The organism is Hymenobacter wooponensis, from assembly GCF_004745865.1.
Taxonomy (GTDB): domain Bacteria; phylum Bacteroidota; class Bacteroidia; order Cytophagales; family Hymenobacteraceae; genus Hymenobacter; species Hymenobacter wooponensis.
In genome coordinates, this window is record NZ_SRKZ01000008.1 from 113,692 (window position 1) to 171,027 (window position 57,336).

Annotated in this window: 51 protein-coding genes (2 of these 51 cut by a window edge); 29 read left to right on the forward strand and 22 right to left on the reverse strand. The window is 60.8% G+C overall.

Features of this window, described 5'->3' with window-relative positions; genetic code table 11:
* On the reverse strand, window positions 1-146 hold the beginning of the coding sequence (locus EU557_RS22905; RefSeq protein WP_135532815.1) for a DUF72 domain-containing protein. 613 nt of this gene lie to the left of the window's left edge; only the first 146 of its 759 coding nucleotides appear in the window; it begins with the start codon at window positions 144-146; its stop codon lies off the left edge, out of view.
* Between the two features lie 259 nt (window positions 147-405).
* On the opposite strand from EU557_RS22905, the gene EU557_RS22910 reads away from it, so the two are divergent.
* From EU557_RS22910 to EU557_RS22925, 4 genes are all read left to right on the forward strand, one after another.
* Window positions 406-1,374, forward strand: a complete 969-nt coding sequence (locus tag EU557_RS22910; protein WP_135532816.1) for a S41 family peptidase — start codon at window positions 406-408, stop codon at window positions 1,372-1,374.
* A 204-nt stretch (window positions 1,375-1,578) separates the two neighbouring features.
* A complete protein-coding gene (locus EU557_RS22915) occupies window positions 1,579-1,941 on the forward strand; it encodes a hypothetical protein (RefSeq protein WP_135532817.1) in 363 nt (120 codons plus the stop codon).
* 316 nt (window positions 1,942-2,257) lie between these two features.
* Window positions 2,258-2,797 (forward strand): hypothetical protein, encoded by a 540-nt coding sequence (locus tag EU557_RS22920; protein WP_135532818.1) that lies wholly within the window; start codon window positions 2,258-2,260, stop codon window positions 2,795-2,797.
* A gap of 287 nt (window positions 2,798-3,084) precedes the next feature.
* A complete protein-coding gene (locus EU557_RS22925) occupies window positions 3,085-4,671 on the forward strand; it encodes an SBBP repeat-containing protein (RefSeq protein ID WP_167855318.1) in 1,587 nt (528 codons plus the stop codon).
* Window positions 4,672-5,478: 807 nt separating this feature from the next.
* Here the strand turns inward: EU557_RS22925 and EU557_RS22930 are convergent.
* Window positions 5,479-6,420: a helix-turn-helix transcriptional regulator gene (locus tag EU557_RS22930; RefSeq protein WP_135532820.1), complete on the reverse strand. Its 942-nt coding sequence runs from the start codon at window positions 6,418-6,420 to the stop codon at window positions 5,479-5,481.
* Window positions 6,421-6,518: 98 nt separating this feature from the next.
* On the opposite strand from EU557_RS22930, the gene EU557_RS22935 reads away from it, so the two are divergent.
* The 15 genes from EU557_RS22935 (at window position 6,519) to EU557_RS23000 (ending at window position 20,237) form a co-directional block, all read left to right on the forward strand.
* Window positions 6,519-7,727 (forward strand): FAD-dependent oxidoreductase, encoded by a 1,209-nt coding sequence (locus EU557_RS22935; protein WP_135532821.1) that lies wholly within the window; start codon window positions 6,519-6,521, stop codon window positions 7,725-7,727.
* A 167-nt stretch (window positions 7,728-7,894) separates the two neighbouring features.
* Window positions 7,895-9,145, forward strand: coding sequence for a phthiocerol/phthiodiolone dimycocerosyl transferase family protein (locus EU557_RS22940; protein ID WP_135532822.1), 1,251 nt, complete (start codon window positions 7,895-7,897; stop codon window positions 9,143-9,145).
* Window positions 9,146-9,260: 115 nt separating this feature from the next.
* Window positions 9,261-10,190 carry a hypothetical protein gene (locus EU557_RS22945; protein ID WP_167855319.1) on the forward strand — a complete coding sequence of 310 codons (930 nt, stop codon included), beginning with the start codon at window positions 9,261-9,263 and terminating at the stop codon, window positions 10,188-10,190.
* A 148-nt stretch (window positions 10,191-10,338) separates the two neighbouring features.
* A complete protein-coding gene (locus tag EU557_RS22950) occupies window positions 10,339-11,244 on the forward strand; it encodes an alpha/beta fold hydrolase (protein WP_135532823.1) in 906 nt (301 codons plus the stop codon).
* A 92-nt stretch (window positions 11,245-11,336) separates the two neighbouring features.
* Window positions 11,337-12,182 (forward strand): helix-turn-helix domain-containing protein, encoded by an 846-nt coding sequence (locus EU557_RS22955; protein ID WP_135532824.1) that lies wholly within the window; start codon window positions 11,337-11,339, stop codon window positions 12,180-12,182.
* A 312-nt stretch (window positions 12,183-12,494) separates the two neighbouring features.
* Complete coding sequence (locus tag EU557_RS25590; protein WP_167855320.1) at window positions 12,495-12,653, forward strand: hypothetical protein; 159 nt, start codon at window positions 12,495-12,497, stop codon at window positions 12,651-12,653.
* 65 nt (window positions 12,654-12,718) lie between these two features.
* The gene (locus EU557_RS22960; protein ID WP_135532825.1) at window positions 12,719-12,952 is read left to right on the forward strand and encodes a cytochrome c peroxidase; all 234 of its coding nucleotides are present in this window, start codon (window positions 12,719-12,721) and stop codon (window positions 12,950-12,952) included.
* 152 nt (window positions 12,953-13,104) lie between these two features.
* On the forward strand, window positions 13,105-13,638 hold the full coding sequence (locus EU557_RS22965) for a cytochrome-c peroxidase (RefSeq protein ID WP_135532826.1): 534 nt from the start codon (window positions 13,105-13,107) through the stop codon (window positions 13,636-13,638).
* A 534-nt stretch (window positions 13,639-14,172) separates the two neighbouring features.
* Window positions 14,173-14,859 carry a carboxypeptidase-like regulatory domain-containing protein gene (locus EU557_RS22970; RefSeq protein ID WP_135532827.1) on the forward strand — a complete coding sequence of 229 codons (687 nt, stop codon included), beginning with the start codon at window positions 14,173-14,175 and terminating at the stop codon, window positions 14,857-14,859.
* Between the two features lie 40 nt (window positions 14,860-14,899).
* Complete coding sequence (locus tag EU557_RS22975; protein ID WP_135532828.1) at window positions 14,900-15,322, forward strand: hypothetical protein; 423 nt, start codon at window positions 14,900-14,902, stop codon at window positions 15,320-15,322.
* 41 nt (window positions 15,323-15,363) lie between these two features.
* Window positions 15,364-15,726, forward strand: coding sequence for a hypothetical protein (locus tag EU557_RS22980; protein ID WP_135529692.1), 363 nt, complete (start codon window positions 15,364-15,366; stop codon window positions 15,724-15,726).
* 1,056 nt (window positions 15,727-16,782) lie between these two features.
* Window positions 16,783-17,100, forward strand: a complete 318-nt coding sequence (locus EU557_RS22985) for a type 1 glutamine amidotransferase family protein (protein ID WP_135532829.1) — start codon at window positions 16,783-16,785, stop codon at window positions 17,098-17,100.
* Window positions 17,101-17,781: 681 nt separating this feature from the next.
* The gene (locus EU557_RS22990) at window positions 17,782-18,477 is read left to right on the forward strand and encodes a helix-turn-helix transcriptional regulator (protein WP_135532830.1); all 696 of its coding nucleotides are present in this window, start codon (window positions 17,782-17,784) and stop codon (window positions 18,475-18,477) included.
* Window positions 18,478-18,531: 54 nt separating this feature from the next.
* Complete coding sequence (locus tag EU557_RS22995) at window positions 18,532-18,975, forward strand: VOC family protein (RefSeq protein WP_245326368.1); 444 nt, start codon at window positions 18,532-18,534, stop codon at window positions 18,973-18,975.
* 407 nt (window positions 18,976-19,382) lie between these two features.
* The gene (locus EU557_RS23000; RefSeq protein WP_135532831.1) at window positions 19,383-20,237 is read left to right on the forward strand and encodes a helix-turn-helix domain-containing protein; all 855 of its coding nucleotides are present in this window, start codon (window positions 19,383-19,385) and stop codon (window positions 20,235-20,237) included.
* A 136-nt stretch (window positions 20,238-20,373) separates the two neighbouring features.
* Here EU557_RS23000 and EU557_RS23005 read toward each other — a convergent pair whose 3' ends face one another.
* The gene (locus tag EU557_RS23005; protein WP_135532832.1) at window positions 20,374-21,120 is read right to left on the reverse strand and encodes a hypothetical protein; all 747 of its coding nucleotides are present in this window, start codon (window positions 21,118-21,120) and stop codon (window positions 20,374-20,376) included.
* 32 nt (window positions 21,121-21,152) lie between these two features.
* Window positions 21,153-21,617 carry a putative sensor domain DACNV-containing protein gene (locus EU557_RS23010; protein ID WP_135532833.1) on the reverse strand — a complete coding sequence of 155 codons (465 nt, stop codon included), beginning with the start codon at window positions 21,615-21,617 and terminating at the stop codon, window positions 21,153-21,155.
* 441 nt (window positions 21,618-22,058) lie between these two features.
* Between EU557_RS23010 and EU557_RS23015 the strand changes: the two genes are divergently transcribed.
* Window positions 22,059-22,997 carry an alpha/beta hydrolase family protein gene (locus EU557_RS23015; RefSeq protein WP_135532834.1) on the forward strand — a complete coding sequence of 313 codons (939 nt, stop codon included), beginning with the start codon at window positions 22,059-22,061 and terminating at the stop codon, window positions 22,995-22,997.
* Between the two features lie 502 nt (window positions 22,998-23,499).
* On the opposite strand, the gene EU557_RS23020 is transcribed toward EU557_RS23015, so the two are convergent.
* The 3 genes from EU557_RS23020 to EU557_RS23030 form a co-directional block, all read right to left on the reverse strand.
* Window positions 23,500-23,883 carry a response regulator gene (locus EU557_RS23020; protein WP_210116113.1) on the reverse strand — a complete coding sequence of 128 codons (384 nt, stop codon included), beginning with the start codon at window positions 23,881-23,883 and terminating at the stop codon, window positions 23,500-23,502.
* A gap of 143 nt (window positions 23,884-24,026) precedes the next feature.
* Complete coding sequence (locus EU557_RS23025; RefSeq protein ID WP_245326369.1) at window positions 24,027-24,218, reverse strand: ATP-binding protein; 192 nt, start codon at window positions 24,216-24,218, stop codon at window positions 24,027-24,029.
* 44 nt (window positions 24,219-24,262) lie between these two features.
* Complete coding sequence (locus tag EU557_RS23030; RefSeq protein ID WP_135532837.1) at window positions 24,263-24,994, reverse strand: SDR family NAD(P)-dependent oxidoreductase; 732 nt, start codon at window positions 24,992-24,994, stop codon at window positions 24,263-24,265.
* Window positions 24,995-25,152: 158 nt separating this feature from the next.
* On the opposite strand from EU557_RS23030, the gene EU557_RS23035 reads away from it, so the two are divergent.
* Window positions 25,153-25,521: a winged helix-turn-helix transcriptional regulator gene (locus EU557_RS23035; protein WP_135532838.1), complete on the forward strand. Its 369-nt coding sequence runs from the start codon at window positions 25,153-25,155 to the stop codon at window positions 25,519-25,521.
* 564 nt (window positions 25,522-26,085) lie between these two features.
* Here the strand turns inward: EU557_RS23035 and EU557_RS23040 are convergent.
* From EU557_RS23040 to EU557_RS23055, 4 genes are all read right to left on the reverse strand, one after another.
* A complete protein-coding gene (locus tag EU557_RS23040; protein WP_135532839.1) occupies window positions 26,086-26,304 on the reverse strand; it encodes a hypothetical protein in 219 nt (72 codons plus the stop codon).
* 116 nt (window positions 26,305-26,420) lie between these two features.
* A complete protein-coding gene (locus tag EU557_RS23045) occupies window positions 26,421-28,778 on the reverse strand; it encodes an ABC transporter permease (RefSeq protein WP_135532840.1) in 2,358 nt (785 codons plus the stop codon).
* 20 nt (window positions 28,779-28,798) lie between these two features.
* A complete protein-coding gene (locus EU557_RS23050; RefSeq protein ID WP_135532841.1) occupies window positions 28,799-29,482 on the reverse strand; it encodes an ABC transporter ATP-binding protein in 684 nt (227 codons plus the stop codon).
* A 33-nt stretch (window positions 29,483-29,515) separates the two neighbouring features.
* The gene (locus EU557_RS23055) at window positions 29,516-30,775 is read right to left on the reverse strand and encodes an efflux RND transporter periplasmic adaptor subunit (RefSeq protein WP_135532842.1); all 1,260 of its coding nucleotides are present in this window, start codon (window positions 30,773-30,775) and stop codon (window positions 29,516-29,518) included.
* 305 nt (window positions 30,776-31,080) lie between these two features.
* On the opposite strand from EU557_RS23055, the gene EU557_RS23060 reads away from it, so the two are divergent.
* Window positions 31,081-32,454 carry a sigma-54-dependent transcriptional regulator gene (locus EU557_RS23060; protein ID WP_135532843.1) on the forward strand — a complete coding sequence of 458 codons (1,374 nt, stop codon included), beginning with the start codon at window positions 31,081-31,083 and terminating at the stop codon, window positions 32,452-32,454.
* Window positions 32,444-33,799 carry a sensor histidine kinase gene (locus EU557_RS23065; protein WP_135532844.1) on the forward strand — a complete coding sequence of 452 codons (1,356 nt, stop codon included), beginning with the start codon at window positions 32,444-32,446 and terminating at the stop codon, window positions 33,797-33,799. The genes EU557_RS23060 and EU557_RS23065 overlap by 11 nt, the downstream gene beginning before the upstream one ends.
* A 419-nt stretch (window positions 33,800-34,218) precedes the next feature.
* Here the strand turns inward: EU557_RS23065 and EU557_RS25745 are convergent, their stop codons facing one another.
* From EU557_RS25745 to EU557_RS23080, 4 genes are all read right to left on the reverse strand, one after another.
* On the reverse strand, window positions 34,219-34,398 hold the full coding sequence (locus tag EU557_RS25745; RefSeq protein WP_210116114.1) for an alpha/beta fold hydrolase: 180 nt from the start codon (window positions 34,396-34,398) through the stop codon (window positions 34,219-34,221).
* A gap of 318 nt (window positions 34,399-34,716) precedes the next feature.
* Entirely contained in the window at window positions 34,717-34,968 is a 252-nt protein-coding gene (locus EU557_RS25750; RefSeq protein WP_210116115.1) for an alpha/beta fold hydrolase, read from the reverse strand.
* A gap of 198 nt (window positions 34,969-35,166) precedes the next feature.
* On the reverse strand, window positions 35,167-35,289 hold the full coding sequence (locus tag EU557_RS26150; RefSeq protein WP_425351974.1) for a hypothetical protein: 123 nt from the start codon (window positions 35,287-35,289) through the stop codon (window positions 35,167-35,169).
* Between the two features lie 490 nt (window positions 35,290-35,779).
* Window positions 35,780-36,469, reverse strand: a complete 690-nt coding sequence (locus EU557_RS23080) for a response regulator transcription factor (RefSeq protein ID WP_135532845.1) — start codon at window positions 36,467-36,469, stop codon at window positions 35,780-35,782.
* A gap of 851 nt (window positions 36,470-37,320) precedes the next feature.
* Here EU557_RS23080 and EU557_RS23085 point away from each other — a divergent pair.
* Window positions 37,321-37,764: a hypothetical protein gene (locus EU557_RS23085; RefSeq protein WP_135532846.1), complete on the forward strand. Its 444-nt coding sequence runs from the start codon at window positions 37,321-37,323 to the stop codon at window positions 37,762-37,764.
* Window positions 37,765-38,689: 925 nt separating this feature from the next.
* On the opposite strand, the gene EU557_RS23090 is transcribed toward EU557_RS23085, so the two are convergent.
* The 5 genes from EU557_RS23090 to nagB form a co-directional block, all read right to left on the reverse strand.
* Window positions 38,690-40,564 (reverse strand): beta-N-acetylhexosaminidase, encoded by a 1,875-nt coding sequence (locus tag EU557_RS23090; RefSeq protein ID WP_135532847.1) that lies wholly within the window; start codon window positions 40,562-40,564, stop codon window positions 38,690-38,692.
* 239 nt (window positions 40,565-40,803) lie between these two features.
* Window positions 40,804-42,378, reverse strand: a complete 1,575-nt coding sequence (locus EU557_RS23095; protein ID WP_135532848.1) for a SusD/RagB family nutrient-binding outer membrane lipoprotein — start codon at window positions 42,376-42,378, stop codon at window positions 40,804-40,806.
* A gap of 33 nt (window positions 42,379-42,411) precedes the next feature.
* A complete protein-coding gene (locus EU557_RS23100) occupies window positions 42,412-45,480 on the reverse strand; it encodes a SusC/RagA family TonB-linked outer membrane protein (protein WP_135532849.1) in 3,069 nt (1,022 codons plus the stop codon).
* 140 nt (window positions 45,481-45,620) lie between these two features.
* Window positions 45,621-46,556, reverse strand: coding sequence for a glycosyl hydrolase family 18 protein (locus EU557_RS23105; protein ID WP_135532850.1), 936 nt, complete (start codon window positions 46,554-46,556; stop codon window positions 45,621-45,623).
* Between the two features lie 90 nt (window positions 46,557-46,646).
* Window positions 46,647-48,563 carry a glucosamine-6-phosphate deaminase gene (gene nagB, locus EU557_RS23110; RefSeq protein ID WP_135532851.1) on the reverse strand — a complete coding sequence of 639 codons (1,917 nt, stop codon included), beginning with the start codon at window positions 48,561-48,563 and terminating at the stop codon, window positions 46,647-46,649.
* Between the two features lie 559 nt (window positions 48,564-49,122).
* On the opposite strand from nagB, the gene EU557_RS23115 reads away from it, so the two are divergent.
* From EU557_RS23115 to EU557_RS23125, 3 genes are all read left to right on the forward strand, one after another.
* Complete coding sequence (locus tag EU557_RS23115; RefSeq protein ID WP_135532852.1) at window positions 49,123-50,211, forward strand: LacI family DNA-binding transcriptional regulator; 1,089 nt, start codon at window positions 49,123-49,125, stop codon at window positions 50,209-50,211.
* 322 nt (window positions 50,212-50,533) lie between these two features.
* Window positions 50,534-51,436 carry a helix-turn-helix domain-containing protein gene (locus tag EU557_RS23120; RefSeq protein WP_135532853.1) on the forward strand — a complete coding sequence of 301 codons (903 nt, stop codon included), beginning with the start codon at window positions 50,534-50,536 and terminating at the stop codon, window positions 51,434-51,436.
* Between the two features lie 85 nt (window positions 51,437-51,521).
* A complete protein-coding gene (locus tag EU557_RS23125; protein ID WP_135532854.1) occupies window positions 51,522-52,343 on the forward strand; it encodes an SDR family oxidoreductase in 822 nt (273 codons plus the stop codon).
* 202 nt (window positions 52,344-52,545) lie between these two features.
* Here EU557_RS23125 and EU557_RS23130 read toward each other — a convergent pair whose 3' ends face one another.
* Together EU557_RS23130 and EU557_RS23135 are read right to left on the reverse strand one after the other, a co-directional pair.
* A complete protein-coding gene (locus EU557_RS23130) occupies window positions 52,546-53,691 on the reverse strand; it encodes an acyltransferase family protein (RefSeq protein ID WP_135532855.1) in 1,146 nt (381 codons plus the stop codon).
* A gap of 139 nt (window positions 53,692-53,830) precedes the next feature.
* Window positions 53,831-54,217: a VOC family protein gene (locus tag EU557_RS23135; RefSeq protein ID WP_135532856.1), complete on the reverse strand. Its 387-nt coding sequence runs from the start codon at window positions 54,215-54,217 to the stop codon at window positions 53,831-53,833.
* A 742-nt stretch (window positions 54,218-54,959) separates the two neighbouring features.
* Here EU557_RS23135 and EU557_RS23140 point away from each other — a divergent pair.
* Both EU557_RS23140 and EU557_RS23145 read left to right on the forward strand, forming a co-directional pair.
* Window positions 54,960-55,709 carry a DeoR/GlpR family DNA-binding transcription regulator gene (locus tag EU557_RS23140; RefSeq protein WP_135532857.1) on the forward strand — a complete coding sequence of 250 codons (750 nt, stop codon included), beginning with the start codon at window positions 54,960-54,962 and terminating at the stop codon, window positions 55,707-55,709.
* Window positions 55,710-56,148: 439 nt separating this feature from the next.
* A protein-coding gene (locus EU557_RS23145; RefSeq protein WP_135532858.1) for an alpha/beta hydrolase family protein crosses the window boundary here: on the forward strand, window positions 56,149-57,336 show its 5' portion. Its footprint extends 354 nt past the window's final position; the window shows 1,188 of its 1,542 coding nt (coding positions 1-1,188); its start codon is at window positions 56,149-56,151; its stop codon lies off the right edge, out of view.

Here is a 57,336-nt window from a genome sequence, read left to right on the forward strand (position 1 = left end):
GTGCTGTTAATCTCCACCGAGTTAAACAGGGTGGCATAGTAGGTGAGGCGGTTCGTCGCCTGATAGGCCGGTGGAAAGGTGGCCTTCGGGCCCGGCACGACGATGCCGCTGGTGCCAGTGCGCAGGGTGCCAAGGAGGGCAGGCATGGGAAGGAGGTATATGGGAGTTTCGGGGTAGTACGGGCCCCGCGGCCGCGGCGTTTTCCCCCCTGCGCCTCTTCACGGGGTCCCCACGTATCCTCGGCTGGTACTAGTAGCGCTCTTGATAGGCCAGCAGGGGGCGGACCGCCACCCCTGCGCGTGCTACCAATGAGCCGGGCGGTTGCCCTGGGCTGGGGCAGATGCTCCATGACCGGGTGCTCCCTGGGCGGCTACCTGTGTTGTAGGCAAGTCTTACCTTGGAGGTATGAAACGACTACGCTGCTTCGGCCTTTTATTCTTCGTCGTTACTTCTTGTAGGGCAGAATCCAGGCTCCCCTCCCCGGCGGTGCGGAACTATGTGGAAGAAGTCGTCTGTATACTGCAAGCCAATTTCGTTCATCGGGCGGCTATAAACTGGGTAGTTTTCCAGCAGAATCTGCTAGCAGAAGCACGTGACGCCAACACCATTGAGCAGGCCTATCCTGCGGTTATATCTGCTATCGTTGCCCTAGGCGATAAGCATAGTACGTTTGCACCCGCCCGCCTGGTGCAGGAGTCCAAACTGCCCCCTGCCAAGCAGCCCCCACTCTACCCCGACGAGCCGGTTCCTAGCGACATCGGTTACATCCGAATTCCGTGGGTGGTCGGCAGTCAGCAACAGCTGGCCGAGTATATGACCCGCGTGCACGCCCACATCCAGGAACGGGACAAGCCAGAGCTAAAAGGCTGGATTGTGGATTTGAGAGGAAATATAGGCGGAAATATGTGGCCGATGCTGGTGGGGGTAGGGCCGGTGTTGGGAAAAGACACGCTCGGCTATTGTATTGACGCGAATAACACCAAAACCGCGTGGCGATACGAAAAAGGCAAGGCCTTGCTGGACGGCGACATACAGGCAGAAACTGCCCCGTATTATACGCTGAAGTCGGCTAACCCGGTGGTGGCCGTGCTAACCGATACGCTAACGGCCAGTTCGGGCGAGGCCGTTGCCATCGCCTTCAAAGCCCGAAAGCATACCCGCAGCTTTGGGGCAGCCACGTGCGGGGTAGCTACCAGCAGAAGCCGCTTTTACTTGTCCGATGGGTCTGTTCTCTTGCTGACAACCGCCGTGTTGGCCGACCGCCGCCTGGTCCGGTATGGCCACTCCATAGCCCCCGACGAGCTGCTCAAGCCCGCCGAAGTAGTGCCGCGAGCTATTCGCTGGATTAGAGAAGAATACCGAGCGAAGAACTAAGGGCAGCATTAATGAGCGGGCCGAACAGTCCAACAAGGTGAGGCCAGCAGGAGGCGTAAGTGGTTCCACATTCTGGTCCCGTTTCCCCTGGCATAACAGCCACCAATTGGGGGGGGCTGGCAAGGCACACCTTTCTGACCTGCAACTACGATTCAATATGCTTCCTTTTGTATAGTAGCGTTGAAAGTCATTAAGCCCCTACTTATGTCTTTATGGAAATCGCTTAAACGACTTGATAGACGTATTGCTTATGTGGTCGTTGGACTGCTTGCGATTGGCCTCGCCTATGGTTTTGGCAAGATCCTTTCCATGCCTCCTTTCATGAATAAGCTTAGTGAGGGACTGGAAGAAAATGATAAGCTCATGCGGTTCATTGGCTCCTCTACAGGACAGACCCTGCATCTGAGCCAGGAAGTAATAGCCGAGGGTGATTCTGCCACGTTTAGCGTGGCAATTACGGGGGAGTGTGACAGCGCCTATATCAAACTACGAGGCATCTATTACAAGAAGGATCGCCAGCTCTACTATAGGGTAACGGATACCACTCAAGTAAACGCTTGCAAATGATGGCCCCACCTTGTCCAAAAAGGGTCACAAAAAACGGCTTCGAAAAGCATCGGTTTCGGGGCTATTAAGGCAGGTGCTGAAAGCGTCCAGAAACCGTTCCCTTTTTGGATAGTCACATTGACAGAATTAGGTTTGAGCAGTAGCCAAAATCGGCCTGGCAGTAACTACCGCTAACTCTTTCTATAATTACAAATAGCCTAAAGTGCTGAAGTTGCATAAAGGTAGTGCTTAACGGTATTTGGCAGTATATTTGGCATAGCCGCTAAGTATATACATTGGAAAAGATCAACTTATTGCTTCATTACTTACATTCTTGATGACCAAAAATATTACCCTCGTAATCTGTCTAACAACTGGGCTTTTAAACGGGTGCGCGAAAGACGAGAACACCCCATCCAAGTCACTTCCCCTCAACACGCTTCAGCTGACGGTAAAGGGAAAATCATTTCCTGTCGACCTAACGCGCACTACGCTAAAAGTATACAAGCCGAGTAATGGCAATCATGGCACTCTCTCCCTATTTACTCCTTCAAGTACCACAGCGGAAGAATTTACCATCAGTGCCGTAAACACAGAACCTAATGCCTCCGTTGAGACGCCGGGCGAGTTCTATACCGATCATTCACAGCTGCGGGCACAGGCTACTTACTTTTTTGTCGAGGGAACTGCGGGCTATCGCTTCGAAACCAATTACTGCGGGGTCAACAATCAAACGTTCAAGCTAAAAATTGAATCGGTTGATAAGGCTGCTCACACCATAAGTGGTTCGTTTAGTGGTGATTTATGCAAGGGGAATGATCCGATCGTGAAAGTTGAAAATGGCAAGTTCAACTTGCCTTATACCGTCGAGCCATAAGACGCGGCGCTCAGCTACGAGTTGTGGCTGTTGCCGAACTCACGGGGTCGCTTAGATGTCCGATAAATGACTGACTACGTGCCTGTAAACAGCCTTTGGGAGCCCTTGTGGCATGGGCCAGCTGATTGAGCCTGAATGCTGGGAGGCCACACCCATTTCCACACATGACTTCGTGTACTATGCTGTATTCAGGGAGAGCTATCTGCTCTTGTTTTGGCGTACTTATCCTGCTGATTAACTTAGCCTTTCCAGCCCACGGACAGTATGTGACCTTTGATCAGGCGACAATGTATGGCCAAGTTAGTCCCACTACCCGCGCGAGTGGGCCGCCTACCAGCTCGGCCTTCGCAACCGCGTTAGCTGTGGATCCGGCTGGCAACACGTATGTAACGGGCAGCTTTTACGGCACCATCACGTTTGGCTCCACTGTCCTGCGTAATGAGAATACTTTTGCCGGGAACGTCTTTGTCGCCAAGCGCACGGCTGCGGGCCAGTTTCTCTGGGCAGTACAGGCAGGCGGCCGGGATTCGGATGCCGGGCAGAGTATCGCCGTGGATCAGCAGGGGAACGTATATGTAACTGGGGCGTATTATAACTGGGTCGCGACCTTCGGGTCCTATGAGCTGCCCAATGTGAGCGGCGCGAATGCCTTTGTGGCCAAGCTGAGTGCTGAGGGGGAGTGGCAGTGGGCCGTGCGGGCCGGAGGAAATGGGTCGCATACCATAAAAGGATTGGCCTTGGATAGTCGCGGCAATGCCTACATCACGGGCTATTTTGAAGGCTTCCGCACCACCTTCGGGCCGTCCACGCTGGAAAACGCAAGTCAACAGCCATCGGACGAGGACCTCTTTGTCGCGAAGCTGGACGCTTGGGGCCGCTGGCAATGGGGTGTGCGTGCCGGGGGGACGGGGGACGACAGAGCCTCAGGCGTAGCCATTGATGCACAGGACCGGCTGCATCTGGTGGGCTACTTCGACAGTCCTACGGCCGAGTTCGGCTCGATTCGGGTGCCTAATGGGGGCTTGCAGAACATCTTGGTCGCCTGTCTCGATACCACCGGCCAGTTTCGATGGGCTACGGCTGGCGGCGGCAGCAACCAAGACTGGGGAACTGCTATTGCGGCGGATGGGCAGGGGAACTCCTATATCACGGGGGGATTCTTTAGTGCCTCCGCCACCTTTGGCGCCACGACTCTCTACAAAGTCGGCCTAGCCGAAGTGGTTGTCGCCAAGTTGGATGCCCAGGGCCAATGGGTGTGGGCGCAACGGGGTGGGGGGAGCGGACCTGATCAGGGTATTGCCATAGCCGCCGATAAGCAGGGCAATGCCTATGTCACGGGGGTAACGGGCAGCCCTTATTGTACCTTTGGACTGGAAGGCGTGCCGCAACTGGGCGAGTATGATGTGTTTGTGGCGAAAATGGCCTCCACATCCGGGGAATGTCTTTGGTTGCGGAACGCAGGGGGCGTCTTCAGTGATCACGGGGCAGGCATTGCGGTTGACCCCCGAGGGCGGGTGTACGTGGCTGGTTACTTTGAGCAAACGGCCGATTTTGGCCCCCTACATCTGGAAACGGAGCCCAATGCCTATGCCAGCTTTCTAGCGCAAATTCCCAACACCACTGTGTTGGCCACCGCAACGCCGAAATCGTCCCCTTCTTTAGTTCTTTGGCCCAGCCCTACGCGCACGAGCTTTCAGGTCCGTGGAGGCGCGGCCGGTGAGCAGCTTACGGTGCAGGATGCCCGGGGCCGCCATGTGTTAACTCATACGCTGGGTAGGAATCCCTCCGAGCAGGTTTATCTCCCCCCTGGAACCGCACCTGGCGTGTACTTCCTTCGGGTAGGGCAGAGCACCACCCGTTTCCTCGTGGAGTAGCTAGAGCAACACTGCTGGCAGCAGCTAGCTTCGAGAGTCAACCCAGCTGCAGCATTAACTTCCGATCTTGGGTAGAGACGCAGGCGTAGCCAGTCTACATGGTTCAAGTACAGGTATTTCAACGAGAAGGTATGCCATCTGAACTTTACAACCTGTACCAGTTTACTGTACTTGTTTTAAAGCGCTTATGGCCTTTTTCTGTAAAGCTTATTGCCAGTAAGATTGTACAGGAAAAGGAGGGGTAGATTACCTTCGTGAGGTCCTTCCGGAGCGACGTGGCGCGTGACCTGGCGGCCGTTGTTGCTACCTGACGCGGCGGATCCTCTTGTCATTTACGTCTTCTTGTTCGGCTTCCTCCCAATTAGCTCGCTGCTGATCCTCAACCTGACGTACGCCGCGCTGTGGCTGCTTCTGGACTTATCCCACGGGGGAGGTGGTCCGCCTTGCAGTCGCTGCTGTTCGGGTACGTGGGGTGCGTGGCCCCCGTCGTAATGGGTAGGATGGCGTACCAGACGGGGCGGCAGGAGCGCGCTGCTGGGCTTCTGCTGGTGGTACGCTAGGCCCGCGCAGGATACTTTCTGTTGCTGATGCTGGGATTTCTGTGGATGATGTAGGCCACCGTTTCAAATAGCGAAGAAAGTGGTATACCTCACCCTGTACATTACCAGCCCCCTAGAAAGCAACTGGTTGGGGCCACACGTACTGCATCTTAAAAAGCCTCCTACCTGAAGAACTATACGTCCTTCTTCTGTCTGTCTCGCTTAGACCACCTCACCTCTCCCAACCTCGGTAGACCACTTCAAATTGCTACGGTAGACTGCTCCATTTTTTAGGTTTCATGCCAACATGTGCTTCGAACAGCCTTCCGAAATGACTCAAATTGCTGAATCCAAGCCGGTAGCCCGTTTCGGATACGGATAACCGCTCTTCTTTCAGCAGCCGCGCCGCTTCCTGCATCCGAAGATGTTGATAGTAGTCATACAGGCCCTTGCCGAACACTTGCGTGAACAGCTTGCGCAGCTTCAGCTCATTCATCCCGCTTACTTTGAGTAATCCCTCAACCGGTAATGGCTCCGTTAGGGAGGCAGCCATGGCGTTTCGGACCCGGTAAATGGCTTCTATCTCGGGGGCGCTCAGTTGCTTTGGCGTGCTTGCCACTCGCCGCGACAGGTTATCAAACAAATGATAAAGAAGAGCCACAGATTTCAGGCGGTAGTAAAAGTCTGGCAGACTCACCTGACCCGTGGCATTGACCAATTCATCGACCAGCGAACTGATGGCTGGCGACTGGAATTCTTCAATCCAGAAGGTGCGCGCCGCGTCAAACAGATACGCAAATTTGTGCCGTTCACTACCCAGTAACTCCTGTAAATAGGTGGTTTCGATGAGGAGGGTGACCTGCTTGCTGTGCGTATGTTTCGGAAAGCTGACTTCACTCGCCAGATGCAGAGGCATGACGCGCACATGGGGCGGCTCCTGTCTCAACTGTGCAGTTCCCTCGTGCCCGTCGTCGAACGCGTTTTGAAAGGAAATCAATAAGCCCGGCCCTACCGCCGTGATGGGCTTGCGCTGAAAAGAGATGGTTTCCTGCGCCACCAGGGAACGGACCATAACCAGCAGTTGCGGCAGCAAGTCGACTATTTTGAGGTGGTGCAGGTGCAGGGGCACTACTTCGCCAGCATGTTCCGTCATGGGCACCCCCAGTTTAGCCGCCAGTTGCAGCAATTGCTCTTTGGGAGCAGACGTCATTTTAGGACTATTATTGGTAGTTTAACAACTATTTTACCCGTAAAACTGCAAATAAATTTGTCGTGTTGAAATCACTTCCCCTACTCAACACGACAACCATGAAAAAGCACATCATCATTTCAGGCGGCGGGATAGCCGGTTTAACCGCCGCCCAGCTGCTACTGCGTATGGGCCATGACGTAACGGTCGTCGACCGGGCACCCGAATTTACCCAGGCTGGCTTCCTGCTTTCCTTGAAAAGCTTTGGGGTCACCATCCTAGAGCAGCTCGGGCTCGCGCCAGTGCTCCGGGAGGCCTCGATACCGGCTGAATTTATGGACTTTGTGGATGCAGCAGGAAGCCTGATTAGCCACAATAGCTACCAGGAGCTAGCTAACAACACGGTCCCCTCCATTCTACTCACCCGGGGAGGACTTCACCAGGTGCTGTACGATTCCGTTAAGGAGCAGGTCAACCTGGTATTTGGCACCACCATCGAACAGGTGCAGCGCGAAGGTCCACGGGTACGGGTTACCCTTTCCAGCCACGAGGTGCTTGACGCCGACTTGCTCATCGTTGCCGAAGGGTTACGTTCCGCAACCAGAGGCACCTACTTTGCAAACAGCTACCTGGAGGATTTTAACGTCTTCTATGTAGGCGGCAGAATAAAAAAAACTCATTCCTACCCAGTGGGCTCCTTCACCACGATCATTGCCGTGGACTCCATGCTGTCTATTTACCCCATCAGCCGGGAAGAGGTGGCTATTCAATGCTACGTCCGCGGCAGGGAGGAGGGGAGCGATTACCGCTCCATTTCGCGGCGCCTGCTGCAGGAAAAGGCAAATGGCTACCGGGCCGACGTGCAACACTTGCTGGCAGAATTCCTGCCAAGTGAACAGTTTTACGCCGATAAAATGGGGATGGTCCGGGCGCCAAGCCTGGTGGACAACGGCCTGGTCTTACTAGGGGATGCGGGGTATTGCCCAACGGCGCTGTCGGGTATGGGCGCCTCCTTGTCCATCTACGGGGCCAAAGCCTTGGCCCATTTCATTGGCCAATCGCCAGATGATATGGCGTTGGCCTGCCAGCAGTACGATGCCATCATGCAGCCAATAATTGAAAAATTTCAGGGCAATGCCCGCCGCAACGCCGCCTCGTTTCTGCCCAAAGACGAGGCCAGCCTGGGCCTATTCAAAGCAGCCTTCAGCAGTACGTCCGAATCGGTCCTGCAGCAGCGATTGGCTGACCAAATTGGCTTGACTCAGGACCAGTTGCAGCTCATCCTTGGTGAACCTGCGGACCAAGCACACAACGGTCAGCTATCTTGACTAGAGTATAGGCCGTCAAAATGATCTTGACGTGGATTATACGGATGCCCAAATGTGCATGCCCCTTCGACTTTTGTCCATTCTCTACCCCCTCTCAGGCGGCCAATTTTGCATCAGGTTAGCGCAGGAATTTCCCGGTTGCTCTCCCTCATCTAAACCAATGCAAAATGAAAAGACAACAGAACCGCACTTTAGGGGCATTCGAAAAAACGTTTTGGCTGCTGGACCAAATTGATTCCAAGGATTTTTGCCTGGCCGCCCACATCTCGGGAACCCAGCCCGTTGAACAGTGGAGGAAAGCCATTGACCTGGTCCAGCAACGCCACCCCAATCTCTCGGTTAGGGTTACGCTCGATGAATTGGCGCGACCTGCCTTACAGCACGTGGAGAACCTGCCCATTCCGCTCCGCGTGGTGCAGGTGGAGCAAGATTACCGGTGGGAATGGGAGGTCGAAAAAGAGCTTTCCGTCCGGTTTAACACAACTGAAGGCCCGCTTTTACGAGTTGTTCTGCTGCAAAAAGCAGACAGCACCGTCCTGATCCTGACCGCAAACCACACGGTGGCTGATGGAACGTCCCTGAGCTATTTGACGCGGGACATCCTGCTCGCCGTCACCGGAAAAGAGCTGGAAGTACTGGAACCGCAAGTTTCCAACGACCAAACCCTTGATCTGCCGCAAGATCTGCCGGCCCAGACGGCCGAGCAAGTGCTTGACCTGAAAATGAAGCCAGAGGTGGTCAACCCCTTGGTTTCCTCGCACCGCTTTCCTGCCAGCACTACCCGCCACCTTCTCGAACGCGCCCGACAAGAAAATACCAGCGTCCACGGCGCCCTTTGCGCGGCCGTATTGATGGCTACCAGGAAAATGCGTCCGCAATGGGACCAGACCAGGATGGAGGTAGTTTCGCCTGTTTGCACCAGAGGGGCCCTTCACTTGGACGATAACTTCGGCCTGAATATCACCACCCAATCCGTGTTTTTCGAACACCAGCCGTACTTGTCTTTCTGGGATTTGGCCAGACTTGCGAAGGCGGGGCTGGGTGGAACCAGCTCCGTTGAATACACGACCGGCTATCTATCGTTTTTCCGCAGCATTGTCTTCGGTCACAATGATATAGAGCAAATGCTGGACGCACTTAAACAGGCATTCAACCATCATATCATGGTGACCAACCTGGTTAGGGTAAAGTATAAAACTGATTTCGGCCCCTTGAAACTGGAAGCGTTGTATGGCCCCATGGTCCGCTCGGGCAAAGGAATGGAGCAGACGATTGGGGCTTTGACGACCAACGGGTCGCTTTGCCTGACCAACACGAGCGATACGCCTATCCCGGGCTTACTCTTGGAAATGGAGCAGATCCTGGACAAAGCTTGTCAGGATACGGTGGTCTCTAAGACGGAGTGCGCTGTTCGCTAAGCGTGCGCAAGCGCTAAGCTTGCTGGTTTAATATTCAACTTCGCCGGAATGCTTTGCCTGTTATTTTCACCAAGCTTTCCGGCGAAGCCTTATATAGCTCTAATTGAAAACCTGTATGATCAGAGGATTGCAGTTTAAATGGGCAATGTCGGCTATGGCAGGGCTGTTTTTTTCGGCTTCTACAGTTGCGCAACAGCCGAACTCCTTCCGTCAAAACGATCCTGCGCAACGGATACAGATTGCCCCCGAAAGTGTTATCAAAAGCTTCCGCGAGGCGGGCATGCAACCGGTCAACCATACCTTGACCCCCGCTGAAAAAGAAAAAGTCACGAAAGCATTTGCCCAGCTGCCCCCCCTGCATCAACGCATTTTGAAACACCATTTGCAAAGCATCAGCTTCATGGATAACATGCCGAACACGGCATTAACTTCTGCGGTGGACACGGGCGGCGCAACGCAAATGTTCAACATTACTTTTCGTGCCAGCTTACTGAACGAGAACATTTCTCAATGGGCGACCTGGAAAGAAAATACGTGTTTCCGGCCGGAGGCGGACTCCGGCTATAGCGTGCGCGTGGAAGGGGGCACTATGGACGCCATCGTGTATGTGCTGCTGCACGAGGCAACCCACGTGGTGGATGCGGTGCGTAATCTTACCCCGCATCCTGCTCAGGCAAACGCCGTAGTGCCGCCGACCCCGTTTACCCAAGATATCTGGCGCTCGATGAATAGGCCCACTGAGTCATACGTTGATTCTTTACTAGACAAAACCCGTTTTCGGAGTGGAAACCCGCTACCAATCCGGCGGGCGCCGGAAGTGTATGCACGGCTGGCGAAGACGCCGTTTCCTTCTTTGTATGCCATGGCGGCCTGGTCGGAGGATATTGCCGAGCTCGTGACCATTTATCACCTCACCGCAAAAATGAAGCAGCCATTTTATATCGTCGTGAGTAGAAACGAAGTAGAGTTGGCCCGATTTGAACCCATGAAACAGGTGCTGGTAAAGCGGCGATTACAGCAGCTTACCCCTTTTTACAAGCGGTAAATTCACCTTTCGGGAAAAATGTACCTGACACCCGGCCTTTTATCCATTCTTCTGGGGAAGTAAAGCTGCCACCTTTGCAAGGTCGAAATACAACGACAATTTGCTAACGGTTAGCAGGTTACCTCACCAAACCAACGGTACTACCCAGATGAAAACAATTGCCTTGACCATCGTCTTCCTGTTCACTTTTGTCCAAAGCCAACTCCTTTTTGCCCAAAGCCGCAAGCCGGCCGCCTGGGGAAGAGAAGAATACATTGAGGTAGAAAAAAATGTAAAACTTCACGTCATCGACCTTGGCCAAGGCCAGCCTGTGGTACTGATCCACGGATGGCCGCTGAACAATGAGATGTACGAATATCAATACCAGTACCTGGTTGAAAAAGGGTTCCGGGTCATTGGCATTTCCCTCCGCGGGTTCGGGAAATCAGACCGGCCCTACGGAAAATACGATTTCGATACGTTCTCCGATGACATCAAGGTCGTGTTGGAAAAACTTAAAATCGAGCAGGCCACGCTGGGTGGATTTTCCATGGGCAGCGCGGTAACCTTACACTTTGTGACTAAATATAATGGGGCCCATATCAAGAAATTAGCCCTATTCGGCGCAACCGGCCCCTCCTGGAAACAGCGCGAAGGCTACCCGTACGGCATCACCGACCAGGGCGCCGCTGAGCTGATTAAGCAAACTAAAACGAACCGGGAGCAACTGGTGGCAGGTTTTGGAAAGGCCTTTGAAGGTCAGGAGGGCAGCCTTTCGCCAGCATCGATCAAATGGCTGGAAAGCATTAACCTGAATGCCTCCCCTTACGCTACTACCCAGGCTATTAGCGCGTTGCGTGAGCTGGACCTTCGTTCTGCGTTGTCAAAAATCAACATGCCTGTCGCCATATTCCACGGAGTAAACGACAAATTATGTGCCTTCGCCCAGGCCGAACAACTCAACAAAGCCATCAAAGGGTCTTACATCGTCAAGTTTGAGAAAGGTGGGCACGGGTTCTTCCTGGAAGAAATGGATAAGTTCAACGCGGAGCTGGAAAAATTCGCCAGAGATTAAGTAACCGCTTTCCCAGTGCAGCGAACCATCGCTTCACCGGGAAAGCGGAGTCGAAACAGAAAAATCCCTGCTATTCGCTAGCGTACCTCGCCATGAGCACAACCGTTTTCAACAACAGTTTAAAGACGTTGGGCCTGCTGCTGGTTAGTCAGGCGCAAACCCACGCCATCAACGGACCAGCCTATAAGGAATACATCAAGATCCTGTATCTGCCGGCTGGCTACAAGATTAAAGTGGATTTTACCTGCTACGACACGCAGCAACCAACCTTATTTTTTGTCAGCCCGAATCAATATCTGGAACTGCAAGCAACTGGCCAGGAACGCGGGTACTTCATTTTCTACAACCGCGATTTTTACTGCATCCAGATCCATGACCAGGAAGTTGCGTGTGATGGGTTACTGTTTAACAACAGCCGGAATATGCCCAAAGTGGAGCTTTCGGAGGTTGAAAACGCTTTCCTGAGCGGGCTATTCCAAGAAATGCTCGAGGAGTTCAACCTAAATGACCACTCATTGGAAGAGATGGTCCGCACCTACCTCAAACAATTACTTATCCGCGCGACGCGCTCGTGGAAAAGACAACACTTGACCACTGAAGTAACGGATCAACAAACCGAGCTGGATTTTTTTCGCAAGTTCACCCGGCTCGTCGAAGAGCATTACAAGGTCAAACACACCGTCGCTGATTACGCCGATTTACTGTGCATGGCCCCGAAAACCATCACCCACAAATTCAACCGCTTGCGGTTGCCGCAGCCCAATGAGGTGATCAAGAACCGGATTATGCTGGAAGCAAAGCGGCTGCTGGCTCATACTTCCCTCACCGCAAAAGAAATTGCCTACACGCTTGGGTACGATGACCCGGCCTATTTCAGTCGACTTTTTATGACCAAAACCGGCGAATCGCCGTCCAGTTTCAGGGCAAGCTTTGTCTAACGTTATATCATCGCGCGTTTATCCTGAAAGTCAAACCGGGGTATCGATTTGCCTGAACGCGATTTATGGGGAAGCTTACCACCCGGCACCGCGACAGCATCATAGCTTAGGTGCTGTCAAGTGCTAGTGAATATAAAAACGACGTCAGACCCGATCCTGGCCTACCGGGTAGAGGTACCGCTGCGCCCCGAGATTGATTTTGCCGGCTTCCTTACGCCCTGCCGGCAAGAAACCTGCTCGACCCACGCCGCTTGAGCCCTTGCAGCCGCCAACCAGCTTCTCAACCGTTTTCTATCGCTCCCCTCCTACTCTATGTTTTCGTCTGCTGGTCGTCTGAATCGTTCGGGGCTTTCCCGATTCTCGCTGCTGCTCAGCGGCGTGGCTCCTGGTTGTGGCGTGCCAGCAGCAAGAAGCCACGCCGGCCAGCAATGGCTTAACGGCGCTGCCGCCCGCCGTGTTGGCTCCGGCTGACAACGCCCGCGCCAGGGCGGCCAAAGTAGCCCTGGCGCGGGCGTTGTCAGCCGGAGCCTTTCCTCTTGGGTCCGCGGGAGGTAAGCTGCGCTACCTGCCACCACCTCAGCGCTGGCTACGCCGACGGGTTGGACCTGTCCATCAGCGTCAACAGCCGGGGCCGGGCCAGCACGCGCCGTTTTCTCGCGCCCAACGCTATTCCCTTTACCCAGCGTACCTGCACGACCGTGCTCAACGCGGCCTACAACGGCATGACCAGCGACGCCAACTACACCCCCAGCCCGGCCCCCATGTTCTGAGATAACCGGGCGCAGTCGCTGGAAACGCAGGCCCTGCTGCCCCCTCACCACCCTGGAGGAAATGCGCGGCAGCCGCTACCCGGTGGCCTTCGGTACGGTGGTGGCGCCTTGTTTCAAGCGGCATTGCCGAGTCGAATCCAATTACAGCCAATATGGGCAAGGCGCTGACCAGCTTCGAGCGCCCCCTGGTTACTGCTGATGCCCCGTACGACGACGACCTGAAGGGCAATACCAGCGCCCTGACGGCCCAGCAAGTGCAAGGCCTGACCGCCGCTGTGGCCGCGGGCTGCGCCCGCGGCCACAGCGGCCCCATGTTCAGCGATTACCAGGCCCACGTGCTGGGGCTGCCCAATAGCCCCAAGCTGGCCGCCGACCCCGGCATCAACGACACCAAGGGCTTCCGCACGCCCAGCCTGCGCAACGTGGCCCTGACGGCCCCTTACATGCACAACGGTGTGCTGGCCACCCTGCAGGCCGTGCTTAACTTCTACGACCAGGGGGGCGCAACCGGCGCACGTCGCTCAACCCGCACGTGGCCACGAGTCAGCTGGCCCCAGCTGCCGGGGCGAGTGCAGAATACCGGGGCCATCCTGGCCTTCCTGCAGGCGCTCTCGGCAAAAAGCTATGCCCGCACCATCCCGGCTTCCGTGCCGAGCGGGCTGCCCGTAGGGGGTAACCTCAAGTAGCAACCCACTTTACTACCCTACCTTTTCCTACGCGCTGAGCCCCCTTGCACTTTGCAGCCACTTGTGGCTGGTCGCGGCGTTGCTTTCGCAGCGTCCTTCAAAAAAGCATCGGAGCAATCCCTGCCACCATGTGGACTACCGAGGAAGGGCGCCTCACGCAAGCGCTAGCCTTTTCCGGGTTATGCCACATCTGTGGCTCTGCTGCCGGGCCCGGAGGGCGCTGCTAAGGCCCCTAGCGCTTTGCTTCCTGCTTCAGTTCCAGGTGGCCCATCAAGGGCTTTATCTCAGGTGGGCTTCCCGCCGTGGCTACGCGGCGGGGCGTACGCGCGGCGCCCCCTGGCCCGCTACCTCCAGGCTCACGCCAACGAGGCCCGCGTATTCCCATATCACTTCGCAGGCTATAGGAGACGCTTGATCGACAAGAAAGGCACTTTCACACCCCAAGGGCGAATCCTTTACCTGCTCTATACCACCTTTGATCTTCTTCCGCTGCCTAGACGACCTTTTTACCACACACCTTGTTCCCCTCCTAGCATGAAACTAAGTGCTAATCCATTTCACCCGACCACGGGCGATTTACTCCCGGCGTATCGGGACGCGTATTTACGCGGTGATTTATCGATTGAGAACTCGGAGGCGGTCGACGCCTACATGAACACCAACAGCGCACAGGCCGATGCCATCCTGCGTCGGTTTTATGAGCTGAAGAACCAGGGCCAGCAGGTGCGCCCGGTTGGCTGGGTCCAGCGCCAGTTCGAGCTGATTCGGACCGAGCCGCAGCGGTTCCGGCAGCGGGCGGCAGCGCTGCTCGTCGGTAGCGCCCTGCTTGGGGGTGCCGTGTTTGCCGGCACGAACACGCCCACTACGCCGACCGAAAACTTCCCCGTGACGGCGGAGGCTACCCTGGCGGAGGCGGAAGCAGCCGCAGCTAACCTGACCGCCGTACGCGTGGTAACCATGCGCGGCCGCATCCTGAATGAAGATGGCAAGCCACTGGTAGGCGCTACCGTACTCGACCGCGCCAACCGCCGCGGCGTATCAACCGACCGTGATGGCAACTACGCCATTGTGGTTCCAGCCAACCAGGCGACGCAGCTGCAGTACGCGTACGCCGGCTATAAGGAGGAAGAGATTCTGCTGACGGGCAAGAAATCGTACGACATGACGCTGTTACCTCGTACCACTGCTAAAACGAAAAAGCACCATTGGTGGCAGTTTTAAGTAGCTTGCCCAGTGGCAAAACTTCTGCTATTTCTATTACATGACTATTCCGTTCCTCACTAGAGTCCGCCTCCGCCAAATTACGGTAGGCACGCCCCACGAGGCAGGTCTACAAGCCCGCACAGTGCTGGAAAAACTCTTGGCCGAGATGCCGGAGCTGCTCCTCACGTGCGTGGTAGAAGTGTCATCCGGGCGGGTGTTGGCTTCTTACACTAGGGAGGCCCACCTCAACCCCAATCAAATCAGTTTGCGCTACGCCAAGCTGCTGCAGCTAACAGCCAAAACGCTGGCGGCGCAGCAGATACCGGGTGGTCCTCTCACCGATATTACCGTGCTGCTGGAAGACCAGTTTCACACCGTCTGGCCCCTGCCTACTGGCCAGTGGTACTGCTTTGTGGCCGTACGCTTTGCCGATGCCAACCTGGGCATGGCCCGGGACGTGTTGCGCCGCCATACTGCTTAAATCAGAGTAATTACCCCTTTACATCATTTTCATCATTTCCCATGGCTTCGCCCAAACAAACCGTTAAAGAAATTCTGGAAGAGCTGCCCACCCTGTTGGCTGTCGCCGTCGTAGAGACCGAGACCGGCATGCCGCTGGCCGCGCACTCGAACCTGTCTGATTTCGACATTGACACTGCCGCTGCCTACAACACGGAGGTCGTAAAGCAGAAACTGAAGGCCATCAAGGCGCTCAACCTGAACCAGACGGTACAAGACATCCTGCTCACCCTCACCGACCAGCTGCACCTGATTAAGCTGTCACCCACCGGGGACAAATTCATCTACCTGGCCGTGAACTCGCGCGACACGAACCTGGCCGTAGCTCGCCAGATCCTGAAAGGCCAGACGGCCGTGTTGGCCTAAGCACTCGCGCTAGCGTACGGAAAAGCCCCACCGGCCGCTGGCTGATGGGGCTTTGTGCTTTGTTAGCTGAAGTCTGAGGCCGCTGCCCCTCCATGCTCTCTCCCAGCGACCGGCTCTTGCCTAGTGCTCTCGGCCCGAGGACCTTCAGGCTCGTAGTATACCCGGGATTCTGCTCCGTCTGCGCTCCACCAGGAGCCAACGGCCCCGCGCAACAGAACACCAGCAGCCTTCTTTTTGGAGGGAATATTCTGATTCGCAGCGAGATAGCTAGCAATGGCCTACCATGTGCCCCTTTTCGCCGCAATAGAGCATATCTCTTAGTGGCCAGCCCCGATAGTTAGCTAGACCTCTTTCGTGAAAATAGGCAAGGGCTTGGCCGCCGTTGTGGACTGAACACCTGCCCAACCGCCCACATAGCAAAAGAACGCAACATCAGGTGTGATCGCGTTTCGACAAAGATGTTACGATGTATTCCCTAGATTATAGAGTATACTTATCCAGGGAGAAGTTGTCAGGAGCTCCTCAGCGGCCGTAGGCAACGAATCTACATCGAGGTAGTTACCAAGGGTACAACTGCGTAGGGTAGCCTTATAGGTTGAATTACGGACCTAGTGCCGGGTGAAGTAGCCTGGGTTTCGCCCGTGCAAGTGGCCCAAAATGTCCGGTAAACGACCCATGGTTGCGAATGCCATTCGGTACTTTTGCCCCTCTCCTCGTTGCCTGCGTGAAACCTTGGCCCCATCTCTAGTTTGTCGTGCCGCCCGCGGGGCAGCTGCTGGACCTGACCGGTCCGGTACAAGTTTTCTACGCGGCCGCGACGTACGGCCCGCCCTACCAGCTGACGTTTTGCTCCTATCAGCCCGTGGTGCATAGTGCGGCCGGGTTGGGGGTGGCCCCCGGGTGCCATTTGCCGAAGTACCCTTGTCTCCGGGGATATTATTTTCCTCCCCGGGCTGGCCATGGACTACCTGCGCTCGGAAGCATTTCGGCAAGAAGGGACGTTGTTCTTTGCGTGGCTGCGGGAACAGCACGAACGGGGGTGCGGCTGTTCTCGGGGTGTACGGGCGCCTTGCTGCTGGCGCACGCCGGGCTGCTGGACGGAACAAATGCACGACCCAGTGGCGGCGGCTGGCTGAACTCCAGGCCCGCTACCCCCAGGTGCGGGCGCAGGCCGACCCGCTCTTTGTGCGGGACGGCGGCATTGACACCAGTGCCGGCTTAACGGCGAGCATTGACCTGGCCTTGTTTTCACCGGAGGAATGGCACGAACCCGTGTTCGCCACCAATATAGCCCGCGATGTAGCCGTCCACCCGATGTTGCAGCTGCTGGAAGAACAACGCGGTATTAAAGGGCTGGCAGAATACTTCGGCTGAGTGCCTCCCGTGCGGATTGTGCGGCGCCTGGGCTCCGTGGAGCGCTATCCTGCTCCCGTAAGCGTGCGACGGCCCGTCGACTGGTTTGTAGGCATGTAGATAGTATAGTAGTACAGTTGTTTAACTGCAATTCGCGTAATTCTCCCCTGGCGCTACAAGAAAGCCTATTCCACTACCCCAAGGGGGTAGTTCCTACGAACAGGCTAACCTATAACACTGCTTTTTAGTACGTTGTACAATACAAGCACCTGGCAGATGAGCCAGAGCTGCCTGATCGGAATCTTTAAATCAGTCGATCCAACGTACGACCCGATGCCTCTTATTGATTGAGTTGCAGTCCAACGCTCCAATTTTAGTTGTAGCAGAGCATCCGGTCCTAGATGTAAACGTTCTATTCAGTTGGAAGCGGAACACCTGAGATGCTGCACGACGAGCTAGTCCTGAATCAGCGGGCGCAAACTCGGCGAGCGGTTCCCGAAGGCACCACGTTATCAAAGTATTTGACGAATAGAGAGGTTTGCCGGAGACAAAATGCAATGGCGTATCACCTTTTTAAATTGAAGGTTTCGTCCCTCCAAAGTACTGCAACCTCATGGTGAGAGTCATAGAATGGTGTTGTGAAACAAATCGGGGAAATCTCCACCTACCTTTAGCGCTTGCTTGACGGTTACCCGCTCCTTTATGAATCGCATCGACCGCCTGTTTGGCATGGTTACTCTGCTGCAAGCCCAGCGCTACGTGCCGGCCGAACGCCTAGCGGAGCACTTTGACATTAGTGTGCGCACGGTGTACCGCGACATCCGGGCGCTGGGCGAGCAGGGGATTCCCGTGAGCTTCCAGGCGGGGTGGGGTTACTTTCTGGTGCCAGGGTATTTTCTGCCGCCGGTCAGCTTCACCCCCGAGGAAAGTAGCGCCCTGCTGCTGCTCGAAACCTTGGCCGCTACCCTGGCCGACCGCTCCATCCAGCCCCTGGTAGCCGCCGCCCTGCAGAAAGTGCGCGCCGTGCTGCGGCCGCCCGACCAGGCCCGCCTGGCGCAGCTGGACCACGCTATGCAGTTGGCCGTGCCCGAGTACCAGGAGCACGACACGCACTGCTTGGCGCCCATGCAACGGGCCATTGCCGGGCGCCAGGTGCTGAACCTGGTGTACCGCGACAAGGAAGGCCACGCTACTGAGCGCCGCGTCGAGCCGATTGGGTTGGTGTTTTACAATTTTACCTGGCAGCTGGTGGGCTGGTGCCAGCTGCGGCAGGGGTACCGGCAGTTTCGGGTGTCGCGGGTGCAGCAGCTCACGGTCACGACCCTACCCTTCACCAACCCGGCGCCGTTGTCGCTGCCCGCCTACCTCGCCAGCCTGAACCTACCGCCCGCGAAATAATTTTCGGCGGGCCGTAGCCGACTGCCATAGGGTTGTCAGTGGGCGGGGAGACCTTTGCGACCTCAACCTACTTTCTTTCCTATGAATTTCACTTCTGTCCGCCTCATCACGGCCGATTTCGAGCGCCTCGTCAGCTTCTACGAGCAGCTGTTTGACCAGCCACTGACCCGCCTTGCCCCGGTGTTTGCCGAGCTGCGCACGCTGGGGGCCACCCTGGCCATTGGCCACACCAGCACCCTGGCACCCTTCGGCGGCGAGCCGGGGGCCCCAGCTGCCACCAACGGCTCGGTTATCCTTGAGTTTCGAGTGGCCGACGTCGATGCGACCTACCAGCGGCTGGCCGGCTGGCTCAGCGGCGCGCTGGTGCAGGGGCCTACCACCATGCCCTGGGGCAACCGCTCGCTGCTCTTCCGCGACCCCGACGGCAATCTGGTGAACCTCTTCACCCCGGTCACGGCGGACGCCGTCGAGAAGTTTGCGCAGCAGCCGGCGGCGTAAGGCCTGCTGGCCCAAAGCTCCGCCTCGGCTGGTCACCCGGCCGTGTTTTAGTCGGCAGCGAATAGAACGTGAGGTAGCGCAAGAGGAAGAACAGCAATTCCCGGTCGAGCCACCGCGCCGGGTTTGGGCGCGGGTGAGGTAAGTCAGGAAACGGGCGGGGCGGTTGCCGAACTCACCGGGCCGGTGTGGCTTATTCGGCCCGGAACCCCATTCGGCCGCCCTTGACCAACCGGACCAGGCGCTGCCCCCTTCCCCGCTGCTGGCCCAGTTGTCTGACGTAGAGCAAGGCCCAGCGTAGGCCTTGCTCTACGCCACATGGGGGGGTGGGCACCACTCCCTCACCCACGGTCGCAGCCAAACCGGCAAGGCCTTACCGTATTTCTTTGTGTAATTACTAACCAACGCGTATGCAGTTTCTCACCGACCAGTTCAAGACGCCGGCACTCGTCAGCAGTGCCTCCTTGCCGTGGCAGGGCCTGCGCATCGAACAGATACACCTGCCTTCCGCGACGCTGCCCGCCATCTACTACGCGGAACATGTGCTGGTCCTGCACCAAGTAGCGGAACCGCTCGTGATAAGGCGACGGCGCGCCGGGCAGGTACAGAAAACGGTGTACCGCACCGGCGACCTGGGATTGTATCCGGGGGGCGACCACGCCGCAGAAGTGGACTGGGCCACTCCCAGACGCAACATCTACTTGACCCTCGACCATCGCTACCTGGCGCAGCTCGTCCGCGAAGATGCCAGCATAAGGCGCTTCGCTTTATGCGAGCGGTTGAAATTTAAAGATCCCCTGCTGAATCAGTTAATCCAGCAATTGCTGCAGGCCGCCGGCAGCCAACGAGCCCTCGGCCGGTTCTACGTGGAGTCGCTCACCAACGCCCTCTGTCAGCAACTCATCGAACACCACGCCACCTACCAGCGCCCAAGCCGCCAGCCCCGGCTGCCCGCGGCTGCGCTGGCCCGGATTCAAGCGTACCTGGAAGCCCATCCTGAGGCGCCCGTGACGCTGCAAACCCTCGCCGGATTGGCCAATTTGAGCATTTTTCACTTCGCTCGGCTCTTTAAGCACGCCACCGGGGTGTCGCCCTACCAGTACGTCGTGCAGTCGAAAATGCAGCGCGCCAAGCACCTGCTCCGCCAGGGCGGGGCAACGATCGACGGTATCAGCGACGCGCTAGGCTTTGCCTCGGCCAAAAGCTTTGTCGCCGCTTTTACCCGGGCCGTGGGCTGCACGCCTCAGCAATATCAGCGCGGGTAAGGCCCAGCCGCCAAGGACGAGGACGAGCCCGGGTAGGCTGGGCGAAGTACACTCTTGAGCAGGCCACCCCGTGCCCGCCCCCGCTGCTCCTCTGGCCAGGACGAACTAGGGCCGCCTAGTAGTTTATAACTGGGTTTCAGGACAATTGACTCCAAAAGACAATCTTGCCGGCCAGTTGGTGCACCAGCTGCACCCCACCGTCCTGCGAAATGGTCACGGCCAAGCAATCCGGGGCGGCCAGGCAGAGCCGATAGGCGGCCCGGTGGCGCGTACCACCCTGGTCGGCCGGTTCGGCGCGCAGGTGCTCGCCGCTCAGATCCAGCGCCCGGTACACCTGATCCAGCTCCACGTGCGGCGCCCGGATTTCCACGCCAAAGCCCACAATTTCCAGATTATGGGTGAGTACCAGCGCACCGTCCACGGTCATGAGATCGGCTAGTAAGTCGGCAAACTGGTCGATGGCCCCGGCCAGGGCCCGCACCACCGGGTCCGTGGTGTGCTGGTAATACGCCCAGCTCGAATCCCCTAAGTCGGCTAGGCGCTGCAAGACGGCCAAGAAGAGGTGGCCGCCCCGCGCGCCAGCCCCCAGCTCTTGTACCGGGTACTTGGGTTGCGGCAGGCCGCGGGGCGAGAGCAACTCGGGCACGGCATCGGAGGGAACATAGACCAGCATGCCACCGTGGCCGCCGGCCCGCACGCGGGCCACGGCCCGGCGCTGCATATGCTGACCCAGCAGGTCGAGGAGCTTTAATTGCGCCGGCGTGGGCAGCTGAGGCTGCCCGCTGAGGTGCAGGTAAAGTTGCCCCAAATCACCGAAGCGACCTTGGCTCCAGGCCGTCGGGAACTGTAAAAATCCGTGGTCGTCGATGCGGCCGCCCTGCAAAGTGAGGACGCGGGTCAGGCCGCAATAACACGTCAGCCGGCCCGGTCCCTGCCACCCGCTTCCAGCACCGCGGGTACGGTGCTGGAAGCGGGTGGCAGGCTGCCCGGCAGATAATCCCAGGGGGCATCGGCCACCAACAGACCCCAGAGCACCAAGTCGCCCGTCGTCGCTGCGCGCACGGCCAGCAGGGTCGATGGGCGCGCTACGGCCGGGCTTAGGCGCCGGATTTCCTGCTCCTCCCACGGGCGCGGCTCGCCCAGCGCCAGCACGTGATACCCACCCGGCGCCAGTGACGGGTGGGCCAACTGCTGCTCCGTGGCCAGCACGACATGGCATTCCACCCCGCGTCCTTCTTCCTGCAGTAAGCTAGCCTGGTAGATAGTGGACAGAAACTGCGTGAGCACCGGCGGCTCGGGTAACGGTACTGCGGCAGGAAGGGCAAGCCACCGCGCGTGGAGCGCCGCGGCTAGTTCACCCGGGTAGTAAGCAACAGCCATAGAAAAGCAGGAGGGAAAAGACCAGCAGCCCCATTGACTCGCTGGGTTTCACGGAGCGGCCGTGCTGGCCCAACGCAGGGTAAAGGTACACGCTTGCGTAAAGGCTTCGTGTTCGGCTAGTCAGGTTACGGCAGTTGCCCACGCCCCCGGAATACTCTCTACCGGCCGGCTTAAGTTGGAGCTTATTGCCGGGGAAACCTACCCGCAGGCCGGGCTGGCCGATCCGTAGGCGCCGCCTCCAACAGCAAGGCTGGTCCTGACCCGTTTAAAAAAGAGCAAGAACCGGGGGGAAAACCGCAAGAAACAGGACCTGCGCTCCTGGCGGCAGGAATAGTTTTGCCAACCACTTCGCCGTGCGTCCTCTCTGATCCGGCCCGCGCTGGCGAAGGCCTTGCTCGTGAAAAGCCGTCGTGGCTCATTACCAACTTAGCCCCCCACCTTATGCCTCAGCCAACGCCAGCCTCCCCTCCCGTCGTGTCGTTCAGCCCCGTGGTGCTGCCGGTTCCGGGCCGCCAGGTGGATCTTCACCTCAAAGTCTCGGCCCCGGCGGCGGGCGACAATCTGCCCATCCTGCTGCTTTCCCACGGGCATGGGCAATCGACCTTTCTCTCCTCCTTCCGCGGCTATGGCCCGCTGGCCGATTTTTACGCCGCCGAAGGCTTCGCGGTGGTGCAGCCCACTCACCAGGATTCCAAGGCCCTCGGCCTCGACCCGAATGGCCCCGAGGGGCCGTTGTTTTGGTCTTCGCGAGCGGAAGATATGCGCCACATTATCGACCAGCTCGACCACCTCGAGGCGACCGTCCCCGGTCTGAGCGGGCGCCTCGACCGGGCCCGCATTGCCGTGCTGGGCCATTCAATGGGTGGGCACACCGTCGCCCTGCTCGCCGGAATGCGGGTTACCAACCCGGTGGATGGACAGGAAGTAGACCTGGCGGAGCCCCGCATCACGGCGCGGGTCCTGCTGGCCCCGCCCGGCGATGGCGCCGACCTAGCCGCGTTTGCGGCCGAACACTACCGCGTGCTGGGCGCCACCCGCTTCGAGGCCATGTCGATGCCGGCGCTGGTGGTGGTCGGCGACAAAGACCAGAGTGCTCGTTTCTCCGACCGCGACGACTGGCGGGCGGATGCTTACCACCGGAGTCCGGGGGCGAAGTGCCTGCTTACCGTCTTTGGCGGGGAGCACATCCTGGGGGGCATTTCGGGCTACGACGCGGCCGAAACCACTGACGAAAGCCCCGAGCGGGTGGCCTTCGTGCGGGAAACGGTGTTGGCTTACCTGCGTACGGCGCTCAATCCGGCCGATGCCAGCTGGGAAGCTACCAAAGAGCGGTTGCAGCGCGACGCACAAGCTAAGGGACGCATCGAGTGCAAGAACTAACGCTTGCATGCAGCACCGCCGCCCGCAGGGCCAAGATGCCGTCCGCAGGCGGCTGTTAGATCGACCACGCTATTGGGGCTAGCGGCCAGCAGCAGGAGGTGGTCTAGTTAACGTGGACAGAATCAGGACCTACTTTCCCTGGCTAGGGCAAGTCCGCCAGGGAAACGGCGCAAATACGACGAGGCGTTCAAGGCCGACGTGCTGCGCCGCCGCACAGGAAAGCCGTTCAGCTCGTGCGGCGGCGCAGCAGTTAGCCACCAGCGAGAGGCGGCCCTACCGCTGGCGGCGGGCACAACCCGAATCGGATGCCGGTAGTGCCGCGCAGGAGCAAGACCCAGAGTCGAGAGTACTGCGGGCCGTGAACCAATGAGTAGAGCGCGAGGTAACTGTTTAGCACGTTAAGGTGAACGGTTGTATTGATAAACATACAGTCGGGCCTCTTTCTTTCTCTTACTATGGCCTATGCCGAAACAGATGACTGTAACGACTTCTAGTCCACCGTTTAGAAAATGTTGTAAGCTCGTCCGTATAGTAGGCAAGCATCCGCACCTGGAGCAAAGTTGGGGGCGGAAAACGCCGCGTAGCAGCCCCGTTCCAGGGCCCACCGCGCCCGGGCCCTGGAACGGGGCTGCTCGTCGAGCAGCCGCTGGAGCTTGGCCGCCGTCAGGGGCTTGTCCACCACGCCCTGGAAGAGCAGGCCCCGCAACTGCTCCACGTCCCGCTTCAGGGCCCGCCGCGCTGGTGCGCAGCAGCACCACCCTGCCCTGGCGCTGGGGGCGGGCAAGTGCTGGTAAGCGTGCAGCAACTCCAGGCCGTTGAGCCCGGGCATGTTCAGGTCCAGCAGAATCAGCTGCGGCCCCTGTTCCGGCGCCCCGGCCTCGGCCACCAGCAGGTGCTCCGTGACGCCAGCCCGCTCAAGCAGCAGCGCGTGCAGGAATTGGCGGTCGTCTCATCATCGACCAGCAGCCTCGTTAGGCGCGGCATGGAGGGCAGGGCACACAAAACGATGGACCAGCGAAACACCAGCCCCTAGGCCGGGAAGGTGAGCGTGAAGCTCGTGCCCTCGCCCTCATGGCTGGCGACCGAGAGGGTGCCGCCCGCATTCTCCACGATCTTCTTCACCGCGTACAGGCCCACGCCCGAGCCCTCCACGTGGGTTTGCAGCCGCTGAAAGAGCTGAAACAGGCGCGCCTGCTGCCAACTGCTGCATCGTGAAATCAAAAGGTCTTTAATAGCGCGGGCGTAACCGAGGGAGAGCACCGCTCCTAAATCTGGCCCATGCCGCCGTCGACGAAGAGTTCGATGCCGTTGATAAAACTGGCGTCCGCCGAAGCCAGGAACAGGGCAGTGGCCGCCACTTCTTCGGGGTGCCCCATTTGCCCGCGCGGAATCAAGGGGGCGACTTGGGCCTTGAACTCCGAACCGGCCGCCGCCATCATGGGCGTATCAATCACGCCCGGACTCAGCAGGTTGACCCGAATGTGACGATCCTGCAAGTCCACCAGCCAGCCCCGAACGAAGGCCCGGAGCGCGGCTTTGCTGGCGCTGTACACGCTGTTGGCGGCATACCCCTTGATGGAGGCCATCGACCCATTGAGCACAATGGCGCCGCGCGCCGCCAACAAAGGCAGGGCTTTTTGCACCGTGAAGAGCGTACCACGTACGTTCAGGTCAAAGATGCCGTCGAAGAAGTCTTCGGTAATCTCCCCCAGTTTGCCAAAGCCGGCCGTCCCCGCGCTGGCGAACAACACGTCAATTTTGCCTTTTTCCTGCCGCACCGTCGCGTAGAGGCGGTCGAGGTCGGCCAGGTTGGCCGCGTCACCCAGCACCCCCGTCACGTTGCGGCCGATGAGTTGCAGGGCTTCGTCGAGCTTCTCCTGGGTACGGCCGGTGATGAAGACGTAGGCTCCTTGGTCCACGAATAATTTGGCGGTGGCCAGCGCTAGCCCCGACGTACCACCCGTAATAACTGCTACTTTTCCAGTGAGCTTTTCCATGATTTTCGGTTGCTTGTTTGCGTTATTCACGGCGCAAAATTCCACCGCGTGATCAGAGCTGGCAAGTAGGGAGAAGTTATTCAGCCCCCGATACTTTTCGCGCCTAGGGCGGATTTCATCCCTATTCTCCTGCCCACTTTCCCTTAACTAGCTTCCCGATGTACCAGAAGAAAATTGCCAACACGTTGAATTGCGGCTCCGTGCTCACCAAGGAAGTGCTGCACGGCAAATGGAAGTCCACCCTGCTCGCGGGCATTGCCCAGGGCATCCAGCGGCCCAGTGCCCTGCACCGCATGATTCCCAGCGCCAGCCGGCGCGTGCTCAACGTGCAGCTGAGCGAGCTGGAGTACCACGGCTTAATTAGCAAAACCATCTTCCCCGAATTGCCGCCCCGAGTAGAGTATCAGCTCACGGACCTGGGACGGAGCCTGCTGCCGGTGATTGACGTGATGGAGCAATGGGGCAACGCCCATCGCCCGGAGTTGGAACAGGTGCTGGCCGTGAGTTTAGCCGAACTGCCCAGTTAGCCCCTCCAGCCGCCCCTACCGTACGAGCAGTGAGGTGGTCTAGCTAGCGAGCCTACTTTAGTCGGCCACTTGGCTGCTTATCCTGCTGCCCTGGTTGCCACAGTATTGACGCCCGAGAACACCCCGAGTTGGACCGCGCCTTCTCGCAGCCACCAAGTAAGTCCGGGCTGCCGATGCGGTCCGTAGCCGAGCTTAAGCAGTACCGAACGCAAGTTCAGCCCCGCCCCAGCGCCGGAGTCAACGCCCTTGCCCGTCAATGCTTGGTTTAGCCGGCATCAGGCTGTTTCACAAGCGGACATTCAGTTGGAGCCGCCTCGCTCCAGCTCAGCGTGTTAGAGAAGCCCACGAATCACTGGGCCTACTATACCGACCTATTGATGCTCCGCAACTAGGGGCACTTACTGCCCTTTTTCCGGGCACTACATAAGGAGGCGCTGCAAAGCAAACTGCGCTGGATCGAGCCTAAAACGGATTAGCACTGCGTCATAGCCCATTGGCTTGAAGAATAGTAGGACAAGCTAGCGGATCTCAAGAGGAAGTCTAGAGTAGGAACAGAAAATATGGCTAGGCCAATTCGTTGAGCGACGCCTCCCGATTAGTTAGGGTACGCACCAAGCGGAGTTGCCCCGCTGCAATGGCTTCGGCCAGGGTGAAGCCGTAGCAGCCCAGCATATTGACGTATTCATGCAGCAACGGCGAGAGGCGCGCTACCTCGTCCAGGCTCAGGACTCCTTCAGTTTCTTGCCGCTGCGCCAGCGCTGCTGCCAAAAGCGGGGGTTTCACAGCACCAGCAAGTCCTAATGCCCTAACTGGTTTTCCATGCCCTCACGATATCGCTGGCGCAACTCCCCTGCCCGGCAAGAAAGGGGAGTTGCGCCAGAATGCGCCGACGGTAGGTATCACTCGGCCCGCAGGCTCAGCACGGGGTTGCGGCGGGCCGCCCGCCAGGCCTGCACGCTTACGGTGAGCCAGGCAATAAGTAGGGCCCCTAGGCCGGCCGCTGCGAAGTACCACCACTGCCATGCCACGCGGTAGGCAAAGCCCTCCAGCCACCGCTCCATGAGCAGGTAGCTCAGGGGCAGCGCCAGGACGATGGCCACGACGACCAGCCAAGTCAGGCTGCTGGTCAACAGCCAGACAATGCCCAACTCGCTCGCCCCCAAGGCCTTGCGGATGCCGATTTCCTTGCGCCGTCGCTCGGCCGTGAAGGCCGCCAGTCCCAGCAGGCCTAGAGCAGAAATAAGGATGGCCAGCCCGGCGAAGTAGCGGGCGAGCACCGCCACCCGCCGCTCGGCGACGTACTGGGCCTGGTAGTCGGCATCCAGAAACGTGTAATCGAGCGGAAAGCCGGGGCTGTAGGCGGCGTACAGTTGCTGCAGCCGCGCAATCGTGGCCTGCTCCGCGCCCGGCTGGAGCTTCGCTAACACCGTGTTAATCGTGGGGTCGAGTTTGAGGAGCAGGGGTTTGATTTTTTCGTGCAGGGACTCGTAGTGAAAGTCGCGGACCACGCCCACGATGCGGGCCCCGTCGAGCTGTTGGCCCACGGGGTCCGGCATCCCTAGGCCAGCCACCAGGGCCTGGTTTACGATGATGGCAGCGCTGTCGGCGCGGAACTGCGGCGCAAAGCTGCGGCCGGCTACCAGGTGCAGGCCCATCGTTTCCAACAGGTCGTAGTTGACCAGCATCGTCCCTACTGGCAGGCGCTTACCCCGCCAGCTCATCTCCTCCACGTGGCGCCCCCCCAGGAAGCCGCCCAAGACGGTAGACGCCTGCACGACGCCGGGCAATTTCTTCACCTCGGCCAGAAACGCCGCCTGCTGGCGCGCCGCCCGGCCCGCCGTCTCAAAGCGGAGCACGTGGGCTTTATCGTAGCCCAGCGGCTGGTGCTGCACAAACGCCAGCTGCGCGTTGACCACTACCACGGCCACGATGAAGAGCACCGAGAGCGTGAATTGCAGCACGACCAAACCCTGCCGCGTCCATACGTCGCCGGCCTTGGTCGGCAGTTTGCCCTTCAGCACGGCTGCCGGCTGGAAACCTGATAGGTAGAACGCGGGGTAGCTGCCCGCCAGCAGCCCCGTACCTAGCGCCAGGGCCAGGCCGGCCCCCACCAGTTGCGGCTCCCACCGCAAGACCAGCGGCTTGCCCGTCAGCTCGCTGAACTGCGGGAGCACGAGCTGGACTAGCCCTACGGCCACGACCAGGGCCAGCAAGGCCATTACCACGGACTCGGTTAGGTACTGCCCCACCAGCGCGGCGCGGCTCGCCCCCAGGGCCTTGCGAATGCCCACTTCCTTTACCCGCCGCGAGGCCTTGGCGGTGAATAGGTTCATGAAATTGATGCTGGCAATCACCAGAATGAGCCCGGCAATCAGGGCCAGCAGCCGCACGTAGGTAATGCGCCCCCCGGTGGCGACGCCGTTTTCGTAGGTGCCGTGCAGGTACCCCGCCGCGAACGGCCGCACGAACAGCGTACGCCCCTGGGCCTGGGCCTGCGCGCTTTTGGTTTTCAACAACCCCGCCAGCTTGGCTTGAAACTGCGCGGGGTCGGCCCCCTCCTTCAAGGCTAAGTAGGTGTTGAAGGGGCCTTCGTCGTCCCACTTGATGGTCTCGTTCATGTGCATCAGGTCCTTGAACGAGGCAAAGGGCAGCACGCAGTCAAACTGCTCCGACGAGTTGCGGGGCACCCCGGCAAACACCCCGGCCACTAGGCAGGTCTGTTTTAGGTCGGCCATTTGCCATTCCACGGCTTTGCCCAGGCTATTCTGCGGCGACCGAAAAAGCTTGGTTGCCAGAGCTTCGGAGAGTACAATCCCATTTTTATCTCGCAGTACCGTGGCGGGAGTGCCCACCAGCAGGGGGTAGGAAAACAGCTGGAAGAAGGCGGGGTCCGCGTATTTGGGGGCGGCATCCAGGTGCTGGCCGCCCGCCACCAGCGTGAACCCGGGGAAGAATGGTACCGGCGTGGTGGTGGCCACCAATTCAATCTCCGGCATTTCCCGCCGCAGGGCTTCGGCCAGCAGCGGCATCGTACCGCCTTGGGTCTCGATGCCGGCGGCGGTGCGGCGGTTTTCCAGCACCTGGTAGAGCCGGCCGTCCAGGGCGTGGTAGCGGTCGAAGCTGCGCTCGTCGCTTATCCAGAGGTAGATGAGCAGCGCGCCGGCCAGGCCGGTCGAGAGGCCAATCAGGTTGATGAAGAACGTGCTTTTGAACCGCTTAAAGTTGCGGTAGAGGAGCAGCAGGGGGTAGGGAAGCATGGCCGAAGGGGGAGAATCGGTTAGAACTGGTTGCGGCTGTTTTCCAGCACTACCTGCCCGTCGAGCAGGCGGATAACGCGCCGGGCGTACCGGGCATCGTGCTCGGAGTGCGTGACCATGAGCACGGTGGTGCCCGTCTCGTTCAGCTCGGTTAGCAGGCCCAGCACGTCGTGGCCGCTGGCCGAGTCGAGGTTGCCGGTGGGCTCGTCGGCCAGCAGCAGCGGCGGGGCGTTCACCACGGCGCGGGCCACGGCCACGCGCTGCTGCTGCCCACCCGAGAGCTGCAGCGGAAAGTGGTTGCGCCGGTGCAGCAGCTGCATTTTCTCCAGCACCTGCTCTACCCGCTGCCGCCGCTCGGCGGCCCCCACGCCGAGGTAGCGCAGGGGCAGCTCCACGTTCTCAAACACCGTCAGCTCGTCAATCAGGTTGAAGCTCTGAAACACGAAGCCCAGGCTGCGCTTGCGCAGCTCGGCCCGCTGGCGCTCCGAGTAGCGGCTGGTTTCGGTGCCCAGCAGTTGCAGGCTGCCGCCGTCGGGCTCGTCAAGCAGGCCCAGCAGGTTGAGCAGCGTCGATTTGCCGCAGCCTGAGGGGCCCATGATGGCCACAAACTCCCCCTGCTCTACCGTCAGCGAGACGTGGTTCAGCGCCTTGGTTTGCACCTCCTCGGTGCGGTACACCTTTTCCAGGTTTTCGGTCTTAATCATGCGTTTCATGCTTTACTAGTCAATTTTAACTACCTAGGGGCGGCCATTATCCAGCACCAGCTCCTGCTGGTCGGCGTAGCCTTCGTAGCTGGAAGTCACGACTTGGTCGCCGGGCTGCAGGCCCGCCAGCACTTCATAATAATCAGGGTTCTGCCGCCCGAGCCGGATGGCCACCCGCTGGGCCCGGGTGCCGTCGGCCGCCAGCTTGAACGCCCAGTTGCCCACGGTTTGCTGGTAAAAGCCGCCTTTAGGCAGCAGCACCGCCGGGGCCTTCGCGCTCAGCGCTAAGCGGATGGGCAAGGTCTGGCCGCGCCGCAGGCCCGGGGGCGCGGTACCGGTAAAGGCCAAGTCGATTTGCACACCTTTAGCGACTTGCGCGAAGATTTTGGTCACCCGCAAGGCATACGCCTGGCCCTCCACCACCACTTCGCCCACCTGACCGGCCGCGATGCGCGCAATGTAAAACTCGTCCACCGCGGCGTGCAGTTTCACGCCCGCCAGCGCGTCAATCTGCCCTAGGCGCTGGCCCCGGGTTTTGACCTCGCCCACTTCCGCCGCCAGCGAGCTGAGTTGCCCGCCGACCGGAGCCCGCAGCAGCAGGTCGTCCATCTTGCGCCGCATCAGGGCCAGGTTGCTGGTCATGCGCCGTACCGACTCCTGCATGGTGCCCAGCTGCTGCTGCATGGCCACCGAATCCTGGCGCAGGGCCTGCCGCGTGAGCTGTCGCCGGCGTAGCTGGTAGCGGTAGGCGTTCTGGCTCTGCAAGTATTCTTGCCGCGCAATCGCCTTCAGGTCGTAGAGCACCTGGTTGGTGTCGAATACCCGCCGGGCCTCGGCCAGCTGGAAGTCGATGTCAGCCAGCTGATTTTGGCGCAGGATGCGGTTTTGCAGCAGCTGGGTTCGGGTGTTGCGCAGGTTGTTCATCAGGTCGTACACGGCCGTTTCGCGGTTTACCATTTCCAGCTGCAGGTCGGGGTTGGCCAGTTGGAGCAGGGGCTGGCCCGCCGTTAGGGTCGCGCCTTCTTCCACCAGCACCTGCTGCACCGTGCCGGCCTCCGCCGCGTCGAGGTACACGGTGCGCAGCGGCTGGACCACCCCGTCGATGGCCGTGAACTCCTGAAAGTTGCCCCGCGTGACGGGGCTGATGGTCAGCCGGCTGGCCGCGACGTGCCGCCCCTGGCCCGGCCTAGGCCAGTAGATACCGGCCGCGCCCGTGCCGGCCAGCACCAGGGCTCCCAGCCACCACCAGCGGGCTACAAACGACCACTTTTTTTTCGGTATCAAGATATCCATTTGGTTCGGCGCAGAAACTAACAGCAAGAAACTAGTGACCGGAGGGCCCAAGAACGGTGCCGTTGCCATAAATACTTGCTAATCAGCCGCCTGAATCGAAAGCCCAGGAGAAAGCTGTTGCCAAACGTCCGGTTTTGCTACAATTAACCGTTCGGTTCTGATACAGTCCGAAGCAGTTGCCAGACTGGAGAACAGCCTGGCTGACTGAAAACCAGTATTTTCCCAGGCCTGCACGGTTTATGTGGCCGGGGTTGGGACGGGTGCCCGCCAGCCCCGACTTTTACAGTTTACCAAGCCCCTTTTTCATGAATCTGAAGCATGCCCGCATCCTGGTGGTAGACGACGAGCCCGATGTGCTGTTCGCCCTCAAGCTGCTACTCAAAACCGAGGTGCGGGAAGTGGTGACGGAGAAAAACCCGGAGCTGCTGCTCTCCCTGCTTCGCCAGCAGCATTTCGACGCCGTGCTGCTCGACATGAACTACCGCAGCGGTCAGGCGACCGGCAACGAGGGCTTCTACTGGCTGGGCCGCATTCTGGAGCACGACCCCACCACAGCCGTTATCCTGATTACGGCCTATGGCGACGTGCGCACGGCGGTCCGCGCCCTTAAAGCCGGCGCCACCGACTTTCTGCTTAAGCCCTGGCACAACGAACAGCTGCTGCAAACGCTGACCGCCGCCCTTCAACCTAAACCCGGCAACAAAAGCGGAGGTAGCCCGAAAAAAGTAGTCGGGCCGGCCGCCACTACTGCCTTGCTGGGTGAGTCAGCCGCCATGCAGGAAGTCCGAGCCATCATTGAAAAGGTCGCCCCGACCGAGGCCAACGTGCTGCTGCTGGGCGAGAACGGCACGGGAAAAGAGCTGGTCGCCAAATCCCTGCACGAGCAGTCGCGCCGCGCCGCCCGGCCTTTCGTGGCCGCCGACGTGGCCGCGCTCAGCGAGGGGTTGTTTGAAAGCGAGCTGTTCGGGCACACCAAGGGCGCGTTCACGGATGCCCAGGCCAGCCGCGTGGGCCGGTTGGAGGCGGCCGCCGGCGGAACCCTGTTTCTGGATGAGATTGGCAACATTGGCCTGCCGCAGCAAGCCAAGCTGCTCACGGCCTTGCAAAATCGCCAGGTGGTGCCCGTGGGGAGCAATACCCCCATACCGGTAGATATCCGGCTGTTGTCGGCCACCAACGCCCCGTTGCACGCTCTGGTAGCCCGCGGTGCTTTCCGCCAGGACTTGATGTACCGCCTCAATACGGTCGAAATCACGCTGCCGCCCCTGCGCGAACGGGCCGACGACGTGCAGCTGCTGGCCCAGCACTTCGCCCAGGTGTACGCGGCCCGCAACCGGCAACCCGTACCGGAATTCAGCGCTGCCGCCCTGCGCAAGCTCCGGGAGCACGCTTGGCCCGGCAACGTGCGGGAGCTGCAGCACGCCGTGGAGCGGGCCATTATCCTGGGGACAGGTCCCGTGCTGCTGCCGGCTGATTTCTTGTTTCGGGACCCCGAATCGACGGCGGCTGCCGCAGCAGCGGCGACCGGGGCGGAGCAGCCGCTGCCGTTGCTGGAAGTAGAAAAAAACACCATTCAGCAGGCCATTGAGCGCCACCGGGGCAACCTCACCAAAGCGGCCAAGGAGCTGGGCCTCACCCGCACGGCCCTCTACCGTCGGCTCGACAAGCATGATATTTAAGAGTCTGGACGTGCGCCTGCTGGGACGGTTGGTACTGCTGGTGGCCTCGCTGGCCGGGGGCGGATACGCTGCGCAGCACCACGCCTACGGGCTGGCCCTGGGGGGCCTAGTGCTGGTAGTAGTGCTGGTCCTAGACCTGACCCGCTACCTGACGCGCGGCCAGCGGGCCCTGGCCGACTTTACCCTGGCCCTCCAGTACCGCGACTTTTCGCGGGAGTACCCGGCGCAGTCCGGCCCGGCGGCGCTGCGGCCCTTCCATGAGGCCTTCAACCAGGTCAACGCCACGTTTCGGGAGCTGCGGGCCGAGCAGGAAGGGCAATTTCAGTACCTGCAAACCATCCTGGCCCTGCTCGATACCGGCATCGTCTCCTACGACGCGGCGGGCACCGTGGCCTGGGTGAACGAGGCGTTCAAACAGCTGCTGCACCTGCCCTACTTGAAAAATATTCGGGCGCTGCAAGCCCGGCAGCCAGTTCTGTACGAGGCCATCTGCCGGGCGGTGCCCGGCCAGCCCGCGGTGGTAAAACTGACGGTGGGCCTCCAAACGGTGCAGCTGCTCGTGTCGGCTACCCAGTTCAAGCTCCGCGGCGAAGCCTTTACCCTCCTAGCCTTTAAAAATGTGAGCCAGACCCTGGCCGATGCCGAAACGGCCGCCTGGCAGCAGCTGCTGCGGGTGATGACGCACGAAATCATGAACTCAGTTGCCCCCATCGCTTCGCTGGCGGATTCGTTGGGCCGCCACGTGCAGCGCGGCCGGCAGCCGGAAGTTCCCGGTGAGCTGCTCGACGACGTGGGCACCGGCATTCGCATCATCCAGCAGCGCAGCGAAGGGCTGCTGCGCTTCGCCCAGGTGTACCGCAACTTTAGCAACCTGGCCTCGCCGCAGCGCACCACCCTCTACGTGCAGGAACTGCTCCAGACCACCCGGCAGCTGCTGGCGGAGCAGCTGGCCGCGCAAGGCATTGCGATTACCCTCAGCATCCGGCCCGCGCACCTCACCCTGCACGCCGATGGCCATCTGCTGGAGCAGGTGCTCATTAATCTGGTGCTCAATGCGGCGCAGGCACTCACCCAAACCCCCACCCCTCGCCTTAGCCTGCGGGCCTGGCCCGATGAACAGCAGCGGGTGGTCATCGAGGTGAAGGACAACGGGAGTGGCATTCCCGCCGACGTGCTGGACAGCATCTTTATTCCGTTTTTCACCACCCGACCCCACGGCTCCGGGATTGGGCTGAGCCTGGCCAAGCAAATCATGCAGCTGCACCAGGGTAGCATCCAGGTCCATTCCGTAGCGGGGGCGGGCAGCACGTTTCAGCTCTGGTTTCCTTCTTCGGTTACCCATTAGAGTACTATTCTGCTGGGAACGGCTTTGGTTAAGCGGACGAGGTGGCCGCGGCAGTTGCTTTTCTGGCGGCCACCGAAGCCTCCTATATTACCGGCGTTGACCGGCCGGCGGTTAAACGCCGCTGTAAGATGCTCGGGGATGCGCGCAACCTGTTGACTAACCTATTGGGCATCCCCGACCACAATATCCCAAGTCGGGCACGAGGTGCCGCCGGCGACCGGCCACCCGCCCTCATCTTGCGGGTGGTTGCCCGCTTGGTGTTGCGCCCCTGTGTTGCGGCAGTTAGCCGTAGCCTCTTGTCCGCTTACGCACGCGCCTTGCAGCTCTCCATCACAAGGTCCCCACGAAGCCGAGAGGCACCCCGCCGCTATTACTCACCGCACGTATTCTAGAAGATGCGCAACAACGGCGCGGGCTACTTATTCTGGTGCCTCCCGATGAGGAAAATGGCCAATTCCTGCCAGCAGAAGCCGCCGATAGCCAGCGGTGAAGTACTGCTGCTGCCCTTCCGATTCCTGGGGGCCATCACAGGCGTCGGCGTCACCTTGCACCATGAGGGTGGGCACGGATAGGGATTCCGTAGCCAGCAGCTGTTGCACTAACGCTGCGTAGCGGTGGTCTGTGGCCTCTGTTGCTAGCCACCGGGCCCGATAGGCATTGAGCGTAATAGCCGCCCAGTATGGCCCAAGGAAGCTGGCGGCCGTGGCGGCAAACTCCGCCTCGTCCTACCAGCCCGGGGGGCTCCACGTGTGACAGTGGATGTGCGCAAAACCTACCGGGTCTTCTCGTACGGCGTTCGCGCCGGCCTCGGTGCACATAAACCACTGGTACCAGAACAAGCGCGCTTGCGCAAAATCGGGCAGCGAAAAACGGCCCCGGGGTTGGTAGGCCAGCGCCAGGGCCGTAATAGCCGTGATTCATTCCGGAAAAAGGGCCGCCAGCTTGTAGGCCACCCGCGCCCCCCGGTCGTGTCCCACCACGCCCACTTGCGCTACGCGCAGGGCATTCAGCAAATCCACGGCATCCTGGGCCAGCGCCACGCCGGAGCCCACGCGGGGGGTATGCGGGTCGAGAAACCGGGTGGGGGCCGTTCCGCGCAGCGCGGGGATGATCGTGCGAAAGCCGGCTTCTTGCAGGCGCCGGGCTACGACCTGCCAGCCCCGGGGCATCCGGCCCTCCGTGCAATATCAGCACGGCGGGCCCCGTAGCGGGTCCGCCTTCTTCGTAGGCAATATCGAGCAGATCGGTGCGAATTGACAGCATGGAGTAGCCAGTAGCGTGGGGGGTGTGTGGGCTTAGAGGAGGCCGGTATAGTAACAGCAGCTGGCCTAGGCGGTTGTCCTGTTGCTTGCTGGGCAGTTGATACGTTAAAACGACTCGCCCAACGAAAGCTGGTTGTCCGCCTGGGTACTTGGCACGCCCGCTTTCTGGTAGTCTCCCACGCGCTTTTCAAAGAAGGTGATTTTGCCCTGCAGCGAAATCATCTCCATAAAGTCGAAGGGGTTAGTGACGTGGTAGAGCGGGGCATACCCGAGCGATACTAGCAGGGGGCGGCTACAAACTTGATGGACTGGCTTGTGGCGTTCATGCCACGTAGGCTCACGGGCAGCGCGTCGGTTATGAGCTCCTGCTCAGTGGTCAGGTCCTCGCCGTTGCCGGGCCGTTGCGGCGCTCCTGCTTGAGCGCCGCAACGGCCTCCTCCTGCCCCCCGATGTTACCTAAACGCTATAAGTGCTGTTCGTCGGCCGGCGGTTCCAGGCGCGTGCCGTGGGTCAAACGCAGGATAAACGCCACCATCTGCTGGCGGGAGGCCGGGGTCTGGAGAGAAAAAAGCGGGGGTAACATCGCTCCCTCCGAGCGAATAATGCGCCGGATTTTCGCCTTAATTTGTTCTTTAGCAAGGCCTTACCGCAGATTTTCAGGAAAAGTGAACAGCTCTTGTCCGATACAATGCAACTTAGTACTGGGGCCGGTTGCCCATCAGTTGACCAGCCCTTGCTGCAGGGCATAGCGCACGAGCGTTGCCGTATTACGCGTGCCCGTTTTCTCCAGCAGGCGCTCCCGGTACGTTTCCACGGTGCGTTTACTGGTCAACAGCTGCGCCGCGATTTCAGCGTTGGTGTAGCCCAGCACCAGCAGGTGCAACACCTGGTGCTCGCGGGCCGAGAGCGTCCCGTGTTCAGCAGGCTGCCGGCTGGCCGCAGCAGCCGGCTGCGGGGAGAAGGGCGCCGGCAGTGCGGGGAGAGCGGTGGCCGCGGGCAGCTGCCGCAGGGCCTGCAGGCCGCGCTCCGGGCTGAGGTACGGCCGGCCAGCGGCCACTAGGCGCAGCGCCAGCAGGAGTTCCTCGTGGGTGCTCGTTTTGTCGATATAGCCCGAGGCCCCGGCGGTAAAGATGGCGGCCACCAGGGCCGGCGTCGCTTCGGTGGAGAGCACCAAGACGCGCGGGGCCGCGGGACCAGCTGGCAGCTGGGTTAGCAGCGTCAGGACGTCCTGCCCGGGCATGATCCGGTCGAGCACGACGACCTCGGCGGGGGAGTGCGCCAGCCACTCCAGTACTTGTGCTCCCGTGCTTACCTCGCCGGCCACGCACAGGTCGGGCTGCTGAGCCACCAGCAGGCGCATCCCTATTCGTGCCACGGGATGATCATCGGCTAACAGAATTCGAATCATAGCAGACCGCAAGACGAAAGGATATTCGCTTTTACGTGGGGCCAGGTTACTGTACTCCCACGCGAGCGCTAAGGTTGGCGATAATAATACGTATCTAATCCAGGGCTTCCTCCACGCAAGTGAGGAAGCGGGGATTGCCCGGCCAGGGATTGGCAACGGACTGGTTTATTCGTTTCTTGTCGGGCAACATCTCCCCTTCTTCGTTAAAGCGGCAGGTGTACTACACCTGGTTATCCGCGCACGATGCCACCATCAAAGGTATCTACCAAGTAGGTAGCCCAACCCGCAGCTCGCCAAGCTGCCTACTGTGACGGATAGTCAAGGATGGCTACAACTTTTGAAGGGTGAATTTTCCGTAGTTGACGAGCTACGTCTTTGGGGATCTGCAAGACCCGGTAGGTGTCTTGGGCTACTAGTACAAGGCGGCGCTTGCGGCGTTCGACTTTCCTCAAGCAGGAACAATTAATCGGCGTGTCTTTCTGAAAGCTCCACCGCATCGGATCTGCCCAGGCCCCTCCCACTAACGCGTCGCCACCCAGGGCACATAATATTTTTGATATAAAACGGAGATCTTGTTTGCTAATATCAGCATCAGCGGGCTGGGCTGGCAAGCCATGGGGCCGAGTCAAGCGCTCAGCTACGTGGTGGAGCGCTACCGGCTGGATTATCCGAAGGAGGGGGAGCGGGTCAGCCGTGAGGTGGTAGATCACTGCGGGCACCGAGCGCGGGGGCGGCCACAATAGCGCCTTGGCAGGGGTGGGTTCCGGGCTACGCTTCCCCCGCATGCAACCATTTTAGCCCTGAAGGAATCTACGAGGCAGCTAGCTCTCGCTTTCCTCACCCCTCTGACTATGCGCCTTGTATTTGTACTCTTGATGGTAGGCAGCCTTATGAGTTGTCAAAAAGACAGTACCGCTGCTTCGGCGGCGGCGTTGCTGCCGGGCGATTGGTACCAGCAAAGCGTGACGTTCTACCACTACGACCTGGAGGGGCGCCTGCGCAGTGAGCAAACCAGCCCGTCTGGCCCCCATAATAAGCTGATGGTAACCGACAGCACGATTGCTTACTACAGCGATATCAGCAGTGGTCCCGGCCCAGGTCCCACGCCCGGTCAGTGGGTGGTGCGCCGCTACTCGCTGCAGGGTGACACCATCCGCTATGTGAATGATGGTCGGCCCGAGGTGATTAAGGAGATTTCCGCCCATCGCCTCGTCCTGCATCATCCCGGCAGAGCCGCCATTACCCCTGGCTTTAGTACGGGCTATAGTGAGCACGACGCGACCTATACCCGCTAGCTCTACCAGTACGTAGCTAGCTTGATTGCTCGAACAGCGCAGCTCTGAGTTCATAATCAAAAGCCCCGGCCTGCTAGTCGGGGCTTTTTGCTCCTAGTGAGTCAGCGTTTTTTGTGAGTATAAATGTATATCCGAAGATATGCGGCGGGTTCAGGCGCTAGCCAGCACCCGAGGCGATCTACGAATGATCCAGGAGCTGAGGGAGCAAGCCTAAGCCGCCAGCTGCTGCCCCACACCATATTCTCGGCGCAGTTTACGGCATCAACAAGCTGTAAATGAACTACTTACACGCCATGCATCGTTAACGGGGCAAGGAGTTATAGTATGGTAAGGCGGATTCCCGTAGGAGGGGCCCCGGTTTACCTTTTCATGAAATCACTGCCCGGGATGGGTGTTGCTGCGCTCCGTATGGGCATCCTTGCCCCAAGCTTGCCCGTGGGAATGGTTAGCGTAGGGGGCGACGCCAGCGGGAGGCGTCGCCCCTCGTCTATTAAGGCCCGTAGCTGTCCTGCCTGAGTGGCCAGCCTGCATACCACGCGAACGCCAGCCGGTCGTACGTTAAACTGGGCCAGCTGATTAGCCGTTGGGCTACCCCTACCCTGGATGCTGCGCAGCCCCACCCCGACACCGTCTTCGTCAGCTTCACGGTGGGCCCCTCCGGCGGCGTGCTTCAAGGGCAAATTCAACACTAAGCCACTTCCGCCAGCGCTGCTACCCCTAATCAGGCGGAAGATGCCGTGCTGTGGGCCGTAAAAGACCTGCCTCGGCTGCACCCCGGCCGCATCAACGGAAAGCCCGTGGCGGTGCGGTGCGCATTCACGTGGCCGTGCCAGTAACCCGGCCATAGTAACGCCCCGAAGCCGCCCCAGCCGTTGCTCCCGCGGCGCCGGACAGGGAGGCTGGTGTATACCTCTCCAAGGTAGCCCTACTGGACGAGCAGCTCCGCCGGTGGACTTTTCCGGCCATTCGGCGCGATTGTGACGGCGCGCACCGTGAGCTGGCGGCCCTGGGGCACGTCGAAAGGCTTGGTGTACAGCTCCGTAGTTTCGTCGGGCAGCTTGCCATCCAGGGTGTACCGGATCTGGGCGCCCGGCACCAGGGAGCGCAGGGTAAACTGGGCCTTGCCGCCCTGCGCCACTAGGTTGGCGCTGTCCAGGCCCAGCGGCTCGGGAACTCGGTAGTTGACCTTTTTAGCATCCAGACGGGCAAAGTGCTGGCTCATGCGGGGCAGGAATGCGGCGTAGCTTTTGCGGGCGGCGGGGGTCCAGGCTACCTCCGAAACCGCCAGCAGCCGCGGGAAGAGCATGTATTCCACCTTCTGCGGGGTGGTGATGTACTCGGTCCACATGTTGGCCTGGGGGCCGAGAATGTGCTTCTGCTCGTCCGGCGTCAGCTCCTTGGGCAGGGGGTTGTAGTTGTAGATTCTGTCCAGGGGCAGGTAGCCACCAATCATTAGGGGCTCAAAGGGGCTGTGGGGCCGGGGGTTCTGGCCGTAGTCAATGTACATGTTCGTGGTGGGGGTCATCACCACATCGTGGCCGGCCCGGGCCGCCTCAATGCCCCCCTTCTCGCCCCGCCAGCTCATCACGGCCGCACTCGTCGGAATGCCGCCCTCCAGAATTTCGTCCCAGCCGATCAGCTTTTTCCCCTTGCTGGCCAGAAACTGCTCGATGCGGCGGTTAAACCAGCCCTGCACTTTCTCCACGTCCGTGATGCCCTCGCGCCGCATAATGTCCTGCACCGCCGCGCTCTCCTTCCACCGGGTCTTAGGGGCTTCGTCCCCGCCGATATGGACGTAGGGCCCGGGAAACAGGGCGCTGACCTCGGTTAGCACGTCCTCAAAAAAGCGGAAGGTAGGCTCCGTGGGGCACACAATGTCCTCGTTCACGCCCCACATGGTCCAGGTTTCGTAGGGGCCGGGCTTGCAGGCCAGCTCGGGGTAGGCGGCCAGAATAGCCACCGAGTGGCCCGGCATTTCAATTTCCGGCACCACCGTAATGTAGCGCTGCTGGGCGTAGGCCACCACCTCCCGGATCTGCGCCTGGGTGTAGAAGCCCCCGTACGGAGTGGCGTCGTACTTGAAATCCTCGGGCTTTTTGAACGTCTGCTGGGCGCCGATCAGAGTTTCCTTGCGGAAGGCGCTTACCTGCGTGAGCTTGGGGTACTTTTTGATTTCAATGCGCCACCCCTGATCGTCGGTGAGGTGCCAGTGAAAGGTATTCAGCTTGTAAGCGGCCAGCAAGTCAAGGTAGCGCTTCAGGAACTCCACGGGAAAGAAGTGGCGGCACACGTCCAGCATGGCCCCCCGCCAGCGAAAGGCCGGCTCGTCGGCAATGCGCACGTAGGGCACGCGCGCGGTGGCCGCGGGCCGCGGGGGCAGCAGCTGCAGCAGGGTCTGGGCTCCGTAGAACAGACCGGCCCCACCCGGGGCCGTAATCCCGATGCCGTCCGGCCCCACGGCTACCTGGTAGCCCTCCGGGGTGGGGGCTACCCGGGCCGTTACCAGCCTGATCTGCGCGCCTTGGCGGTTGGTCGTCAGGGTAGCGGTTTTACCCAGCGCCGCCAGAAAGCCCTGCAGCAGGCCCGCGACGTTGCGCTCATCGGCGCTGACGGCGTAGATGTTGATTTTCTGGGGCAGGGCGTAGGTCCCGGCCGACATCTTCACTTCGCGGGGCAGGGGAATCAGGCCCAATTGCTGGGCGGGCGTCTCCGCCAGCTGGGCCGCGGCCGACTGCCCGAGCAACAGCAGGGCCGATAATAGAAGGAAAACACGAGCAGAAAGAGCGAAGTTGAAGGGCATGAATAGTTCTAGTAGGAAAAGAAAAACCGCATGTGAATCTACAGCACGTCCTGCTGCGCCCCGCAATGTAGCCTTACTCCCTTCCCAATTCAGGGGATGCGCAGAAGTAAGGCGGCAGTGCCGGGGCGCAGCAGGACCCTTTTAGTTGTAGGCATTTAGCATTGACCCTCGAATGCAGGCTTCATGCACTCGTTCCACTGGCCTAACGCCCGGCGGGAGCTGAACTTTACGTGAGAAGCTTATTTGTCCCACCACACGCGGCCGGTGAGGTTGTCGCCCCCGGGGACGGCGCCACTGGCGGCCCGGTAGTTGTCGGGGTTGCTGGTGATTTCCGACGTGGGGTAGGGAAACCGGCGCGGAATCTGGCCGTTGGTGGCATTGTTGGGATACATCACCGGGGCCAGGTTCGGGAAGCCCGTCCGGCGCCAGTTCGACCACGATTCGTAGAAGTCCAGCATGGTGTTGGTCAACACCCAGTACTGAGTATTGATCTGCTCCAGGCCCCGGCTGGCATTGTAGGGGTTCGCGGCGACGTAGGCGCTGGCTTCCGCCGGCGTAATGGTCAGCGCCGGGTCATACTGGCCTAGGTAGGTCATAGCGGCCGTCACGCCGTTGGTGTAGTGCTGGGTGGCGCTGCCCAGGCCCCAGCGCTGGGCGGCTTCGGCCAGCAGCAGCTCGGTCTCGGCGTAAGTCATCACGAAGGTGGGGCCGTTGCGCTTGATCATGCCCGGGCTGGGCGACGAGTAATCCGGAAAGGCGGTATAGTTCGGCTCAGTTGACACGTCGTAGGCCGGCCGGCCGCTCAGGTCCCGGCCGTTGGGCAAGCCCTTTTGCACGGCGGGCGCCGTCAGGGGAGCCGCGTTCTGGGTTTTGCTGGTGGGCGTCAGGTAGAGCTGGGTCACGGCTATTTTCGCCAGCCGCGGGTCGTTGTTGTTTTTCAGGTAGTCAATGAAGGTCTTCGACCACTTCACGTAATAGTGCTCCTGGCCCCCGTCGCCGAGCAGCACCTGGCTGTTGCGGTTCTGGGTGGCGCGGCCCCCGGCAATGTCGTGCGGAACGAGGGCATTGTCCTGGTTGCTCTGCAGGGTTTTGCCCTGCACCTGCGTGGCATACGTGCGGGCAGTGGCTTCATTGACCTTGGTCAGGCGCATGGCCAGGCGCAGCAGCACGGAGTTGCCCAGGCGCTGCCACTGCGCAATGTTGCCTTTGTAGAATACGTCCCCCACCGGCGCGTCGGCGGCCGGGTCGAGGGCCGCGGTGGCCTCACTTACTTCCTTGAGCAAGTCGGCGTAAATGGCTTCCTGCTTGTCGTACTGGGGCGTGATGATGTTCTGGTAGTAGCCCTGGCCCGCCTGCGAGTAGGGCACATCCCCGTAGAGGTCGGTGAGGCGCTCCATCACCAGCACGCGCATAATGCGGGCTATCTGGTGCAGGTTTTTGTAGGCGTCCTTCCCCTGGGTGGAGGCCACCAGGTCGGTGACGGGCTTTACCTGCTCGCTGTAGCTTTTTTCCCAGTAGGCGGCCGTGTAGCCCTCGTTGAGCAGGTACTTGTCGCCGCCCCAGTAGCTGACTACCGTGGCGAGGCCCTGCATCATGGTGCCGCAGTAAATGAGGTTGCCGCGCCACGTTTCATAGGCAAAGTCGGTGCTGCCGGTGTACGTGAGCTGGGTTTGGGTCAGCACGTAGTTGGGGTTGAACGAGGCCTGACTGTAGGTCGTGGGGTTGGTGTTGATGTCCTCGAAGTTGTCGGTGCAGCCGCCGGCCAGCAGCAGGGCGCCCACCAGCACGGCGGGTTTGGAGAGTATATTTTTCATGGAGCTTTACGGTAGGATGGAGGGCAAAGGACCCTAGAACTTCGCGCTTAGGTTGAGGCCGTAGGTCCGGAACGGCGGCACGCCGCCCAGCTCCAGGCCCTGGGAGAAGGCGTTGTAGCTGCCCTCGGGGTCAATGTTGTCGGCCAGGCGCCGGATGAAAAACAGGTTCCGGGCCACCAGGCTCAGGCTCAGGCGCTGAATCTTGCCCCCCAGCAGCGGGCTGCCAAAGGCGTAGCCCAGCGTCACCTGCCGCAGCTTGATAAAGCCGGCGTCCTGCACGAACTGGCTGGAGACGTTGTTGGCCAGGGTGCTGTAGTAGGTGGCGGCATCCAGGTTGCTCGGCCCGAAGGTCCCTTCCCGGTTTGCCAGGGTTTGCTTGTGCAGCCCGAAGATGGTGCCGTAGTAATCCGTGGCCGAGAAAATCTTGGCCCCAAACTTCCCGTCAATCAGCACGCCCAGGTTCAGGCGCTTGTAGGTGAAATCATTGCTCCAGCCCCCAGTCCAGGGGTGAAAGGCGGTGCCGAAGGAAGTCAGCTCGCCGCGGGCCGGCACCCCGTTGGGGGTCAGCACCACGTTGCCCTCCCCGTCGCGCTGGTAGTCGTAGGCCAGGATCTGCCCGAACGGCTTGCCCACCAGCTGCCCCACGAAGCCCACGCCTGAGCGCGAGGTAGCGTACACCGACTGCTGCTGGCCGGCCGCCAGCGAAATCACGGTGCTCTTGTTGTAGGCGGCGTTGAAGGAGGAGGTCCAGGTAAAGTTGGTGGTGCGCAGGGGCACCACGGTCAGCAGCATTTCCACGCCCTTGTTTTCCAGCTCGCCCGCGTTGAGCACGGCCCCCGAGTACCCCGACGTGATCGAGGCCGGCGTGTTCACAATCTCCTTCGATGACTTCTTCTTGTAGAAGGTAAGATCCAGCCGCAGGCGGTTTTGCAGGGCGGCCAGCTCCGTCCCAACTTCCACCTCCGTGGCCTGCGAGGCCACGAGTCGGCTATTAGGAATATTGGGGTCCGAGGGGCCCCCGAAGGGGAAGCCGGCCAGCGGAATCGAAGACAGGGAATAATTCAGCTGGGTGCGGTACGGGTCCGTGGCCTGCCCCACTCGCGAGTAGCCCGCCCGCACCTTGCCGAAGGACAGAAAGTCGGGCTTCCACAGCTCCGTAAACACGAAGGAGCCGCTGACGCCGGGGTAGGTGGTGCTGAGGTCATTGTCGAGGCCCGGCGTGGCCAGCGTGGAAAACCAGTCGCGGCGCACGGTAGCGGTCAGGAACAGGTACTCCTTGTAGGCCAGGTCCAGGGAGCCGTACACCGACTGCACCTCCAAGTCGCTGAACAGGGGCGCCACGGTCCGGGTGCGGGTGTTGCCCAGGGCATTGATGCCGAACACGGCAAAGTCGTCGCCCGAATTGCGGAAGCCCTCCAGCTTGGTGCGGCGGTAGCTGGTTCCCAGGTTCGGGGTGAAGCTGAACGCTTCGCCGACGGTAAACGTCTTGCCGGCCAGCAGGTCGGCGTTGAGGTCGGTGAACTGGGAGGTTATTTCCGTGATGCTGCCCGTGGGCCGGTAGGCCGTGCCCGAGGGCGTCACGTTGGTGATACGGTCGTTGTAAGCATCGCGCCCCGCCCGGCCCTGCAGAAACAGGCCGTTGTCGAGGGTGTAGCGCGCCGACACCGAGGAAATCAGCCGCTCCCGCCGGGTGTCATTGGCAAACTGATAGGCCGCAAAGTAGGGGTTGGTGTTGAAGGGGTTGCCCGTGTTGAAGGTCAATTCATTGCGGTCGGCCCCGGTACCGTTGCCGTTAGGCCCCTTTAGGGTGCGCACATCCAGGCTGGTGGGCAGAAAGGTGACGTTGAAGTTGGCGTTGCCGGCCCCGTCGGACAGGATGGGCCGGTTCTTGGCCTGCTCCAGAATGTAGTTGGCCCGTGCGTCGATGGTCAGGCGCTTGAAGGGGTCAAACGTGCCCACGAAATTGAACGTCTGGCGGTCGAGGCGGGAGTTGGGCACCACCGACTTGTTGTCCAGGTTGCTGGCCGACAGGCGCACGGAGCCGCCCGTGAAGCTCTTGTTGAAGGCCAGCGTGTTGGTAAAGCTGCTGCCGGTGCGGTAGAAGTTGGCCGTATTATCTTTTTGCGCCACGTAGGGCCGCGACGTGCCGTCGAACTGCACCACCTGCGAGCCGTCGAGGCGGGCGCCCCAGCTGGAGTTGCCCGCCTGCGCCGCCACGGTGGCCGAGGTGGGCTTGAGGTTGTTGGCGCCCTGCCCGTACTCGTACTGCCAGTCGGTGAGGGTAAACACCTGCTGGGCCACGTAGTTGCTGTTGAACTCCACGCCGTCGTTGCCCTTGGCGCTCTTGGTCGTGATCAGAATTACCCCGGCCTTGGCCCGGTAGCCGTACAGAGCCGAGGCCGCCGCCCCTTTGAGCACCGAAATGCTCTCAATGTCGTCGGGGTTGAGGTTGGAAATAGGGTCGCCGAAGTCGGGGGCGTTGTCGTACTGGCCGCCGCTGTTGCCGATGGTGGCCCCTGCCCCGCCGCTGGGCTGGCTTTCCACGGGCACCCCGTTGATAACGTAGAGCGGCTGGTTGGTCTGGTTCAGGCTGGAGGCGCCCCGAATGATGACGTTACTGGAAGAGCCCGGCCCCCCCGAGGTAGAGTTGACGTTCAGGCCGGCTACTTTGCCCACCAGGGAGTTGGCCACGTTCGTTTCCCGGGCCTGGGTCAGCGACTCCCCTTGGATTTCCGTCACGGAGTAGCCCAGGGCCTTGCGCTCCCGGGCTACCCCCAGGGCCGTGACGACCACCTCGTTCAAGCTCTGGGCGCTCTCCCGCAGGGTCACGTTGATGACGCGCTGGCCGGCCACGTTAATCGTTTGCGGATCGTAGCCGATGGAGGAAAACACCAGCGAGGCCGACTCCGCCACCTCCAGCGAAAACCGGCCGTCCGCGTCGGTGCTGATTCCCTGCTGGGTGCCCTGGGCCAGCACCGTAACGCCGGGCAGGGGCTGCCCTTTGCCGTCGGTCACGCGGCCGGTTACGGGAGCTGTTTGGGCCTGGGCCCAGCTTGCGGCGCTGAGTACACAGAAAAAGGTAAGCCTAGTAAATCTTTTCATAAACGTCGAATGAGATGTTTGGTGAGAAAAGCAGTAAGGCAATAGCCGCCCGATCGGCGACTTTCAACGGGCCTTACGGCCGGTGGCTCAGCAGGTAATGCGGCCCAGCTAGCCAGGGTGAGCAGGTAGAAATTGGGGCGCTACCGGGGGGCGGCCGGGGGGCGACTACGCTTGGCCCGCACCTGGCTAATAGCTTTAAGCAATGAATTTGAGCCCGTCGCGTCCTGGGTTAGCTCCCAGATCATGACGCCGCTGGCCTGGTCGGCGGCCAGGGCAACTTTGCGCTCAATAGTAGCTCGCCCGTTGTAACCCACGCCGTGGTGCAAATCGGCTTTGGGACTAGCCCCCTGGCCTAGCAGAACACTGTAGGCCACCCCACCGGGCTGGCCGTAAAACGGCAGCCCCAGCACGGCCTTGCTGGCCGGCAGCCCCAGATTCTGCCAGTAGGCCAGGGTCTGCTCGGCGGCCGCGTAGGTGGCGTGCGCCGGGGCGGGGTCGTCGTAGGCCATAATATTGAGGAAGTCGACCGCCTCAAACACGCTGGGCTGAATGCCGGGCCCGGCCCAGGTGCCGCCGGCCACGGCCGCCGTTAGCAGCTTGCCCTGGGGGTGGAGCAGCGCGGCCAGCTGCTGCATCAGCCGCGCGTAGCCCGCCGCGGACTTGGCATCGGGGTGTTCCCAGTCCATGTCTACTCCATCAAGCTGATAGTCGGCCGCCAAACGCACCAGGTTGTCCGCCAAGGCTTCGGTGTAGGCCGCGCTGCTCCCAATGGCGTCAAAGGCGCTGTGGTCTCCATCGTGCCAGCCGCCCACTGAAATCAACACTTTCACTCCATTGGCGTGGGCCGTGGAAACCAGGCTTTGCAGCTTCTGCGGGTTCCGCACTGGCTCTAGGCCCCCCGTGGGAGTAGGCTGCACAAAGGCGTAGTTCACGTGGGTGAGCTGGCGCAGCTGGTCGGGCCGGACCTCCCCGCGCCAGGAGGGCACGTAGCCCACCACCCGGAACTGGGCGCGGGCCGCCCCGGGCCCCAGGAGCAGGGCTACCACTACGCAGCGCAGGTAACAGGTTACTTTCATAGGCTTGCCAATTGCTTACCGGAGAAATACCAACTAAAGTCACGCGTACCCGGGCCCGCGGAGCTAACTGGCCCGGGGGCGAAGGCCGGGCTAAAACCGGTAGCGCACAAAGGCCTCGATGGCTTCGTATTCGGTCAGCCCCAGCTGGTCGTAGAGCCGGGCCGTGGCGTGGTTGCGGTCCTCGGAGCGCTGCCAGAACTCGCGCTTGTCGTTGCCCGGAAACACCGCGCTGTCCTTCTGCGACTGGTGCTTGAAGATGGCCTTGCGCTTGCGCAGGAGCTCCTCGGGGCTGATGGGCACGGCCATTTCAATTTCGTCGATATCCCACTCCTGCCAGGCTCCCCGGTACAGCCAGAGGTAGCAGTCGTCCACCCAGGCTGCCCGGCCCTTCAGCCGGGCCAGGGCCGCAAAGATGGCGTCCAGACACACCCGGTGGGTGCCGTGCGGGTCCCGCAGGTCGCCGGCCGCAAATATCTGGTGGGGCTGGATGGCCTGCAGCACGTCCACAATGGCCTGAATGTCCGCCTCCCCCAGGGGATTTTTCTTTACCTGCCCCGTTTCGTAGAAGGGCATGTTCAGAAAGTGCACGTTCGTTTCCTTCACCCCGCAGAAGCGGCAGGCCGCCTCGGCCTCGCCCTTCCGAATCAGGGCCTTGATGTCGCGCACCAGCGGGCTGTCCTCCTCCCCCAGCTTCTTGCGTCCCAGAAACTCCACTACCTCGGCCTGCTCCCGCTCCATCTGATCGGGGCTCAATTGCCGCTTCCGGGCAAAATCCAGGGCGAAGTCGGCGAAACGGCGGGCGTCGTCGTCGAACACGGCCAGGTTGCCCGAGGTCTGGTAGGCCACGTGCACGTCGTGGCCCTGGTCCACCAGCCGCAGCAGGGTGCCCCCCATGGAAATCACGTCGTCGTCGGGGTGGGGACTAAAGATCAGGGACCTTTTCTGCGGGGGCAGGGCCCGCTCCGGCCGCTGGGTGTCGTTGGAGTTGGGCTTGCCGCCTGGCCAGCCCGTAATGGTGTGCTGAATGAGGTTAAACACCCGAATGTTGAGGCTGTAGGCGTTGCCCGCCTCCACCAGCAAGTCGCTCAGGCTGCCGTCCCGGTAGTCCTCGTCGGTCAGCTTCAAAATGGGCTTGTGCAGTTTCAGGCTCAGCCAAATCACGGCCCGCCGGATCAGGCTCTCGGTCCAGGCGCACATGCCCACTAGCCAAGGGGTCTTGAGGCGGGTCAGCTCCTGGGCCGCCCACTGGTCTACTATCACCTGCACTTGGGGGTGCTGCTGCAGAAAGGACGCCGGCACCTCATCCGAAACATGCCCCTCTACGGTTTGCTGCAGGATCTTGGCCTTGCCCTCGCCCCAGGCCATCAGAATAATCTTGCGGGCTTTCATGATCGTGCCGACCCCCATGGTCAGCGCCCGCAGGGGCACAAACTCCTCCTTGATAAAGTCTTTGGCCGCATCCGTAATGGTGAGGGCATCCAGCTTCACCAGCCGGGTGGCGGAAGTGAGGCCGGAACCGGGTTCGTTAAAGCCAATGTGCCCGGTGCGCCCAATGCCTAGCAACTGCAGGTCTAGGCCTCCTGCTTGCTCAATCTGCTGTTCGTACTGCTGGCAGTACATTTTCACCTGCTCAATGGGCAGCGTACCATCCGGAATATGGATGTTCTCCGGCGGAATGTCGACGTGGTCGAAGAGCTGCTCGTGCATGAAGTAGACGTAGCTCTGCAGCTCGTCCGGCTTCATGGGGTAGTACTCGTCTAGGTTGAAGGTGACCACATTGCGGAAGCTCAGGCCTTCTTCCCGGTGCAGGCGAATCAGCTCCTGGTACACGCCAATGGGCGAGGAGCCGGTGGCCAGCCCCAGCACGGCCTTTTCTCCCTGCGCCTGCTTGCGCCGGATCAGGTCGGCTAGTTCGTGGGCAACGTGAATTGCGCCGTCCCGAGCTTCGTCGAAAATGGTGACGGGCAGCTTCTCGTAGGTGGTTTCGGGGTAGCTTAATACTTCCATAGTACGCCAGGTAAATGAATAGTGAAGAAGTATGTGCATGGCCGACGGGCGGCCTTCCAACTCGTGTTATCCCCACTCCTAGCACCTAACTGCGGCCGTGGCCTCGACGTCGTGGGTTCCGATAGCTAAACGTATTCGTACTCCTATACTTTCCGGCTAAAGCCGGCCCGCGTAATAGAACTTTTCAAGCACCAGCTTGCTAACTGCTTTAAATATAGACATATGCTATATACAACGCAATATTTGAAAAAGAAAAAATGTGTGCGCGCACGCAACTTCCCCCAACTTGAGTGTGCGCGCACGCAAAAGGGCGGCTCGGATGTACCATTCCTTTCGGTATATTGACATCAAGTATAAAAATACCCAGACGCAACCTGCGGGCGGCAGACTCGTGGCCATGGGCGTGGCGAACCCGCCTAGGCCACGGGTCTGCTTGCAGCCGTAGGCGAAGCGCCCGCACCCGCATTCTTCAACCAGCTAATCACCGGCTAGGCCCCCTAAACTCCCTGGTTGGGCCGCCTGCTGCTCCCTTGTTTTCACAAAAGCTCTCCGCACGCTTATGGGAACTACTGCCGTACGTATCAAGGATATTGCCGCCAAGGCCAACGTCTCGGTGGGAACCGTCGACCGGGTGCTGCACAACCGGGGCCGGGTGTCGGAGCCGGTGCGCCAGCGGGTGCTGCGGATGATGCAGGAACTGGCCTACGAGCCCAACCTGCTGGCCCGTACGCTCGGCACCAACAGCACCCACCGAGTAGCCGTTCTGCAGCCCGACCACACCCTGGACCCCTACTGGCAGGCTCCTTGGGAGGGCATTGAGCAAGCTGCCCGGGAGCTGAAGCCCTACGGGGTGTCGCTCACTTTCTACCCCTACGATTTAAACCAGGTCGGGTCCTTTGTCGAGCAGGCCGAGCAAGCCACGCTTTCGCGGCCGGATGGCATCCTCGTGGCGCCCTTATTCTACCAGGAGTCGCTGGCCTTTTTTGCGCGCTGGCAGCAGCAGAGCATCCCGTACGTGCTGTTCAACACCTACATTGAGGAGGCTTCGCCCCTGAGCTACGTCGGCCAGGACTCCTACCAGAGTGGCTTTCTGGCCGGCAAGCTAGTGCAGTTCGGGCAGCCCCCGGCCGGCACTTTTCTTATCGCGCACATTGCCGAAGATATTGCCAACTCGCTGCACATCACCCAGAAGGAAAAAGGCTTCCGGGATTATTTTGCCCACCTAGCGCTCAACCCGCTCCCCGCCGGGCGCCCGGAAACGGCTTACCGCATCAGCAGCCTGGAGCTGCCCCACCCTGCCGACCCCGCCTTTGCCCGGCGGCTAAACGGGTTGCTGGATGAGGAAGGAACGCAGCTGCGCGGCATCTTCGTGAGTACGTCCAAGGCCTACGAAATTGCGCCCTACCTCCAGGCCTACCAGCGCGATGACGTGCGGCTGGTGGGCTACGACTTGCTGGCGCAGAACATGCATTTCCTGCGGGAGGGCGTGATTCATTTTCTTATCAACCAAAACCCGAAGCAGCAAGGCTACCGCGGGGTGTTCACCTTGGCCGACCAGCTGATTTTCAAGAAGCCGGTTTCCCCCCTGTACTACCTGCCGCTCGACATCATCACCCAAGAAAACCTGCAGTACTACCTCGACAAGTAGCCGGCATGCCAGCAGGGCCGCTGGAGCGCCGCCTACCGGGCAAGGCCCCCGGGAGTGCCTGGTTGGGAACTCACCCTGGGGGGGCGGCTAACCCGCCCGCGGCAAGTCCGGCCGCGTTCCGGCCCGGCGTATGCGCTGCGGGGCCACCTAGTGCTGCACTTCGTGGTGCTCTTCCCTACTACCGCATCCAGCGGTTTCCCCTGCCACCAGGCGGCATGCCCTGCGCTTCTCCGCGGAAGGCACGCCTAGTACCCTCCCCGCAAGGCCGTGGGCGGAAGCGGCGGCCCTAACCTTTTTACGCGACCTAGTTGTTTACGCCCGTATGATAGTTCCTACGCAAACCCTACCCGACTTTTACGCCACCAAGCTGCGGCGGCCCCTGCCTGAGTTGCGGCGAGGTGGCGGGCATTTTGCCGTGTTCCGGCTGGAAGACTTCCCCGCCGCAACCGACCTGGCGGCAGTGTACGGGCGCAGGGATTTCTACAAAATCATGCTCGGCACCGGGCACGCCACCTATCACTACGGCGCGCACCAGGCCCTGCTGGCCCCCGGGCAGCACGCGCTGGTGTTTACCAACGCGCAGGTGCCCTACCGCTGGGAGCTGCACGGCCTGCCCTACGCCGGCTACTGCTGCGTGTTTACCGAGGACTTTCTGCCGGCCCATACCCGCCTCCACCCGCTGGACTTGGTGGTGTTTCAGGCGCAGGGCCAGCCTTTTTTCAGCCTCGATCCGGCGCAGGCCGCCGCGTTCGGGGCGCTCTTCGAGAAAATGCTGGCGGAGCAAGCCTCGGACTACCCCCTGAAGGACGAGCTCGTCTTCTACTATGTAATGGAGTGTGTACACGGGGCGTTGAAGCTCGCCCCGGCGGTCTTAGCGCCGCTGGCCGGCAGTCAGCTGGTGGCCGCTTTTCGGGGGCTGCTGGCCCAGCAGTTTCCCATCGTTTCGCCGAGCCAGCGGCTGGCGCTGCACACGGCCCAGGCATTTGCCGACCGGCTGGCCGTGCACGTCAACTCGCTCAACCGCACGCTCAAGGCCGCCACGGGCAAAACCACCTCGCAGCTGCTGGCCCAGCGGCTAATGCAGGAAGCACGGGCCTTGCTGGTGCACACCGATTGGCCCATCGGCCAGATTGGGTACTGCCTGGGGTTTGATGAGCAGACCCACTTCACGCATTTTTTTAAACGGCACGCGCAGTGCACCCCCACGGCGGTGCGCCAGGTTTGATTTCAGTCAATCCGGGTTTGAAAGTCGTTAACCAGCCGGGGGAGGGCCAGAATACTTTTGTCGGGTACTCGCTGACTCGCCCTTTATGACTGCTGTTTCCACCCACACGATTCTCATTACCGGCGCCTCCTCCGGCATTGGGCTGGCTACTGCCCGCTACTTTGTCCAGCGCGGCTGGCAGGTCGTTGCCACCATGCGCACCCCCCACAAGGCCCCCGCCGACTTACTCACGCTGGCCAATGTGCTGGTGCTGCCGCTCGACGTGCTGGACGTGGCCAGCATTGAGGCCGCCGTGGCCGCCGCGCTGCACGCCTTCGGCCATCTGGATGTGCTCTTCAACAACGCGGGCTATGCCCTGGCCGGCGCCTTTGAGGCCCTCAGTCCCGCGCAGGTGCAGCAGCAGTTCAACACGAATGTGTACGGGGTGATGAACGTGACGCGCGCGGTGCTGCCCCATTTCCGCGCCCGGCGGCAGGGCCTTATTCTGACCACTACGTCCGTGGGCGGGCACATCGCCTTCCCACTCTACAGCGTCTATAATGCCACCAAATTCGCCGTGGAGGGCTTCATGGAGGGGTTACAGTACGAAGTGAAGCAGTTCAACATCCAGGTGCGCACCATCGTGCCGGGCACGGTGCGCACCGACTTTACAGCCGCCATCGAGTACGTCCCGGCCCCGGCTTACGACCCCTATGCCCAGCGCGTGCACGACCAAACGCTGGCCAGCTACGCCCAGGCGGCCACGCCGGAGTCGGTCGCCCGCGTCGTGTTTGCAGCGGCCACTCGGGGCGGCACGTCGGCCCGCGTACTGGCTGGCTCGCAGCCCAAACTGGTATATTTGCTGCGCTGGCTGCTGCCCCACCGTGTCTTCGCGAGCCTCCTCAACCGCACCAACGGCGGCCAGTAGCCCAGGGCCGATCGGCCCATCCGGCCCTTACCTTTATGTCCGGGCACCGTCGGCACAGAACGTAGGCGTTGGAGGCTTTAGTTGAATAGAGCGTTCGGTAACCACCTCCTGCATCGGGCCCGGTCTAAGGGCTGGGGTTACCGGCTCGGAGCCGGGCGGGAGCAATGCGGCAGATAATGCTGTTTAACCACCGGGTGGGGGCTCATTGGCTGAGGGCCTTGGCTGGCTGAGGGCGGGCTGGTCCCGTTTTCCGCTGCAACCAGCGCCGAATGGGTTCATCATATAGCTTCAGGCTGGCGTAGGCCAGCCCGATGCTCCCCACAAAGACTAGCGCGCCCACGGGCAGGGCCTCCGGCAGGGTAGGCTTCGTATTCTGGACCCAGGCCGTGTAGGTGTAGATCAGCGGGTAATGGGTAATGTAGATGGGATACGAGAGGTCGCCTAAGAAGCGGCAGAACCAGGTGGCCCGCTGGCCGCGCACGTCTCCCCCGGCCCCGAGCAGCACGATTACGGGGAACAGGATAATAATACTCAAGGCATCGTAGAGGCCATTGGCCCACAGCTGCTGGCTGCCGCCCAGGCGGGGCATGGCCAGCACGGCCAGCAGCAGCAGGCTGCACACCAAAAAGGCCCGCCGCACCGGGAGCGGTTTGGCGACGCGCTGCAAGAGCAGGCCGGCAAAGAACGGATAGAGCACGCGCGCAACGCCAACGTGGAGTTGCGCGGGTTCCAGCGACCAGCCCCCGATGACGTCGCCCGTCTCACTGGTCAGGCCCAGGTGCAGCAGCAACCCGGCGGCCAGCACCACGAGCAGGCCCAGGGCTGGAACCGAGAGCTTACGCACGCCCAGGGCGTAGAGGATGTTGGCCACGTATTCATAAAACAACGACCAGCCCGGTCCATTCAGCGGGTACGTCTCGTGCCACCCGCGAATATCCAGGGCCGGGGGGACGGGAAGCAGGAAGGAGCCCAGCAGCAGCAGCAGCAAGACTTTCCAGCCCGGCACGTCCTGGATGTGGGGCCACAGGCCGCACTGCTGCAGGTAAAAGGTCAGCGCCCCCACCAGCATGCCCAGCACGACCAGGGGTTGGAGCCGGACCAGCCGCCGCCGGAAAAACTCGCCCAGGCTCATCCGGGGCCAGCGCTCGTCGTAGGCGTAACCAATGACAAAGCCCGAGAGCAGAAAGAAAAAATCCACGGCCAGGTACCCGTGGTTGATAAGCTGATCGAGGTGACTGGTCGCGTGCGTTTCCAGGACGTGGAAGGCGACGACGGTCAGGGCCGCCACGCCGCGCAAGCCATCCAGGATGAGATAGTGCGGTTTAGCGAGGGGAGAAGGGGTTGACACGGGATATAAAGAATAGGAAGTGAAGAGTAATAGGTGGACAGAATGCACTGGTAAGTCGAATGATCCGGCCCCCTACGAGGGCCTGCGTGGGGCTTGGCGGCACCCGGAAGAAAGATAGGAAAGGGAGTACTCCGGTCACTTATACCGTAATCTCCAGCAGATTACCGTCCGGGTCGAGCACGACACTTTCGTAGTAGCCGTCGCCAGTTCGACGCGGCTCGCCCACCACCGCGTAGCCGGCGGAGCGCAAGCGCTCCGTCAGCTGCTGGACCTGCTGCTGGCTGCCCGTCGCAAAGGCCAAGTGCGCATACCCCAGGTGGGGGGAAGAGTGCGGGAGGCTTTCCGTCACCGTGGGCTGTTGCATCAGCTCCAAGCGCGCCCCGGAGGGAAAAGACAAAAAATAGGAGGTGAACTGGCGGCTGGGATTGTGGTAGCGCTCACCCGCTACGGCGTTGAAATAGGTCGTGTAGAACGCGCGGGCACGTTCCAGGTCTCCCGTCCATAAAGCGGCGTGGTCTAGGTGCATAGCAGGGTAGAAAAATGAAGGAACGCACCCTCAACGGGTGACTTCCTCCGGCGCCTTCTTCCGGTAGTGAATGCCACCGCCGTACTAGGAACAGGCGCCCTAAAAGGATCAGTGGTAGCCTACACCGCCCGGAAAGCCCGCCAAAGCGGCTATCTGTTTAGCTGCAATCGAATAGCTTTTGCAACATTATGCAAATTCGCATAATGTTGCAAACAGCATAAGCACATGATCTTTTCGCTAGCTCCCTAGTATGCCCTCTCCTCTCGTTGCCCAGTAGCGTAAGCAGGACACATCAAGCTACCCGGACTATTTTTTCTGGTCTGCGGGCTTGGTATCTCCAGTTGCCCCCCTGATTTCCTACGTCAAGAATCGTCTGCATATGGAGGAGGGTGGGATGGGGCTGGTGCTGCTGTTCTCGGTGGCGATGACCGGCATGCGCCTAGTAGGTGACCGCCTCGTGACTCGCCTCTCGGCCGCCACCGTCGTGATCGGGGGAGCATGCTGAGCGCTGGGGTTTCTCGTGCTTATTTTTCTCCCTGGCTGCCCCTGGCGCTACTCGGGTTGGGGCTGGGGCGGGGGCGGCCAAGATCGTCCCCGTATTCTTTAGCGAGGGCGGCCGGCTGGCGCCGGTGCCGAGCTCGATTGCCCTTCCCGCCCTAACGACCATGGGGTATGCGGGGCAGCTGGCCGGCCTAACCGGGTTAGTGCCGGCGTCGCTCCCTATTTTTGTCCCGAAGTAATTATGCTGAAAGAAGAACGATTCGATTTTATTCTCAAAGCCCTGCAGGCGGCCAACAAGGTGTCGTTTGAGACGGTAGCGAGCCAGTTGCAGGTGTCAGAAGATACCATTCGGCGGGACATTGAGGCCCTGAGCCGAAGTGGGCTGCTGGTGAAAGTACGCGGCGGGGCCATCAGCCCGGCCGTTAATCCGCTTTCGTTTCAGGATCGGGAAGGCCTATTTTCGGATGCCAAGCAGCGAATTGCCCTCAAGGTGCAACCCCTGCTGCAGCGGGCGCAGACGGTGTTTCTGGACGGGGGAACGACGATGCTGGCCGTCGCCGCCAGCTTGCCCAAGGCGGCTCACCTGCGTATTGTAACCAATAATCTGGCCCTGGTGCCGCTGCTCTCGGCCCACCCGCACGTCGAGCTGCTGCTGTTAGGCGGGACCTATAACCGGCTGACCCAAACCACGCTGGGCATCCACACCGGACTCGAAGCCCAGAAGTACCGGGCGGACCTCTACCTGCTGGGCAGCTGCGCCATTGACAGCGAGCGGGGCGTGACGGCGAGCGTGCACGAGGACGGCGAGATGAAACGCGTATTCCTGCGCGCGGCGCATAAAACGGTGGCCTTGGCCAATCAAGAGAAGCTGGGCACCAGTGATTTTTTCCACGTATGCGACCTGTCGTCGCTGGATGGCCTCATAACCGACCTGCCCAGTGATGACCCGCGCCTGGACCCGTACCGAAACCACGGGCTCGAGATTCGCTAGGCCTGCCGCACCGTGCTCAGGGGCCAGCGGCTGCTCCGGGCCCGGAAAAACGGCCCCGGAACTCTGCTAGGGTAGCCATCCCCCGCCAGTGAGCCCCCCATTCCGGGGGCGAAAATAGCTAGTGCCCAGCCGGACCTACCCGCCGCGGTCGAGCAGCCCGGCCGCAGCCGTACTGACAAAAGCTATGCAACCTGTTCTGCAAAACCTATCGATCGGTGTGCGCTCGTGCAGGCTCCCTATTTTAGCCCGGCCTTCTCTTAGGTTGTGGTCACCCTCTGTCCATTACGGGGTACTCCCGCTGGGGAGCAAACGGCTGCCTGTTTCATCTGGGCGATGAAGTAGCGCGGCATAGTGGTACCCCGTGGGCTAAGAGTGCCCGTCACCCCTGGCCAGCAAACCCTACTTCATGCACACCCCCCCTCCCTTTCCCCGCCGTCCTATGCGCCTTGTGTTACTTTCTGTCCTGCTCGTCCTGGCCCGCCTGGCCCCGGCGCAAGTGGCCGCCATCGATAGCAGCCGCTACCCGCGGCCCCGGCAGCTCACGGCCCAGCAAGACCAGGACTTGATGCTCAAGCAGCTCGGCATCCGCCGCCTGCGGCCGGGGCCGAGCGGCGACGCCACCGCCCCCAATCACGCCAACTACGACGAGGCGCTCGCCAACCCCTGCCCCGCGCTGCCCGGTGCCCTCACCACCAAAGCGGGCCGCCCAGTGAAGACGGCGGCCCAGTGGTGGCAGCAGCGCCGCCCGGAAATCGTGGAAGACTTCGAGCGCGAAGTGTACGGCCGCATCCCCCAACACGTCCCCTCAGTGGCGTGGCGGGTGAAGGTGACCGACCGGGAGTTTATCGGGCGCACCCCGGCCGTGGTCAAGCAGCTGGTGGGGCACGTTGATAACACCGCGTACCCGCTGCTCCGCGTCGATATCAATATGCTGCTGGTGGTGCCGGCCAACGTCAAAGGGCCGGTGCCGGTGCTGATGATGCTCGGCTCCGGCTACCCCACGTTTCCGGCGCCCGCCCAGCCCAGTCCCGCCGAGATGGAGCAGCTTAATGCCGCCTTTAAGGACCTGCTGGGCAAAAGCAACCCCGCGGCCAAAGCTATTTTTGACCGGTACCCGGCCTACGCGCCCCTCACCCGGCTGCCGGGCCCCAACTTCTTTGCGCCGCCCACCGACCCCTCCCCCACCGAGCAGCTGCTGGCCGCCGGCTGGGGCTACGTGATCCTCGACACCAACAGCATTCAGGCCGACAACGGCGCGGGCCTTACCAAAGGCATCATCGGGCTGGTAAACAAAGGGCAGCCGCGGCGGCCCGACGACTGGGGCGCGCTGCGGGCCTGGTCGTGGGGCGCGGCCCGCGCCCTCGACTACCTGGAAACCGACCCGCTGGTAGATGCCAAAAAAGTAGGCATCGAGGGCGTGTCGCGCTACGGCAAAGCGGCGCTAGTAACGCTGGCCTTTGAGCCGCGCTTTGCCGTGGGGCTCATCGGCTCCTCGGGCAAGGGTGGGGCCACGCTGCACCGGCGCGTATTTGGCGAAGCCGTGGAAAGCCTGACCGGGGGCGAATACTACTGGATGGCCGGCAACTACCTCAAGTACGGGGCTGCCGAGGCCAACACTGGCCCTAAA

Excerpts from the sequence above, each read along its gene's own strand:
- EU557_RS22965 (WP_135532826.1), top strand. The coding sequence starts at position 13,105 with ATGGGCAAGGCGCTGACCAGCTTCGAGCGCCCCCTGGTTACTGCTGAT.
- EU557_RS23000 (WP_135532831.1), top strand. The coding sequence starts at position 19,383 with ATGCAGTTTCTCACCGACCAGTTCAAGACGCCGGCACTCGTCAGCAGT.
- EU557_RS23090 (WP_135532847.1), bottom strand. The coding sequence starts at position 40,564 with ATGCCCTTCAACTTCGCTCTTTCTGCTCGTGTTTTCCTTCTATTATCG.
- EU557_RS23015 (WP_135532834.1), top strand. The coding sequence starts at position 22,059 with ATGCCTCAGCCAACGCCAGCCTCCCCTCCCGTCGTGTCGTTCAGCCCC.
- EU557_RS23045 (WP_135532840.1), bottom strand. The coding sequence starts at position 28,778 with ATGCTTCCCTACCCCCTGCTGCTCCTCTACCGCAACTTTAAGCGGTTC.
- EU557_RS23065 (WP_135532844.1), top strand. The coding sequence starts at position 32,444 with ATGATATTTAAGAGTCTGGACGTGCGCCTGCTGGGACGGTTGGTACTG.
- EU557_RS25750 (WP_210116115.1), bottom strand. The coding sequence starts at position 34,968 with ATGCCCCGGGGCTGGCAGGTCGTAGCCCGGCGCCTGCAAGAAGCCGGC.
- EU557_RS23105 (WP_135532850.1), bottom strand. The coding sequence starts at position 46,556 with ATGAAAGTAACCTGTTACCTGCGCTGCGTAGTGGTAGCCCTGCTCCTG.
- EU557_RS23055 (WP_135532842.1), bottom strand. The coding sequence starts at position 30,775 with ATGGATATCTTGATACCGAAAAAAAAGTGGTCGTTTGTAGCCCGCTGG.
- EU557_RS22950 (WP_135532823.1), top strand. The coding sequence starts at position 10,339 with ATGAAAACAATTGCCTTGACCATCGTCTTCCTGTTCACTTTTGTCCAA.
- EU557_RS23060 (WP_135532843.1), top strand. The coding sequence starts at position 31,081 with ATGAATCTGAAGCATGCCCGCATCCTGGTGGTAGACGACGAGCCCGAT.
- EU557_RS22955 (WP_135532824.1), top strand. The coding sequence starts at position 11,337 with ATGAGCACAACCGTTTTCAACAACAGTTTAAAGACGTTGGGCCTGCTG.
- EU557_RS22940 (WP_135532822.1), top strand. The coding sequence starts at position 7,895 with ATGAAAAGACAACAGAACCGCACTTTAGGGGCATTCGAAAAAACGTTT.
- EU557_RS22935 (WP_135532821.1), top strand. The coding sequence starts at position 6,519 with ATGAAAAAGCACATCATCATTTCAGGCGGCGGGATAGCCGGTTTAACC.
- EU557_RS22910 (WP_135532816.1), top strand. The coding sequence starts at position 406 with ATGAAACGACTACGCTGCTTCGGCCTTTTATTCTTCGTCGTTACTTCT.
- EU557_RS22915 (WP_135532817.1), top strand. The coding sequence starts at position 1,579 with ATGTCTTTATGGAAATCGCTTAAACGACTTGATAGACGTATTGCTTAT.
- EU557_RS23100 (WP_135532849.1), bottom strand. The coding sequence starts at position 45,480 with ATGAAAAGATTTACTAGGCTTACCTTTTTCTGTGTACTCAGCGCCGCA.
- EU557_RS22970 (WP_135532827.1), top strand. The coding sequence starts at position 14,173 with ATGAAACTAAGTGCTAATCCATTTCACCCGACCACGGGCGATTTACTC.
- EU557_RS22975 (WP_135532828.1), top strand. The coding sequence starts at position 14,900 with ATGACTATTCCGTTCCTCACTAGAGTCCGCCTCCGCCAAATTACGGTA.
- EU557_RS23120 (WP_135532853.1), top strand. The coding sequence starts at position 50,534 with ATGATAGTTCCTACGCAAACCCTACCCGACTTTTACGCCACCAAGCTG.
- EU557_RS26150 (WP_425351974.1), bottom strand. The coding sequence starts at position 35,289 with ATGGAGATGATTTCGCTGCAGGGCAAAATCACCTTCTTTGAAAAGCGC.
- EU557_RS23050 (WP_135532841.1), bottom strand. The coding sequence starts at position 29,482 with ATGATTAAGACCGAAAACCTGGAAAAGGTGTACCGCACCGAGGAGGTG.
- EU557_RS23140 (WP_135532857.1), top strand. The coding sequence starts at position 54,960 with ATGCTGAAAGAAGAACGATTCGATTTTATTCTCAAAGCCCTGCAGGCG.
- EU557_RS22920 (WP_135532818.1), top strand. The coding sequence starts at position 2,258 with ATGACCAAAAATATTACCCTCGTAATCTGTCTAACAACTGGGCTTTTA.
- EU557_RS23035 (WP_135532838.1), top strand. The coding sequence starts at position 25,153 with ATGTACCAGAAGAAAATTGCCAACACGTTGAATTGCGGCTCCGTGCTC.
- EU557_RS23085 (WP_135532846.1), top strand. The coding sequence starts at position 37,321 with ATGCGCCTTGTATTTGTACTCTTGATGGTAGGCAGCCTTATGAGTTGT.
- EU557_RS23135 (WP_135532856.1), bottom strand. The coding sequence starts at position 54,217 with ATGCACCTAGACCACGCCGCTTTATGGACGGGAGACCTGGAACGTGCC.
- EU557_RS22945 (WP_167855319.1), top strand. The coding sequence starts at position 9,261 with ATGATCAGAGGATTGCAGTTTAAATGGGCAATGTCGGCTATGGCAGGG.
- EU557_RS23125 (WP_135532854.1), top strand. The coding sequence starts at position 51,522 with ATGACTGCTGTTTCCACCCACACGATTCTCATTACCGGCGCCTCCTCC.
- EU557_RS23095 (WP_135532848.1), bottom strand. The coding sequence starts at position 42,378 with ATGAAAAATATACTCTCCAAACCCGCCGTGCTGGTGGGCGCCCTGCTG.
- EU557_RS23030 (WP_135532837.1), bottom strand. The coding sequence starts at position 24,994 with ATGGAAAAGCTCACTGGAAAAGTAGCAGTTATTACGGGTGGTACGTCG.
- nagB (WP_135532851.1), bottom strand. The coding sequence starts at position 48,563 with ATGGAAGTATTAAGCTACCCCGAAACCACCTACGAGAAGCTGCCCGTC.
- EU557_RS22925 (WP_167855318.1), top strand. The coding sequence starts at position 3,085 with ATGTATGGCCAAGTTAGTCCCACTACCCGCGCGAGTGGGCCGCCTACC.
- EU557_RS22930 (WP_135532820.1), bottom strand. The coding sequence starts at position 6,420 with ATGACGTCTGCTCCCAAAGAGCAATTGCTGCAACTGGCGGCTAAACTG.
- EU557_RS23115 (WP_135532852.1), top strand. The coding sequence starts at position 49,123 with ATGGGAACTACTGCCGTACGTATCAAGGATATTGCCGCCAAGGCCAAC.
- EU557_RS22990 (WP_135532830.1), top strand. The coding sequence starts at position 17,782 with ATGAATCGCATCGACCGCCTGTTTGGCATGGTTACTCTGCTGCAAGCC.
- EU557_RS23080 (WP_135532845.1), bottom strand. The coding sequence starts at position 36,469 with ATGATTCGAATTCTGTTAGCCGATGATCATCCCGTGGCACGAATAGGG.
- EU557_RS22980 (WP_135529692.1), top strand. The coding sequence starts at position 15,364 with ATGGCTTCGCCCAAACAAACCGTTAAAGAAATTCTGGAAGAGCTGCCC.
- EU557_RS23010 (WP_135532833.1), bottom strand. The coding sequence starts at position 21,617 with ATGGCTGTTGCTTACTACCCGGGTGAACTAGCCGCGGCGCTCCACGCG.
- EU557_RS25590 (WP_167855320.1), top strand. The coding sequence starts at position 12,495 with ATGTTTTCGTCTGCTGGTCGTCTGAATCGTTCGGGGCTTTCCCGATTC.